The sequence below is a fragment of the Psychroserpens luteolus genome (assembly GCF_021032705.1).
GTDB lineage: Bacteria > Bacteroidota > Bacteroidia > Flavobacteriales > Flavobacteriaceae > Psychroserpens > Psychroserpens luteolus.
Map to the genome: position 1 here is coordinate 980,416 of NZ_JAHVXI010000001.1, position 57,671 is coordinate 1,038,086.

General features: G+C 34.3%; 45 protein-coding genes (2 of these 45 only partly in view). 28 read left to right on the forward strand and 17 right to left on the reverse strand.

Annotated elements, in window-relative coordinates; genetic code table 11:
• Nucleotides 1-704, reverse strand: partial view of a sensor histidine kinase gene (locus KWG70_RS04405; RefSeq protein ID WP_230934764.1) — the 5' portion only. The gene continues 343 nt to the left of window position 1, outside the view; only the first 704 of its 1,047 coding nucleotides appear in the window; the start codon lies at nt 702-704; the stop codon falls past the left edge of the window.
• Between the two features lie 211 nt (nt 705-915).
• Between KWG70_RS04405 and KWG70_RS04410 the strand changes: the two genes are divergently transcribed.
• Together KWG70_RS04410 and KWG70_RS04415 are read left to right on the forward strand one after the other, a co-directional pair.
• Entirely contained in the window at nt 916-2,181 is a 1,266-nt protein-coding gene (locus KWG70_RS04410) for a hypothetical protein (RefSeq protein ID WP_230934765.1), read from the forward strand.
• A gap of 138 nt (nt 2,182-2,319) precedes the next feature.
• A complete protein-coding gene (locus KWG70_RS04415; protein WP_230934766.1) occupies nt 2,320-2,622 on the forward strand; it encodes a hypothetical protein in 303 nt (100 codons plus the stop codon).
• Nucleotides 2,623-2,690: 68 nt separating this feature from the next.
• Here KWG70_RS04415 and KWG70_RS04420 read toward each other — a convergent pair whose 3' ends face one another.
• On the reverse strand, nt 2,691-4,499 hold the full coding sequence (locus KWG70_RS04420; protein WP_230934767.1) for a T9SS type A sorting domain-containing protein: 1,809 nt from the start codon (nt 4,497-4,499) through the stop codon (nt 2,691-2,693).
• Between the two features lie 133 nt (nt 4,500-4,632).
• Between KWG70_RS04420 and KWG70_RS04425 the strand changes: the two genes are divergently transcribed.
• Both KWG70_RS04425 and KWG70_RS04430 read left to right on the forward strand, forming a co-directional pair.
• The gene (locus tag KWG70_RS04425; protein ID WP_230934768.1) at nt 4,633-5,217 is read left to right on the forward strand and encodes a Crp/Fnr family transcriptional regulator; all 585 of its coding nucleotides are present in this window, start codon (nt 4,633-4,635) and stop codon (nt 5,215-5,217) included.
• Nucleotides 5,218-5,314: 97 nt separating this feature from the next.
• Nucleotides 5,315-6,607, forward strand: coding sequence for an aminopeptidase P family protein (locus KWG70_RS04430; protein ID WP_230934769.1), 1,293 nt, complete (start codon nt 5,315-5,317; stop codon nt 6,605-6,607).
• A 38-nt stretch (nt 6,608-6,645) separates the two neighbouring features.
• On the opposite strand, the gene KWG70_RS04435 is transcribed toward KWG70_RS04430, so the two are convergent.
• Nucleotides 6,646-7,866 carry an AbiH family protein gene (locus KWG70_RS04435; protein WP_230934770.1) on the reverse strand — a complete coding sequence of 407 codons (1,221 nt, stop codon included), beginning with the start codon at nt 7,864-7,866 and terminating at the stop codon, nt 6,646-6,648.
• A complete protein-coding gene (gene brnQ, locus KWG70_RS04440) occupies nt 7,863-9,185 on the reverse strand; it encodes a branched-chain amino acid transport system II carrier protein (RefSeq protein ID WP_230934771.1) in 1,323 nt (440 codons plus the stop codon). Before brnQ ends, KWG70_RS04435 begins: the two co-directional genes overlap by 4 nt.
• Nucleotides 9,186-9,265: 80 nt before the next feature.
• Between brnQ and KWG70_RS04445 the strand changes: the two genes are divergently transcribed.
• From KWG70_RS04445 to KWG70_RS04455, 3 genes are all read left to right on the forward strand, one after another.
• Nucleotides 9,266-10,039: an alpha/beta fold hydrolase gene (locus KWG70_RS04445; RefSeq protein ID WP_230934772.1), complete on the forward strand. Its 774-nt coding sequence runs from the start codon at nt 9,266-9,268 to the stop codon at nt 10,037-10,039.
• Nucleotides 10,040-10,103: 64 nt separating this feature from the next.
• Nucleotides 10,104-10,373 carry a hypothetical protein gene (locus KWG70_RS04450; protein WP_230934773.1) on the forward strand — a complete coding sequence of 90 codons (270 nt, stop codon included), beginning with the start codon at nt 10,104-10,106 and terminating at the stop codon, nt 10,371-10,373.
• A 77-nt stretch (nt 10,374-10,450) separates the two neighbouring features.
• Nucleotides 10,451-10,720, forward strand: coding sequence for a hypothetical protein (locus KWG70_RS04455; protein WP_230934774.1), 270 nt, complete (start codon nt 10,451-10,453; stop codon nt 10,718-10,720).
• Here the strand turns inward: KWG70_RS04455 and thiL are convergent.
• Nucleotides 10,701-11,753 carry a thiamine-phosphate kinase gene (gene thiL / locus KWG70_RS04460; RefSeq protein WP_230934775.1) on the reverse strand — a complete coding sequence of 351 codons (1,053 nt, stop codon included), beginning with the start codon at nt 11,751-11,753 and terminating at the stop codon, nt 10,701-10,703. The two genes, KWG70_RS04455 and thiL, sit on opposite strands and share 20 nt — an antisense overlap.
• A gap of 162 nt (nt 11,754-11,915) precedes the next feature.
• Here thiL and KWG70_RS04465 point away from each other — a divergent pair, with 162 nt between their 5' ends.
• The 8 genes from KWG70_RS04465 to KWG70_RS04500 all read left to right on the forward strand — a co-directional run bounded on the left by KWG70_RS04465 (nt 11,916) and on the right by KWG70_RS04500 (nt 19,253).
• On the forward strand, nt 11,916-12,155 hold the full coding sequence (locus KWG70_RS04465) for a hypothetical protein (RefSeq protein ID WP_230934776.1): 240 nt from the start codon (nt 11,916-11,918) through the stop codon (nt 12,153-12,155).
• Between the two features lie 252 nt (nt 12,156-12,407).
• Complete coding sequence (locus tag KWG70_RS04470; RefSeq protein ID WP_230934777.1) at nt 12,408-12,737, forward strand: HesB/IscA family protein; 330 nt, start codon at nt 12,408-12,410, stop codon at nt 12,735-12,737.
• Nucleotides 12,738-12,746: 9 nt separating this feature from the next.
• Nucleotides 12,747-14,198, forward strand: a complete 1,452-nt coding sequence (gene sufB / locus KWG70_RS04475; protein ID WP_230934778.1) for a Fe-S cluster assembly protein SufB — start codon at nt 12,747-12,749, stop codon at nt 14,196-14,198.
• 20 nt (nt 14,199-14,218) lie between these two features.
• Nucleotides 14,219-14,653, forward strand: coding sequence for a hypothetical protein (locus KWG70_RS04480; protein ID WP_230934779.1), 435 nt, complete (start codon nt 14,219-14,221; stop codon nt 14,651-14,653).
• Nucleotide 14,654: 1 nt separating this feature from the next.
• Nucleotides 14,655-15,407, forward strand: a complete 753-nt coding sequence (sufC, locus tag KWG70_RS04485) for a Fe-S cluster assembly ATPase SufC (protein ID WP_230934780.1) — start codon at nt 14,655-14,657, stop codon at nt 15,405-15,407.
• Nucleotides 15,408-15,451: 44 nt separating this feature from the next.
• Nucleotides 15,452-16,765, forward strand: coding sequence for a Fe-S cluster assembly protein SufD (sufD, locus tag KWG70_RS04490; protein ID WP_230934781.1), 1,314 nt, complete (start codon nt 15,452-15,454; stop codon nt 16,763-16,765).
• The gene (locus tag KWG70_RS04495; protein WP_230934782.1) at nt 16,765-18,003 is read left to right on the forward strand and encodes an aminotransferase class V-fold PLP-dependent enzyme; all 1,239 of its coding nucleotides are present in this window, start codon (nt 16,765-16,767) and stop codon (nt 18,001-18,003) included. Before sufD ends, KWG70_RS04495 begins: the two co-directional genes overlap by 1 nt.
• Nucleotides 18,004-18,200: 197 nt before the next feature.
• On the forward strand, nt 18,201-19,253 hold the full coding sequence (locus KWG70_RS04500) for a zinc metalloprotease (protein WP_230934783.1): 1,053 nt from the start codon (nt 18,201-18,203) through the stop codon (nt 19,251-19,253).
• A 51-nt stretch (nt 19,254-19,304) separates the two neighbouring features.
• Here KWG70_RS04500 and KWG70_RS04505 read toward each other — a convergent pair whose 3' ends face one another.
• Nucleotides 19,305-19,763: a hypothetical protein gene (locus KWG70_RS04505; protein ID WP_230934784.1), complete on the reverse strand. Its 459-nt coding sequence runs from the start codon at nt 19,761-19,763 to the stop codon at nt 19,305-19,307.
• A gap of 153 nt (nt 19,764-19,916) precedes the next feature.
• Here KWG70_RS04505 and KWG70_RS04510 point away from each other — a divergent pair, with 153 nt between their 5' ends.
• From KWG70_RS04510 to KWG70_RS04530, 5 genes are all read left to right on the forward strand, one after another.
• Nucleotides 19,917-20,411: a hypothetical protein gene (locus tag KWG70_RS04510; RefSeq protein ID WP_230934785.1), complete on the forward strand. Its 495-nt coding sequence runs from the start codon at nt 19,917-19,919 to the stop codon at nt 20,409-20,411.
• Nucleotides 20,412-20,465: 54 nt separating this feature from the next.
• Nucleotides 20,466-20,888 carry a SufE family protein gene (locus tag KWG70_RS04515; protein WP_230934786.1) on the forward strand — a complete coding sequence of 141 codons (423 nt, stop codon included), beginning with the start codon at nt 20,466-20,468 and terminating at the stop codon, nt 20,886-20,888.
• 6 nt (nt 20,889-20,894) lie between these two features.
• Complete coding sequence (locus KWG70_RS04520; protein WP_230934787.1) at nt 20,895-21,221, forward strand: DUF59 domain-containing protein; 327 nt, start codon at nt 20,895-20,897, stop codon at nt 21,219-21,221.
• Nucleotide 21,222: 1 nt separating this feature from the next.
• Complete coding sequence (locus KWG70_RS04525; protein WP_230934788.1) at nt 21,223-21,732, forward strand: DUF2480 family protein; 510 nt, start codon at nt 21,223-21,225, stop codon at nt 21,730-21,732.
• A gap of 163 nt (nt 21,733-21,895) precedes the next feature.
• Nucleotides 21,896-22,834, forward strand: a complete 939-nt coding sequence (locus KWG70_RS04530; protein WP_230934789.1) for a DUF3078 domain-containing protein — start codon at nt 21,896-21,898, stop codon at nt 22,832-22,834.
• A 72-nt stretch (nt 22,835-22,906) separates the two neighbouring features.
• On the opposite strand, the gene hflX is transcribed toward KWG70_RS04530, so the two are convergent.
• On the reverse strand, nt 22,907-24,118 hold the full coding sequence (gene hflX / locus KWG70_RS04535) for a GTPase HflX (RefSeq protein WP_230934790.1): 1,212 nt from the start codon (nt 24,116-24,118) through the stop codon (nt 22,907-22,909).
• Nucleotides 24,119-24,189: 71 nt separating this feature from the next.
• On the opposite strand from hflX, the gene KWG70_RS04540 reads away from it, so the two are divergent.
• The 5 genes from KWG70_RS04540 to KWG70_RS04560 all read left to right on the forward strand — a co-directional run bounded on the left by KWG70_RS04540 (nt 24,190) and on the right by KWG70_RS04560 (nt 38,885).
• Nucleotides 24,190-25,155, forward strand: a complete 966-nt coding sequence (locus KWG70_RS04540) for an endonuclease/exonuclease/phosphatase family protein (protein WP_230934791.1) — start codon at nt 24,190-24,192, stop codon at nt 25,153-25,155.
• 218 nt (nt 25,156-25,373) lie between these two features.
• A complete protein-coding gene (locus tag KWG70_RS04545) occupies nt 25,374-30,785 on the forward strand; it encodes a fibronectin type III domain-containing protein (protein ID WP_230934792.1) in 5,412 nt (1,803 codons plus the stop codon).
• Nucleotides 30,786-30,856: 71 nt separating this feature from the next.
• Nucleotides 30,857-31,759 carry a PorP/SprF family type IX secretion system membrane protein gene (locus tag KWG70_RS04550; protein WP_230934793.1) on the forward strand — a complete coding sequence of 301 codons (903 nt, stop codon included), beginning with the start codon at nt 30,857-30,859 and terminating at the stop codon, nt 31,757-31,759.
• A gap of 19 nt (nt 31,760-31,778) precedes the next feature.
• Nucleotides 31,779-33,692, forward strand: coding sequence for an OmpA family protein (locus KWG70_RS04555; RefSeq protein ID WP_230934794.1), 1,914 nt, complete (start codon nt 31,779-31,781; stop codon nt 33,690-33,692).
• A gap of 144 nt (nt 33,693-33,836) precedes the next feature.
• The gene (locus KWG70_RS04560; protein ID WP_230934795.1) at nt 33,837-38,885 is read left to right on the forward strand and encodes a choice-of-anchor L domain-containing protein; all 5,049 of its coding nucleotides are present in this window, start codon (nt 33,837-33,839) and stop codon (nt 38,883-38,885) included.
• Nucleotides 38,886-38,957: 72 nt separating this feature from the next.
• Here the strand turns inward: KWG70_RS04560 and KWG70_RS04565 are convergent, their stop codons facing one another.
• From KWG70_RS04565 to KWG70_RS04575, 3 genes are all read right to left on the reverse strand, one after another.
• Nucleotides 38,958-39,341, reverse strand: coding sequence for a hypothetical protein (locus KWG70_RS04565; RefSeq protein ID WP_230934796.1), 384 nt, complete (start codon nt 39,339-39,341; stop codon nt 38,958-38,960).
• Between the two features lie 69 nt (nt 39,342-39,410).
• Nucleotides 39,411-40,829, reverse strand: coding sequence for a DUF5689 domain-containing protein (locus KWG70_RS04570; RefSeq protein WP_230934797.1), 1,419 nt, complete (start codon nt 40,827-40,829; stop codon nt 39,411-39,413).
• 67 nt (nt 40,830-40,896) lie between these two features.
• The gene (locus KWG70_RS04575) at nt 40,897-43,746 is read right to left on the reverse strand and encodes a TonB-dependent receptor (protein WP_230934798.1); all 2,850 of its coding nucleotides are present in this window, start codon (nt 43,744-43,746) and stop codon (nt 40,897-40,899) included.
• Nucleotides 43,747-43,893: 147 nt separating this feature from the next.
• Here KWG70_RS04575 and KWG70_RS04580 point away from each other — a divergent pair, with 147 nt between their 5' ends.
• Nucleotides 43,894-44,964 carry an endonuclease/exonuclease/phosphatase family protein gene (locus tag KWG70_RS04580; RefSeq protein WP_230934799.1) on the forward strand — a complete coding sequence of 357 codons (1,071 nt, stop codon included), beginning with the start codon at nt 43,894-43,896 and terminating at the stop codon, nt 44,962-44,964.
• A gap of 55 nt (nt 44,965-45,019) precedes the next feature.
• Here KWG70_RS04580 and KWG70_RS04585 read toward each other — a convergent pair whose 3' ends face one another.
• The 6 genes from KWG70_RS04585 to KWG70_RS04610 all read right to left on the reverse strand — a co-directional run bounded on the left by KWG70_RS04585 (nt 45,020) and on the right by KWG70_RS04610 (nt 55,349).
• Entirely contained in the window at nt 45,020-45,460 is a 441-nt protein-coding gene (locus KWG70_RS04585; protein WP_230934800.1) for a hypothetical protein, read from the reverse strand.
• Nucleotides 45,461-45,597: 137 nt separating this feature from the next.
• On the reverse strand, nt 45,598-47,946 hold the full coding sequence (gene pbpC, locus KWG70_RS04590; RefSeq protein WP_230934801.1) for a penicillin-binding protein 1C: 2,349 nt from the start codon (nt 47,944-47,946) through the stop codon (nt 45,598-45,600).
• Nucleotides 47,943-48,272, reverse strand: a complete 330-nt coding sequence (locus KWG70_RS04595; protein WP_230934802.1) for an antibiotic biosynthesis monooxygenase family protein — start codon at nt 48,270-48,272, stop codon at nt 47,943-47,945. Before KWG70_RS04595 ends, pbpC begins: the two co-directional genes overlap by 4 nt.
• Nucleotides 48,244-48,492: a hypothetical protein gene (locus KWG70_RS04600; RefSeq protein ID WP_230934803.1), complete on the reverse strand. Its 249-nt coding sequence runs from the start codon at nt 48,490-48,492 to the stop codon at nt 48,244-48,246. The genes KWG70_RS04595 and KWG70_RS04600 overlap by 29 nt, the downstream gene beginning before the upstream one ends.
• A 10-nt stretch (nt 48,493-48,502) precedes the next feature.
• Entirely contained in the window at nt 48,503-54,085 is a 5,583-nt protein-coding gene (locus tag KWG70_RS04605) for an alpha-2-macroglobulin family protein (RefSeq protein WP_230934804.1), read from the reverse strand.
• Between the two features lie 190 nt (nt 54,086-54,275).
• Nucleotides 54,276-55,349: an isoaspartyl peptidase/L-asparaginase family protein gene (locus KWG70_RS04610; protein WP_230934805.1), complete on the reverse strand. Its 1,074-nt coding sequence runs from the start codon at nt 55,347-55,349 to the stop codon at nt 54,276-54,278.
• Nucleotides 55,350-55,470: 121 nt separating this feature from the next.
• Between KWG70_RS04610 and amaB the strand changes: the two genes are divergently transcribed.
• Nucleotides 55,471-57,024 (forward strand): L-piperidine-6-carboxylate dehydrogenase, encoded by a 1,554-nt coding sequence (gene amaB / locus KWG70_RS04615; protein ID WP_230934806.1) that lies wholly within the window; start codon nt 55,471-55,473, stop codon nt 57,022-57,024.
• A gap of 50 nt (nt 57,025-57,074) precedes the next feature.
• Here amaB and KWG70_RS04620 read toward each other — a convergent pair whose 3' ends face one another.
• Nucleotides 57,075-57,476 carry a hypothetical protein gene (locus KWG70_RS04620; RefSeq protein ID WP_230934807.1) on the reverse strand — a complete coding sequence of 134 codons (402 nt, stop codon included), beginning with the start codon at nt 57,474-57,476 and terminating at the stop codon, nt 57,075-57,077.
• A gap of 138 nt (nt 57,477-57,614) precedes the next feature.
• Between KWG70_RS04620 and KWG70_RS04625 the strand changes: the two genes are divergently transcribed.
• On the forward strand, nt 57,615-57,671 hold the 5' portion of the coding sequence (locus KWG70_RS04625) for a DUF1800 domain-containing protein (RefSeq protein WP_230934808.1). 1,317 nt of this gene lie beyond the right edge of the window; 57 of the gene's 1,374 nt are visible here — the first part of the coding sequence; its start codon is at nt 57,615-57,617; the stop codon falls past the right edge of the window.

The following is a 57,671-nucleotide window of genomic DNA, read 5'->3' on the forward strand; positions in this document are numbered from 1 at the left end:
TTAAAAAAATAAAGATAATCTTCAATGAAAGAGATTTCTTTAGACAAAGGCATATAATTGTCTTTAGCATCATAAGTAACATATCTTAATAATTTAGAAAGTTTTAGAATGTCATTGGCTGTTTCTGGTTGTTTATCATATAACTCTGAATAAAATCCATTTAAGGTATTGAATAAGAAATGTGGACTTATTTGAGATTTTAGCATTGCCATTTGTGCTTCTTGATGTTGTAGTTCTAATTGATGTATTCTGGATTTGTTTTCTGTGAATCTAAAAAACAAAAACATAAGACTGCTAAATAAGCATGGTCTTGAGGCGTATAACGCACTGTCTGTCAGGTAAATGGCTACAATGTTTGGTCTGTTTAGATTGTAATTATGAAAATTGAAGAGTTCTAAAATTAAAATTTCTTCTAAAAAAAATCTAACAATAGCAAAACATAAAGTCATTATGACAAATGAAAATAAGTACTGTACTATTTTGTTAGGTTTTAAAAAACGAGGTGCAAAGACCAAATAGTTTAAAAGATAAACTGAAAAGTAAGCAATATTATAAGTAAAGAATAGTATAACAGCCCCAGGTTTAAACCAAGACGTCCTACCTTGGTTAAAAATTAAATCATTAGAATATTCCCAAGTTTGTCCTATTAAGATGAGTAAAAACCCAAAAATGATGTTGTATTTAAGTTCTTTAGATAATCGCATACTACGAATTTAAGACCATTCTGTACAGTAGTTTGTATAATTATATGAACGGCGCATTTTCTTATATCTACATATGTTTTTACAAGACATTTTCAAAAATAGAATAAAACAAGGCATTGGCATAATCTATACCTTAGGATGTCAGATTATAAATTTCCTGAAAGCATATAGTAATAATATTACGGTAAAGTTTAACTTAAAATTTTATCTCATGAAAAAAATAATCATACTCTTACTTATTGTATGCATAGGTCATACTGCAAAAGCGCAAAAAGAAACACCTACACTAGATACCGAGTTTTTAAGCTTGCATACTTCTTATTTTACAATTAAAAACAATACAATTTCTGGTGAAGGTAAATCTGTATTGAAAGATATTGCAAGTCAATCTCAGTTTGTAGTTTATGGCGAAATGCATGGTTCAGAGCAAACATCAATATTTAATAAGGCATTTATTCCTTTACTATTTGATTCTGGATTTAAATATTTTGCTATTGAAGTTGGCCCTCATTCAGCGGCTAAGCTTACCGAGTTGTCTAGTCCAGCATCCAAAACTGTTGAAAACCTAAAGGCATTTTATTCTAAATATACTGTGGTGCAAGGCGAAGAAGTTGCCGAACCAATTCCTTTTTTTACAAGTACTTCTGATGCTGAATTTTTAAAAGAAGCACGTAGTCGCAATATGCAACTTTGGGGTTTAGATCAGGAGTTCTATTTTTCAGCTTTTTTCTTAATGGACGAGTTAACTAAAACAGCGAGAGGGAGCTCAAAATATGATGATATACAATCTCTAGAAAATCAAGCAAAAGCTATTATGTATAAACATTTTCTAGCTGAATTTAAAAACGAAATTGATAACGCTTATGATGTAATTAAAAAAGAAACAGCAGTTGTAAACTATTTTAATGCATTTGATAAGTCAAATGAAAAAGCGCAAGCACTTATTAAAGATTTAAAAATTAGCTGGGATATATATATAAATTGGAGAAATGATTCTCATGTTGACCGTATAAGTTATATGCGTAATAATTTCATGACTCATTATAACGAAGTATCAAAAACAGAAAAACGACCAAAAGTTTTTACAAAGATAGGTAGTCTCCATGCTAAAAAGACATTCTCTAATGGCGCTTATGATATAGGTGAATTAGTAGAATCATTAGCACAAAAAAATGGAACGGTTGCAACTGTTATTAATTCATGGAGACCTTATGAAAAAGGTAAAGATGGAAAGCTTGTCAATAACTTTGAAAGATATAAAAGAGGGTTTAAACGCTATCAAGTATTTTTTCCATTAGCTAAACAAGATACTTGGGCCATTGTTGATTTGAAAGCGATAAGAAAAGCCATAGATAATAATGAAATCCAATTACCAAAAACAGGAGAGTATCACAAATTAAAAAATTTAATCTATGGTTATGATTATCAGCTTTTATTGCCTGCAGATGAAGATCCTATACCAAATAGATCAAAATAATATTTAAAAGCACCCTGCTAAAAACCATTTTAAATTGCTTGATTTCCAATAAAAATGTTAATTAAATAAATTATAATTCAATTTTTTAACTAAAAAAATCGTTATTTTTCAAAATATTAACTAATAACTTTATTTAAAATGGAAGAGTATTTACCCTTAATTATCCAACTCGTCAGTGGTGCAGTTGGTGGAAACCTTGCAGGATCGCTAATGAAAAAGTTTTCTTTAGGAACGCTTGGTAACTCAATTTTAGGACTTCTTGGAGGAGGACTTGGCGGTCAACTTTTAGGAATGTTAGGACTAGGAGGCGCAGAAGCTGCAGAAGCCTCAGCTAGTATGGATTTACCTAGTATACTTGGTAGCGTTGCTGGTGGTGGTGTTGGTGGAGGTGTTCTCATGGCAATAGTGGGAATGATAAAGAGTGCTATGGGTAGTAAATAACTTTGTGAGCATAATAAAAAAGGCGTTCAATAAATTATTGAACGCCTTTTTTATTTTATGAAATTGTTTTATTCAACAATAAACTTTTTACTAATAGTAGTATTGTCTACTTTTAATTTAATAAAGTAAACACCTGATTGTAGTTCACTTACATTTATAGTACTTAAAGTGTTTGAAGTACTTAAACTTTTAGAAAGAACACGTCTTCCTCTAACATCATATATCGTTGCATGCTCTAATTCAATACTAGGAGCATTGCGAATATTCAAATTATGCTTTACTGGATTTGGATAAATTGAAATATTTTCTGCCAGTTCATTGTCGTCAACACCTAAAGTTGAACATGCAGAATAGGTCATTAAAGTTTGAGAGCATACAGGTATTGCAACATTTCGGTCCATAACATCTGTTCCACCAGCAAGATCACTAGCACCAAGGTCTCTACTGTTCTGTCCATTTGCTATGGAGTAATGCATCACTTCTCCTGCATCGATAATATGAGCTAATTGATGACCATGTCCCAATTCGTGCACAGCAACACTTTCAAAATCTACTTCAAAACCTGTAGCAGTATCTGGGCCAAATTCCCAAGAGAGTACAGATAAACTTCCTGTAAACACATCGTTAAAAACGATATCAAGTTCTGTAACAACAGCATCAAATCCACCACATGTTCCAAATCGAGATGTACAACGACCTAAAACACCTTCTGGCAATTCGGTCCCATTGTCAAAACGAATGATGTTTATACCATCGGCTGCAACCTCATCTGTTGTTGTAACTGCTCCAATTTCCCAATTCACACCAGTTGTACAAACCCAAGTATCAAAAGCTCTTAAGAATGACGCTTTGGCATCGGCATCGGCATCAAAATCTGTGAACATTTGCCAAGTATATCCACCATTTCCATTCGTGTCAAAATGCTGAGACGAAAAGGCATTGGTTCCATTAGATGGGTTTATTTGCGAATAAAATACTGTTAATGTTTGGCTAGACACGTCAGATGAGCCACCACCATTAGTAGTTACTCTAATATCTCCAGTTCCTGCTCTAGAAGGAACCTCTACTACAATTTCAGTATTTGACCAGCTTATAATTTGAGTAGAAAGAGCGGCAAAATAAACAGGTGTTCCCATATTATCTTCACCACCAGCATTTGCATCTCTAAATTCTACAGTACCTTCTGTAGCTCCAAAGCCAGCACCAGTAATTGTTAATTGATCTTTTACACCTCCATTTAAAGTTGTAGGAGAAAAGCTTGTTATTGATGTCGCACCATTTACATTTCTGTTAGCGGTATTATTCTCGAGAATAGTATCAACATTAAAATCTGAAACTTCAACAATTGCAGTATTATTAGTCAAACTTCTAATTTGATTATAAAAGATATCCGTAATACCTTCTTTTGCTTGAAAAGGATTGTGTACCGTATTTTCTTTAAGATTGTATTTGTAAAATCCTTGAGATGAGGCAAAAGGCTTAAATTTATTTTGAGCAGTTCCGTTGGTTATTGCAATATCATTATTATGAAGCATAAAAACACCAATATCACCAACCTCAAGACTTAAACTAGGTGTCACGACCTCAGATTCTGAACCAACAGTTCCACCAGGAGTAATAACTTCTATGATTTGAGTAATCGTTTGTCCTTTAAATATTTTGTAGACTTCAACAGTATTAACTGTAAAAATATTTTTTTGATTATCATCCCAAAATGATGTTTTTGAGATAACTTTTCCTTCAATAATATCTGAAGACGATTGCACCTGTGTATTTAGCGGAACTTCATATAAAAGTTCTTGGGCAATAGAGGTGTTTACCATCATTAATGATAAACATACTGTTAATAACACAGTAGATAGTGTAGTTTTTTTCATGTTGTAGATTTAGGTTTATTAGAGTGAAATATGTATTTCAACGGACAAATATAGCAATTTGTCGATAAACCCAAAATATTATTTAATCTATTTACTTTTACAATTCTTAAGATTTATTATATCAATACATTAGATGTACGTGTCTAAAACAAATTTTGAAGCTTATTTAAGATCTATCATAAACAATGATATTTTTGATGCGTCTATTTCAGAAATTTTGACATCTTTTCAAAAGCTCAGATTAGCTAAGAACGAATTTTTTGTCAAGGAAGGTGAGGTTTGTGATTATTTCTGTTTTGTAGAAGCAGGTGTTTTGCAACATTCAATTGATGTTGAAGGCGAAGATAAAACAACGTATTTAGCCATGAAGAATTCATGTACTTCGGCTCTAAAAAGTTTTATAGATGCAATCCCGTCTAGAAAAAATATTAAGGCTATTAGTGATTGTGATCTTTGGGTAATTAAAGTTGAAACCTTCAAATATTTACTTAGAAACAATGACGCCTTTAATAGGTTTTATTATAATCTTATTGAGAATCAAATTTATCTTATAGATGATTATCGTATTGACCTACTAACACTTTCTCCTGAAGAACGCTATAAAAAATTACTGAGTAATGATCCCGAATTGTTGTTACAGGTGCCACTGCATTATCTTGCTTCATTCTTAGGTATATCTTCTAGACACATGAGCAGAATACGTAAAAATATAAATTAACGCCATTTGGCTGGGTAAATACATTTTTGTTTAATTATTTTTGGAAAAACAAGTATTCATTGTTCCTAAAGCTTAGGAATACAAAACATACAATCTTATGAAATATCATAAAATAGATAGTCAACTCTTTATCAAAAATCGAAAAAATTTCATGTCAAAAATGAAGCCTAGTAGTCTAGCGGTTTTTAATTCAAATGATATTTACCCTATAAGTGCCGACAGTACAATGCCTTTTGAACAGCATCGCGATATTTTCTATTTAAGTGGCGTAGATCAAGAAGAAAGTGTTTTAGTGCTATTTCCAGATTGCCCAAAAGAAAAGCATAGAGAAATTTTATTTTTAAAGGAAACTAACGAGCATATAGCTGTTTGGGAAGGCGAAAAACTAACAAAGGATGCTGCTTTTAAAACTAGCGGAATTAAGACTGTATATTGGCTTCAAGATATGGAGAAAATCATGTTTGAGCTCATGACTCAATGTGATACGGTTTATATTAATACCAATGAGCATTATAGAGCATCTGTTGAAACTGAAACGCGCGAAGATCGCTACACAAAATGGTTAAAGGATAAATATCCGGCACATACTGTAGCTAAGAGCAACCCAATATTACAGCGATTACGTTCGGTAAAGGATCAAATTGAATTAGACTTGTTGCAGCAAGCCTGTGATATTACTGAAAAGGGATTTCGTCGTGTGTTGAATTTTGTAAAACCTGATGTTTGGGAGTTCGACATTGAAGCTGAATTTATGCATGAATTTCTAAGAAATCGCTCAAAAAAATTCGCATATACACCAATTATTGCTTCAGGTAACAACGCTAATGTGTTACATTATATTGAAAACAATCAGCAATGTAAAGCAGGTGACTTAATTTTAATGGATGTTGGAGCAGAATACGCAAACTACAGTAGTGACATGTCACGTACAATTCCAGTATCTGGTCGTTTTACCGAAAGACAAAAAGCTGTTTATAACGCTGTGAATCGTGTTAAGAACGATGCCACAAAATTATTAGTACCTGGAACGCTTTGGGCTGAATATCATGTTGAGGTTGGAAAATTAATGACTTCAGAATTACTAGGGCTTGGATTACTTGATAAAGCCGATGTTCAAAATGAAAATAAAGATTGGCCAGCATACAAAAAGTATTTTATGCATGGCACGTCTCATCATATGGGATTAGACACACATGACTATGGTATTTTAACAGAGCCAATGCAAGCTAATATGGTGTTTACAGTAGAGCCAGGTATCTATATTCCAGATGAAGGCTTTGGTATTCGTTTAGAAGATGATGTTGTGATTCAAGAGCAAGGTGAACCATTTAACCTTATGCGAAATATCCCAATTGAAGCTGATGAGATTGAAGAGATTATGAATAGCTAAATTGATATAAATAAATTGAGAAGCTTAGAACAATTGTTTTAGGCTTCTTTAGTTTTTAAATCGAAACTAGCCTCTTGAGGTAAAGGTTTGCATAAAGATTTTGGAACTATCTTTTCTCGCATTATTTTTTTATCATTAAAATGTCTTGAAATATTTTGAACAATATCTGTATAATTATCCCAATCGCCATTTTGGTGATAAAAAACCTTTATAGAGCGACAGTTTTTATGTTCAAAAATAGTGTTTAAAAGCGTTCTGTCCGATAAACCACAAGAATGGCCTAAAATACATACTTGAAATTTTTCACCATTTATGTAATTTAGTAATGAGTTGTAATTTTTATTTTGTAAATATTGGAAAGACTTAAAATATTTTAAGTATTCATTATCATCAATGTTTTCAATTGATTTATAATCTTCATCCATTTCATCTCCAAAGCCAAAATTCATCAAATTTTCTTCACTATTTAATCTGCCATGAATATAACATGTTGACGCGTTAAAACCTTCTTGCCTTAAGAAACCAAAATATGGTCCAATAGAGGTGGTATAATTGAAATTCAGTAAAAGAGAAAAGGTTTCTATTGAGCCTCTCTTTTGAGTTCTAAGTAACCTGTTTAATGATGTCTTATCACTTGGATCTGTAAATTCTTCATTTAAATTAGTTTCCATATGATTAATAGGTTTAAAAACATTATAAATCTCAATCCATTTTCTATTGCTTGGTGTCTTGTTAAGGTCAAATTTTTTTTGCACCTTTTCTGTTAAATATTTTTCCAGTAAAGTTTTAACTTCATTAAACTCTATGTTTAACTTTTCTACAAGTTTTTTATCATTTTCCAATCTCCTTTCAGAAGATTTTGCAATTTTTTTAAGCTCTTTATAATACTCGTTCTCAATGTCAACCCAATTTTGAATTGATTTCTTAATATTTATTGTTTTGAAGAAGTCGTTTTTAATGTTGAAGAGAATATTACTTCTTGTTTTGTCATAGTAATATTTGTAATTTCTTGCATCATAATAATTGCCTCGATCTGAAGCATGCATTTCAATATTCGAAATTAAATCTTCAAAAGAGTTTATTTTATTGAGACTCAAAAAACCATTATGTAATTCATTTATTGTTACGAAGTTTTTAATAAACTCTTTCTTATAATTTAGCTTTAGATTTGTCCAAAAATCATCTATAAAGTTGTTATAAGAAGTTGGAAGCCCATGGGCTAAGTCAAAACCATTACCAATTATGAAAAGTCTATTCATGATTCGATTGAATTAGTTTTATAAGACAACAAACCTACGCTCAAACAAGTTAACAAAGCAGGTAATACCCATCCTAATTGATGTTTAGCTAACGGAATATAATCAATAAGCGTATTCAAAATTTCTGAAGGGCTTTCATAACCCATAGCGTTACGTATAAATCCAACAGCATCTGGAATGCTAAATAAGAACGTGACAATTACAACAGCTCTAAACATTAAAGGCGACGACCATCGTTTTGAAAGCACATTAAGAATAATAAGAACAATAGTAATAGGATAAACAAAAAGTAATATTGGAAAAGCAATAACGATAATAGAGTGAAAATCTAATTGACCAATAACGACACCAAGGACGCAGCTAATAATTGATGTTGCGACATAAACAGAATGTGAATTACCAAGTAAACCTTTAAAATAATCTGCAGTTCCGGCAATAATACCTACAGCCGTTGTAAAACAAGCTAAAGAAATTAAAATACTTAAAACGGTATTTCCAAAAGTGCCTAAAGCAGCAATACTAACTCCTCTTAGTAGGTTAGCACGTTGCATATCATCACTTAATTCTGAATTTATAATGATCTCAGAACCATAATAGGCGCCAACCGAAATTAAACCAGCATAAATCATAAACAATCCAAATCCAGCAACCCAACCTGATTTAGCAATGAGTGCCCTCTTCTCTTCAAAACTTCCTTTATGTCTAATATTAACAGATATAATTATAAAAGCTCCAACAACTGCGGCACCAATAGCGTCAAAAGTTTGATAGCCTTCTAGAACTCCAGTTACAATAGGTGTTTTAAATTGAGATACGTTTGTGGTCATTTCAGAAGAAAATAAACCTATACCAATTACCATTAATAGCATGATTACAATTAATGGTGTTAAAAACTTACCTACAAAACTTAATATTTTAGATCTATTAAGAACAAAAACTAGAACGAGTATAAAATAGATAGAACTTGTTAATAATGGACTCGTTCCAAATGCTGGATGAATAGCAATTTCATGTGTAGCTGAAGCTGTTCTTGGCGACGGAATAGCAATAGATATAACATAAATAAGTATGCAATAAATGAGACTAAATTGTGGTGAGACCTTCTTCCCAAAATCGTATAGTGTTCCTTGTAGCTTTGCATGAGCCAAAATCCCAATTATAGGAATAACGACACCTGTGATCATAAAACCAATAGCCACCCAAATCCAATTTTCTCCTGCATTATAACCTAAAAGAGGAGGAAGCAATAAGTTAGCAGCACCGAAAAAAAGTGAGAATAAGGCAAAGCTAGTAATGAAAAGTTCTTTTCTAGAATTCAATGAAATTATTTTTAAGGTTGCTGTCAAATATAGTAAATACTTAGTATGCAAAATCCGTTCAAATAGTATCTTTGTTTTCTATGATTTTAAAGTATAAAAATATTCCTGTTTTTTATGAGGATGTAGGTGAGGGAGAACCAATTGTCCTGCTTCATGGTTTTCTTGAGAATGCAGCAATGTGGCATGATATTAAAAAGGATCTTATACAAACCAATAGAGTTATAAGTGTTGATTTATTAGGTCATGGTAAAACGGGATGTATTGGATACATTCACAAGATGTCAGATATGGCCAATGCCGTATTATCGGTCTTAGAGCATTTAGATGTTAAAGAGTACAACTTAATTGGTCATTCTATGGGAGGTTATGTCTCCTTAGATATGGCTGAACGCTATCCTAAAGCTGTCAATCGATTGTGTTTAATTAATTCGACATATAAAGCAGATGATGAAGAGCGTAGAATGGTAAGGCAAAGAGCCAATAAGATGGTACAGTCAAATTATGAAGCTGTTGTTAAAATGTCATTTATAAATTTATTTTCTTCAGAAAGTAGAAAAACACACGCTAGTGAACTTGAAAAGGCATTATTTCAAGCATTAAAAACACCACTTCAAGGCTATATAGCAGCTCAAGAGGGAATGATGGTTCGAACAGATAAATATGAGCTTTTAAAGGCTTTAGATGCAAAAAAAATAATTATTGTTGGTAAAAAAGATCCAGTTGTTGATGCCAATCGTATATTGAAAGAGACCATAGGAACTAATATAGTTTGTAAGCAATTACCAGATGGGCACATGAGTCACATAGAAAATAAATCAGAATTATCTTACATAATAAAACATTTTATCGAATAAAAATACTTTTAGACGTTTTTAATAACTTTTTTTTCTAAGTTTACTGTCCCCAAATCTAACAGCCATGAAAAAAACAACACCTACTAAGACTTCAAGTCCGTTAAAAATCTACTGTGACATATTTGGTCATAACTATGAGATGACAAAAAAAGTAACCTCTCATGTTAAAGAATATACGTGCAAATGCTGTAAGCGTCAATTGACGACCAATGGCAATGGAAAGTTAACAGAACTTACACCTAAGTACAAAGAAATAAATGCTATTCTAGAGCAGATATATACACGCAGAATGATGCGTTTAAAGAAGAAAACACTCAGTTCATCGATATATTAGTGTAAAATCTCACGTTATTGTGTGGTTTTCATATATTTAGTAATCCTCTAAAATTAATAACTAAATATCACAATAAGGTGAAAAGTCTCTACTGCTCGTTATTTGGACATCAATACGAAGTCTCTAAAAATATCACGTATCACGTTAAAGAATATAAATGTTGCCATTGTAATACCCAAGTCACTACAAATGGGAAAGGTGGTCTAACATTACTAACGCCTAAGTATAAAGAAATCAATTCGGTGTTAGAGCGTATTCATAACAGAAGAATTTCTCGAATAAAACAGAAAGCGTCCAATACAATTGAAGAGAATTCAGTTTTGGATTTTACGCCTCATTTTTCATAGCATTCCAACCTTTTGCGATAATTGGTATTGCTTGCTCACCTCTGGTGATTAAGTGCATGCCTCTTGCCTTTTCAGTAATATAACCAATAACAGTTAAATTTGGATTGCCTTTTATCTTGGGGAAATCCTCTTGAGCTACAGTCATTAGTAATTCATAGTCCTCACCTCCATTTAATGCTATAGTTGTACTGTCTATTTTAAATTCTTCACAAGTTGAGATAACTTGTGGATCTAGCGGAATTTTATTTTCATAGATTTCTACACCAACATCACTTTGTTTGCAGATATGCATTATTTCCGAAGATAGTCCGTCACTAATATCGATCATTGCTGTCGGTTTTACATCTAACTGTTTAAGGAGTTCAATAATGTCTTTTCTAGCTTCTGGCTTTAATTGACGCTCAATAATGTAAGTATATGGATCTAAATCTGGTTGATTTTGTGGATTCACTTTAAACACTTCTTTTTCACGCTCTAAAACTTGAAGTCCCATATATGCCGCACCAATATCTCCTGTAACAACAACTAAGTCATTTGGTTGTGCACCATTTCTTAATACAACATCTTCCTTATTTACATTACCTATGGCAGTAACTGAGATAATAAGTCCAGTTGTAGAAGACGTCGTATCACCACCAACCACATCAATATTATAAATTTTTGTTGCAGTTTCAATACCTGCATATAATTCTTCAAGAGCTTCTAAAGGAAAACGGTTGGAAACAGCTATGGATACAGTAATTTGAGAAGCATGAGCATTCATTGCGTACACGTCACTTAAATTAACAATTACAGCTTTGTAACCCAAATGCTTAAGAGGAACATAGCTAAGATCAAAATGAACATTCTCAACTAGTAAATCTGTAGTGACAACGATTTGGTTTGATTTATGATCTAGAACTGCAGCATCATCTCCTATACTTTTTAAGGTTGAAGTATGTTTTACATCAAAATTTTTGGTCAAATGTTCTATAAGACCAAATTCTCCAAGTTGTTCTAATGATGTGCGTTGTGGATTTTTATCTTCTATCATAATGCAAAAATAAGTAGCTTTTTCAGAAGAACATGACCGCTAAAGGTATTTTTATGACTTTCGAGAATAAGAAAATATGCATTTCAACGAAAAAACCAGTATTTCATCGGTTAAATGAATAAAAACTGTTATGTTAGCTTCCCCAAATCTTATTAACCTACTATGCAAACCACTTCTAACAACGAATTGTCGTGTTCGGTATTTGGACACAATTTAGAGCGTTCGTCATTGATATCTAAAGATAATCATGAACTCACTTGTAAAACATGCCATTCAAAAGTAATGATAGGTGATCATGGTGAATTTAATGCGCTTCCCTACAAAAATAGAGATATCAATACGACCATGAGACAACTTTTTCTGTTGAAAAATAGACGTTTTCATCATCCAATTTCGGCTTAGAACAATAACTACTTTTCTCATTGGAATTAGGTTCTAGATCTCAGGTCTTTGCATTAATTATACTTATGTAATCATTTGCTAATATAATGTTAGGTTCTATTGAAAAAATAGACTTATGTCGTATATTTGCAATCTATTTAGATAAAACATTCAAGCAAAGTTTTTTTGTTAAAGGTGTTTGGTATTTATATAGATGTTCAATCTAATATTTGAAAAAGGATATTAAGAACAGATTAAATCTATAAATAAGACATGATTAAAGTATCTGAAACAGCAAAAAAGAAAGTCATTCAGTTAATGAATGATGATGGCTTTAACTCTGCTACCGATTATATACGCGTTGGTGTAAAAAGTGGAGGATGCTCAGGTTTATCATATGACTTAAAATTTGATAAAGAACAAAAAGAAGATGATAAGGTCTTTGAAGACAATGGAGTAAAAATCATCGTTGATAAAAAGAGCTTTTTATATTTAATAGGAACAACCCTAGAATATTCGGGAGGTTTAAATGGTGCTGGATTTGTATTTAATAATCCAAATGCCAATAGAACTTGTGGTTGTGGAGAGTCATTCTCACTTTAAAAAAGATGTATGAGCAATAAATATACAGAAGATGATCTTCGCGAAGAACTGAAGACTAAGGAATACGAATACGGTTTCTACACAGATATTGAATCGGAAACATTTCCTGTTGGTTTAAATGAAGACATAGTTAGAGCAATTTCTAAAAAGAAAGAAGAGCCAGAATGGATGACCCAATGGCGTCTTGAAGCCTTTAAGATCTGGAAAGAAATGATTGAGCCTGAGTGGGCAAATGTGCATTACGAGAAGCCAGATTTTCAGGCAATTTCGTACTACTCTGCTCCAAATAGCAAACCAAAATACGATAGTATAGATGAGGTTGATCCAGAGCTTTTAGCGACGTTTGAGAAATTAGGAATTTCATTGGACGAACAAAAGAAGCTAGCTGGAGTTGCAATGGATGTTGTAGTCGATTCTGTTTCGGTAGCAACGACATTTAAAAAGACATTGGCCGAAAAAGGAATCATCTTCATGAGTATTTCTGAAGCGATACAAGAACATCCAGAACTGGTAAAGAAATATATTGGAACTGTAGTACCTCAAAAAGATAATTTTTATGCGGCATTAAATAGTGCAGTTTTTAGTGATGGTAGCTTTTGTTACATACCAAAAGGTGTTCGCTGTCCAATGGAATTATCAACTTACTTTAGAATTAATCAGGCAGGAACAGGTCAATTCGAACGTACTTTGGTCATCGCAGATGAAGGTAGTTATGTAAGTTATTTAGAAGGTTGTACGGCACCTAGTCGTGACGAAAATCAACTGCACGCTGCTGTAGTAGAATTAATCGCCTTAGATGATGCCGAAATAAAATATTCTACCGTTCAAAATTGGTATCCAGGAAATGCAGAAGGAAAAGGTGGTGTCTATAATTTCGTGACTAAAAGAGGCTTGTGTGAAACCAATGCTAAAATATCTTGGACGCAAGTTGAAACGGGTAGTGCTGTCACATGGAAGTATCCATCATGTGTTTTAAAAGGAGATAATTCTGTAGGTGAATTTTATTCTATTGCAGTGACTAATAATTATCAACAAGCCGATACAGGAACTAAGATGATCCATCTTGGTAAAAATACCAAGTCAACTATTATCTCTAAAGGAATTTCTGCAGGGAAGTCTCAAAATTCTTATAGAGGATTGGTTCAAATTAGCTCTAGAGCAGAAAATGCGCGTAACTTTTCACAATGTGATAGTTTGTTAATGGGTAATGATTGTGGTGCGCACACATTTCCATATATAGAAGTCAAAAATAAATCGGCTCAAATAGAGCATGAAGCTACAACCAGTAAAATTGGAGAAGATCAAATTTTTTACTGTAATCAACGTGGAATTGATACTGAAAAAGCTATTGCATTAATTGTGAACGGATTTAGTAAAGAAGTACTTAATAAGTTACCAATGGAATTTGCTGTTGAAGCACAAAAATTATTAGAAATTAGTTTAGAAGGATCGGTTGGATAATAAAACCAAGAATTAAAGTCATGAAAAAAGTATTTGTATTACTCATAACGCTAGTAGTATTTGTTAGTTGTAAAGATGACAAGACATCAGAAGCAGAGATGTCTTCAGAAGAGAAAACAACGGTTGCCGAACCAGGCAAAACCTTAAAACAAAGTGATGGCTTAATCGCTATACAAGGTGATTTTTTATATGTAGATGCAGATAAGGCGGCAGTCTTCAAAACACCAACACAAATGTATGGTGTTGTCATAGACGACAAGATGAATGAGTTAAATGAACAGGTTAAGCAATATAAAGCAGATCAATACACTATGGTGCCTGTAACCCTGAGAGTCCGCATGATTGAAAATAATGTTGAGAATCAATGGAAACAAAAAATTGAGATTAAAGAAATTCTAAAGGTATCAAAACCAAGTCCTGAAGAAAACGACGTTATAAAATTAGGAAGTAAGTAATATGTTAAAGATAAAAAATTTACACGCAAGTGTTGAAGATAAAGCCATTTTAAGAGGTATCGATTTAGAGGTAAAACCTGGAGAAGTACACGCTATCATGGGACCTAATGGTTCAGGAAAAAGTACTTTGGCCTCGGTTGTTGCTGGAAAAGAAGAATATGAAGTTGATAAAGGAGAAATTAGTCTTGATGGTGAAGATATTGAAGAGTTATCAGCTGAAGAACGTGCACATAAAGGTGTGTTCATGTCATTTCAATATCCAGTGGAAATCCCTGGTGTTAGTGTGACTAATTTCATGAAAACGGCTATTAATGAAACTAGAAAAGCCAAAGGTTTAGACGATATGCCAGCAAATGAAATGCTGAAAATGATTCGCGAAAAATCAGAGCTTTTAGAAATTGATAGAAAGTTTTTATCACGCTCTCTTAATGAAGGATTTTCTGGAGGTGAGAAAAAACGAAATGAGATTTTCCAAATGGCCATGCTTGAACCTAAGTTAGCCATATTAGATGAAACAGATTCTGGTTTGGATATCGATGCATTACGTATTGTTGCCAATGGTGTCAATAAATTAAAAAGTAAAGATAATGCTGTAATCGTAATTACACATTACCAACGCTTGCTAGATTATATTGTTCCAGATTATGTACATGTATTGTATGATGGTAGAATTGTAAAATCGGGAACAAAAGAACTAGCGCATGAGTTAGAAGAAAAAGGTTACGATTGGATAAAAGAGGAAGTAAATGCTTAATTGAAGTTATTGGTAAATTTTACAAATAACCGAAGACACAACACATGGATTTAAAAGATAAATTAGTATCGTCATTTATGGCATTTGAGAACACGGTAGATATAGATGCTCCTGTTCATGATGTTCGAAGTGAAGCAATTAAAACGTTTGAAGATGAAGGCTTTCCTTCTAAGCGCGATGAAGCTTGGAAATACACCTCTTTAAACAGTGTTTTAAAACATGATTATAGCGTATTTCCAAAGCAAGAAAATGCTATAGAATATAGTGATGTTAAGAAGTATTTTATTCATGATATAGACACCTATAAGATTGTGTTTATTGATGGTAAGTATTCATCTCATTTGTCTCAAACCACTCATGATGGTATAGATGTATGCTTGATGTCTGCTGCACTATCAAAACCAAAGTATCGACTTATTATTGAGAACTACTTCAATAAAGCGGCTACTAAAGATGGTTTGTCATCTTTAAATACAGCCTTTTCTCAAGAAGGTGCTTACATTCATATTCCGAAGAACAAATTGGTAGAGAAACCAATTCAAATCATACATTTTTCAACAGGAAATGAGTCTGCATTAATGCTGCAGCCACGTAATTTGATTGTTGTAGATGAAAATTCTCATGTTCAAATTATTGAGCGTCATCAAAGTCTTACTGAAAACCCAGTATTAACGAATAGTGTTACTGAAATATTTACCAATAAAAGAGCTATTGTTGATTATTATAAAATTCAAAATGATAAACAAAGCGCCTCTTTAATTGATAATACGTTTATCAAACAAAAACGTGAAAGTCATGCCTCTGTTCATACATTTTCTTTTGGAGGACAATTAACGCGTAATAATCTTAATTTTTATCAAAACGGGGAACGTATTGATTCTACATTAAAAGGTGTTACAATTATTGGTGATAAACAACATGTAGATCATAATACATTAGTACATCATATCGAACCAAATTGTGAAAGCCATCAAGATTATAAAGGTATTTTTGGTGATAAATCAACAGGTGTGTTCAACGGAAAGGTTGTTGTAGATAAGATAGCTCAAAAGACGAATGCATTTCAGGCAAACAATAATATCTTATTAAGTGATAAAGCGTCTATAAATACTAAACCTCAATTAGAGATTTTTGCTGATGATGTGAAATGTTCTCATGGATGTACCATTGGTCAACTAGATGACAGCGCTATGTTCTATATGCGCTCTCGTGGAATTCCAGAAAAAGAAGCAAAAGCCTTATTAATGTTTGCTTTTAGCAACAACGTATTGGATTCTGTTAAAATTCCTGAAATCAAACAACGTATTACAAAACTTATTGCCAATAAATTAGGCGTTAGTATCGGATTTGATTTGTAATGAGTAACACAGTAAGTCATATCAATCTTGATGTCGATGAAATCAGAAAAGATTTTCCAATATTAAATCGTGAGATTAACGGAAAACCTTTGATATATTTTGATAACGCTGCGACCTCACAAACACCTAAACAAGTGATTGATGTGATTGTTGATTATTACTCAAATTACAACGCTAATATTCATAGAGGTGTACATACTTTAAGTCAGGAAGCAACCGACTTATATGAAGCTGCACGATTAAAGATCCAAAAACATTTCAATACGAAGCATAGTTATGAAGTCATCCTAACTTCAGGAACAACACATGGGATTAACTTGGTGGCTAATGGATTTTCAACATTACTTAAAAAGAATGACGAGGTTTTAGTATCAGCCTTAGAGCACCACAGTAATATTGTGCCATGGCAAATGCTATGTGAGCGCACAGGTGCAAGCTTAAAGGTTATTCCTATGAATGAACATGGTGAATTGATCATGAGCGAATATGAAACCTTGTTATCAGAACGCACAAAACTTGTGTTTGTTAATCATATTTCAAATGCTTTAGGAACTATTAACCCTATTGAGCAGATTATCAAAAAAGCACATGATGTTGGTGCAGCAGTACTCGTTGATGGTGCACAATCTTGTCCGCATATCAAACCAGATGTGCAAGCATTAGATGTTGACTTTTACGTGACTTCAGCTCATAAAATGTGTGGGCCAACTGGTATTGGAATGCTCTACGGTAAAGAAGAATGGCTTAATAAATTACCGCCTTACCAAGGTGGTGGCGAAATGATCGATGAGGTGACTTTCGAAAAAACGACTTATGCCGAACTACCTCATAAGTTTGAAGCTGGAACACCTAATATTTGTGGTGGCATTGCTTTTGGTGCTGCTGTAGATTATATGAATACTATTGGCTTTGATGCGATTGCAGCATATGAATATGAGCTATTAAACTACGCCACGAATAAGTTAACTCAAATAGAAGGCTTAAAAATCTACGGAACTGCTAAAGAAAAAACCTCAGTAATCTCATTTAATATTGAAGGGATTCACCCTTATGATATTGGAACAATACTTGACAAAATGGGAATTGCAGTTCGAACAGGTCATCATTGTGCGCAACCTATCATGGATTTTTTTAAAATTCCTGGAACTGTTCGCGCATCATTCGCATTTTACAACACAAAAACTGAAATTGATACTTTAGTCGAAGGTGTTAAGAAAGCGAAACTAATGTTGAGCTAAATTTTATTTCCAACTCTCTTTTTTTAATTACTTGTTTTTTAAAGACAGATTTTTCTGTCTTGCAATTACGGCTTTTCCGTACTTTTTTTACTTATAAACAGCTTTTTTCAAAATCTTAATATTTTGTTAATGGTTTTTTAAAATTTATTCGTAAAAAATTATATATTCAGCAAAATTTTAACCAAAATATATAAAAAATGAAAAAAATGTTTTTGAGCCTTGCAGCTCTAGCCCTAATTTTTACATCATGTGAAAATGACAAAAATGAAATTTCTCAGGAGCAAACAAAAGTAGACATGAGTGACTTCTTTGTACACACCGAAACTGATGAAAATGATGAAAGACAACGAAATGGAGTAACTCAATGTTATTCGATGACCAACTTGAACAGACTTTTAGAAGAAGATCCACAACTGTACAAAAAAATGTATGACATCGAGTATCAAACAAGAGCTAACATTTTACTCAGACCTGGAAATGGGAACGGAAATGGAAATGGCAACAACGGCGGTGACGGTGGCGATGGCGGTGGAGATAACTTAGGTGTTATCAATATTCCTGTATATGTTCATGTTATTTATAGCAATTCACAACAAAACATTAGCGCTGGACAAATTCAATCTCAAATAGATGTGTTAAACGAAGACTTTAGAGCAACTAATGGTGATGCGAGTCAAGTGCCAGGAGAATTTACTGGTTTAGTAGCAGATAGTGAAATTGAATTTACTTTAGCTGGAACATTTAGACATGCAGACTCAAGAAGCTCTTGGGGAACTAATGATGCTATGAAAGCAGCGTATCCACCAGTAACACCAGAAACGCATTTAAACATTTGGGTATGTAATATTGGAGGTGGAATTTTAGGCTATGCACAATTCCCTGGAGGACCTTCATCTACTGATGGTGTTGTGGTGTCACCTCAATATTTTGGAAACACTGGATTTGTATCTGCACCTTTTAACGGCGGAAGAACAACAACTCACGAGGTTGGACATTACTTAAACTTACGCCATATTTGGGGAGATGGAAGATGTAACAGAGATGATTTTGTTTCTGATACGCCTAAGTCTGATGCACCAAACTATGGTTGCCCATCATATCCAACAGTGAACTGTAGATCAAATGATATGACAATGAACTATATGGATTATGTTGATGATGCATGCATGTATATGTTCTCTGAAGGACAAAAAACACGCATGAGAACTGTGTTCGCAGCTGGAGGACCAAGAGCAGCAATGGCTAACTAATTTTTCAGTTTTATACTATGATATGAAGGATGCCTTTTCGGCATCCTTTTTTTATTCATTGTATTTTAATTCTACCTCATTACCATCAATGACCAGTGTTTTTATAAGCTCTTTTTTTGGAAGTGGTGGAATAAACTGAGCTATAATCTTTCGTTTTTTATTGGCTTTTAATTTTTGTTGAAACTTCTTTATTGAAGAGGTTAGCTTCATTGACATAACCACCAAATCCACTTGATGTAGATTTCCATTTTTATCTTTAATGAATATCTTTTCGAAATCTATAATCTGCGCTTCAGAGCTCTTATTTTTAAACTCAAATACAATAGTAAAAAACCGTTGTCCTTTTTCAGCGACGAAAATTTCTTGATTTCTATCAGCAGTTCTGCTTTTTTGAATGCTATAAATTCTAAATTCGACAGTGTCAGAATACGCATACATTTGTTTTCGGTCAAGTTTTTGCGCAGATGCAGTAAAAGAAATAAGCAGAAAAAGAGATAGTAATGTTTTCATTGTTAGTGTTTAAGATTAATGTATGGTACTAAAAGTATTATTTTTTTCTTAGTTCTAAAGAATTAGTTTTTAAATAATTCTGAAAAGTAACAGTAACCATAAACTTTGGCTTCTTTTTTGTAATATTACTACTAACAACAAAAGCACACAATTATGAAACTACTTATATGTTTAGTATTTATGCTGATTTCAGCTAAAGAATGCGATAAAAATAAAGCACAAATGACCAGTGATACATCTTCACAAGTCACTACCGAAATGACCGAAGCACGATTGCAAGAAGAGACGATGAAAATTAATTACAAAGCACATACCAGAGGCTTTTTTCTGCAAATATGGATTGAAGGCGATTCTATGTCTGTAACTAATGACTATAATCTCAAAGACATTCGTAAATATCAAATTCCGAAAGAAGAAAAAGATGCATTAATGGCACTCATTAGTGAAACCGATGAAAAATCACTTCCAGGACTAGAACCACCTTCAAGAGCATTTCGATATGATGGCGCTCCTATGGCACATTTAGAGATCTCAAAAGGCGAAGATACCTATAAGACTGAAAACTTTGATCACGGAACACCTCCAGAAGCTATTAAAAGCGTTGTTGAGAAAATCTTATCGATTAAAACATTGTTTGAGAAACAATAGAGATGCGTATCTTTGCATTATAAAAATGAATGCTAAAACGAAAACGAATTTTAGATGACAATTGCTGAGATACAAGACGAGATTATTGATGAATTTTCGATGTTTGAAGATTGGGAAGAACGCTACCAATATATGATAGATTTAGGCAAGACCTTACCTTTAATAGATGAGCAATATAAAACCGATGACCATATTATTAAAGGATGTCAAAGCAAAGTTTGGGTTCACGCCGAAATGATTAATGATAAGGTAAAGTTTACTGCAGATAGTGATGCCATTATTACCAAAGGCATTATTGCCATATTGATAAGAGCATTCTCAAATCAACATCCTAAAGATATCATTGAAAGTAATACAGATTTTATCGACAAAATTGGTCTGAAAGAACACTTGTCCCCAACACGTGCTAACGGATTGGTAAGTATGATTAAACAAATTAAAATGTATGCAATTGCATATCAAACACAGTTAAACTAGTTCAAAATGAGCGATACAACAATTGATACAAACCTTTTAGGTGAAAAAATAGTAAGAGTTCTAAAAACCATTTATGATCCAGAAATTCCTGTAGATATATATGAATTGGGACTTATTTATGATGTTTTTGTAAATGAAGATTATGATGTTAAGATCTTAATGACCCTAACCACGCCTAATTGTCCAGTTGCAGAAACGCTTCCATTAGAAGTTGAAGAAAAAGTAAAGTCATTGAATGATGTAAAAACAGCTGAGGTTGAAATTACATTCGATCCACCATGGAGTCAAGATCTTATGAGTGAAGAAGCCAAATTAGAATTAGGAATGCTTTAATATGGCCGAGGAAATTGTAAATAGAGTTGCGCAAAGTAAATTGATGGTAGTCGACTTAGAAGACTACTATCCAGATGGAGAGCGCCATGTTTTTGATATCAAAGATTGGCTCTATGAAGGTTTTGTGTTGAGAGAAAAAGAGTTTAGACAATATGTAAAAGATTATGATTGGTCTCAACATCAAAATCAATATGTGGCTTTAACCTGTTCTACAGATGCCATAATTCCTGCTTGGTCCTTTATGTTGCTCACTTTAGAATTACAACCCTATGCTAAAAAAGTGTGTGTAGGAAATCTCGAAATGCTTGAGACATCACTCTTTCAAGATGTTATCAATACATTGGATGTCGAATCTTACAAGGACAAACCAATCATTATTAAAGGTTGTGCTAATAAACCCGTTCCAACCAATGCTTACCTCATGTTGTCTAGCAAATTAAAACCTGTTGCTAAATCTATAATGTATGGTGAAGCGTGCTCATCTGTACCACTTTTCAAAAGAAAAAAATAATATCATCGTTCAAGTGACTTTAATGAAAAAATAGAGTCAAATACTACAGATACGAATTACTAAATTTTCATTTTCAGCTAAATTGTTGGCATTCAAATAGCTAATGATTTATATTTGCATTCTAATTAACAATTTGAAAACTATTAAAACTAAAACAAGAACTATGACAAAAAAATTACTTTTTACAGCAGTATTAATGTTATCAATGTCTTTCGGTTTCTCGCAAACTAAAGAGGAATTACAAGCTCAAAAAGCAGAAAAACAAGCAGAAGCTGATGCAGCTCAAGCTGAAGCAAATGCATTACAGGCGCAAATAGATGCATTACCTGGTTGGAGAGTTGGAGCCTTTGGTGTAATTGGAGGAAGTTTGTCTAACTTTAATAACTGGTATGCACAAGGTACTCCAAATAATTCATCGGGAAATATTGGGTTCACCGTAAATGGATATGCTAACTTAATTCAAGAGAAATTTTTCTGGAGAAATGCCTTAACAACTAATTTAAATTGGACGAAGTTAGATGACAAAGATAATCCTGATGACAGTGATGATTTTGAACCAACAACAGACGTGTTTAATATTTCGTCTTTATACGGAAGAAAGTTGAGCGAAAAATTTGCCATTTCTGGATTGATGGAATACAGAACAACAATTTTAAATAACTTCAATGATCCTGGATATTTAGATGTTGGTGTTGGTGCAACTTGGACGCCACTTGAGAACTTGATAGTTGTGATCCACCCATTAAACTACAATTTTGTTTTTGCTGATAATGATACCGTTTTCGAATCATCTTTAGGTGCAAAAATTGTTGCAGATTATACGCGTCAAATTGGTGCAATAGCATTTAAATCAAACCTATCAATGTTTCAGAGTTATGAAAGTGGTGATTTGTCTAACTGGACATGGACCAACTCATTTAGCTATACACTATGGAAAAGTATTGGTGTAGGATTTGATTTTGGTTTAAGAAATAACAAGCAAGAAGCTTTAAATTTTGCCTTGGCAAATTTTGTAGGCGCACCAGAAGATGCTCCAACATTTGATACTGTTGATAACGACTTACAAAGCTATTATACATTAGGATTAACTTATAAGTTCTAATTCTAACAATAGATACTATAAAAAAGCATCCTGTTAATTTCAGGATGCTTTTTTGTTTGTATAAAACTTGTCTTATGCTTCTTCGGTATAATCAGGATACAAAAAATGATTGTATGGAAATCGTGTGATATGAATTTCTCTTACTTCATCATAGACTCGTTTTTTAAATGTATCGAGGTTCTTTTTATTTAATGCTGAAATAAACAAGGCATTATTGCCTACTCGATTCATCCACGTGTTTTTCCATTCGTCTAATGAATAATGTGATGATGTTCTCTCGGTGATGAGGTCATCATCATCAAAAGGTTCAGCTTCGTAAGCATCAATTTTATTAAATACCATTATTGTTGGTTTGTCTGAACTGTCAATCTCACCAAGAATCTTATTTACAGATTCAATATGCTCTTCAAAATTTCGGTGTGAGATATCAACAACATGAAGCAACAAATCTGCTTCTCGAACTTCATCAAGTGTACTTTTAAAAGATTCGACTAGTTGTGTAGGTAATTTTCTAATAAATCCAACAGTGTCAGTAAGTAAAAAAGGAAGATTTTGAATCACCACTTTTCTTACAGTGGTATCTAAAGTTGCAAATAATTTGTTTTCAGCAAACACATCACTTTTACTAACGACATTCATTAATGTTGATTTACCAACATTGGTATAACCAACCAAAGCTATGCGAACCATTTTTCCACGATTACCGCGTTGAACAGCCATTTGTTTGTCAATCGTTTTAATCTTTGCTTTGAGTAAAGCAATCTTATCACGCACAATACGCCTATCGGTTTCAATTTCTGTTTCACCAGGACCACGCATACCAATACCACCTTTTTGACGTTCAAGGTGAGTCCACATTCCTTTTAATCGTGGTAATAAATATTCACACTGAGCCAATTCAACTTGAGTTCGTGCATAACTTGTTTGAGCGCGTTGAGCAAAAATATCAAGAATAAGATTTGTTCTATCTAATACTTTACATCCTAAAATCTTACTGATGTTTCGTTCTTGAGCAGCAGACAATTCATCATCAAAAATTGCTGTACCAACATTATGGTCTTCAATATAGTGTTGCACTTCATTCATTTTACCAGAACCAATAAATGTCTTTGGATTTGGCATATCCATTTTCTGGGTAAAACGTTTTAAAACTTCACCTCCAGCTGTGTAGGTCAAAAATTCTAGCTCATCTAAGTATTCTTTAGATTGCTCTTCATTTTGATCTCTTGTGACCACGCCTATAAGTACTGTTTTTTCTAGTGCTATATTCTTTTTTTCAATCATATATTCAAATAAAAGACAAAGTTACATAATTGAATCTTCGTCTATTGCATTTTAAAACCTAAATTTGTGATGTGAATTCCCAAGACGAAAAAACAATTACTTATACCGTTGCGTTCTATAATCTCGAAAATCTCTTCGATATATATAATGATGCGTCAAAACATGATGACGACTTTTTACCAAATTCTGAAAAACGTTGGACTCAAAAGCGTTATGACCGAAAGCTTTTTAAATTAGCACAGGTGATTTCTAAAATAGGTTTTGAAAACACTCAAAAACCACCTTCTATTGTAGGCTTGGCTGAAGTTGAAAATAAAAATGTACTCCGAGACCTTATTGAGAGTAAGCATTTGGAATCATATAACTATGGTATTGTTCATTATAATTCACAGGACGAAAGAGGTATTGATGTTGCCATGATTTATGATAAAACAGTTTTTACTGTCCAACATTCTAAAACCTATTCTATATATCTTGAAGACGAAATTGGCGAGCAAGATTACACTCGAGATATTTTATTAGTATCAGGAATTCTTCACTCCGAAAAAGTACATTGTATAATTAATCACTGGCCATCGCGGAGAGAGGGTGAGCAAGAATCGATGCCTAAGCGCTTAAAAGCGGCTCAAAAGGTTGTAGAAATAATTGATGCTATCAAAACAAAAGATCCCAATGCTAAACTATTGGTAATGGGAGATTTTAATGATAACCCAAGTAATGAGAGTATAAAGTTTCTTTCTTCAAATGGTGATCTTTATAATCCAATGGAAACCATGTTGTCTTATAGTAGGGGAAGTTTGAACCATAATTTTAAATGGAACTTATTTGATCAAATATTATTTTCAACTAATTTTTTCGAAACTCAAAAGAATAAATTAAAGTTTGATGAAGCCGATATTTTTGATGAAAAGTTTCTCACTCAATATAAAGGTAAATTTAAAGGACAACCTTTTAGAACTTTTGTAGGTAAAAAATACAAAGGCGGTTACAGTGATCACTTTCCAGTTTTTGTACAATTAAATGTCTCTGAAACATAAGTTCTTAACGTCTTTTTCTTTTTGTCGATAATAACTGCTTTTTATCTATTATAACAATGTTAACAGTTCGTTAACTACCATTTTTTTTATCTTCGGATACTTATTTAGGTCTTATAGAGAGACTTAGTAATGTCTTAATTATTCGGTCCTGCCCCTTTGGATTAAAACTAAGACGCTAACTATCAATTAATTAAAATAATTTAATAGCATTCATTGATATGAAAAAAGTTTTACTCTCGTTATCATTTTTATTTGCTTTTTCAATTTGGTGTGCCTCTGCACAGGTAACATCATATCCTTATCTAGAAGATTTTGAGTCTGGTGATGGAGGTTGGGTTGCAGATAATACTACAGCAGGAACATGGGCTCTAGGAGCTCCAACAGCAGCTGTCATTAATAGTGCAGATTCTGGAACTAATGCATGGGTGACTAATTTAACAGGAAATTATAATACAAATGAAAACTCATTTGTTGTAAGTCCTGTTTTTGATTTATCATCACTAAATGCACCATCTATTGAGATGAGTATTTGGTGGAATTCTGAGTTTAGTTGGGACGGAATGGTTTTACAATCATCAATTGATGATGGTGCTTCATGGCAAAATGTAGGTGCTCAAGGCGATCCAAATAACTGGTATAATGATGGAACTATAGCCGGAAACCCAGGAGGTCAACAAGTAGGATGGACTGGTAGAGGAACTACAGGTTCTGGTGGTTGGGTAGTTGCTCGACATGCCTTAAACGGACTTGCAGGAGAAGCAAATGTGATTTTAAGAGTCGCTTTTGGTTCTGATGGATCTGTTCAAGATGAAGGTGTTGCTTTCGATACCGTATCAATTTTTGACGTAAGTTGTCCTGAGCCTTCAGGAATTGCTGTTGCTAATATTACGGCAACATCAGTAGATATTAGCTGGACAGCTGGTGGAACTGAAGCGGACTGGGAAATAGCAGTTCAACCAATAGGAACTGGTGTGCCAACAGGTGCAGGAACAGCAACTACAAACAATCCTTACACTGAAAATGGGTTAACAGCCGTAACAGATTATGAAGTTTATGTAAGAGCAGATTGTGGAGGTAGCGGTTTTAGTAACTGGGTAGGTCCAGTAAACTTTTTATCTGGATGCGATGTATTCGTTCCTGATTATTTAGAAGGCTTCGCCACAATAATACCGAATTGTTGGGATGAAGCTTCTGATGGAGATGCAACTACAGGTCCAACAGGACTTGGCGCTGGTGATTGGGGACCAGATGGATTTTTAAATAATGGTTTTGATGGCGCTTACAAAATAAATTTATGGCAAGCTGCCAAAAGCGATTGGATTTTATCCCCTCAGTTTGATTTAACAGGAGGTCCTTTTCAAGTCGATTTTGATTTTGGAATCATGCAATTCGCAAGTAGCACTACAGCAGGAACTTTAGGTTCTGATGATACTGTACAATTATTAATTAGTACAGATAATGGTGCAACATGGACGAGTTTATTAACTTTTGATAATACTACTGTGGTTCCTGTTACTGGGACTCAAGTTGTATTTGATTTAACAGCATATTCAGGTCAGATAGTACAGTTTGGGATTTTAGGATCTGAAGGAACTGTTGATGATGCAGAAGACAATGATGTTTTTGTAGATAACTTTAGAGTACGTGCTATTCCTTCATGTCAGGAATTAACAGGTGTAGTCGTAGATAATGTTACCGATACATCGGCTGATATAAGTTGGACACCAGGTGGAACTGAGACGTCTTGGGAAGTAGCAATACAGCCTCAAGGAACTGGAGTTCCGGCAGGAGCAGGAACAGCAACAACAGATAACCCTTATACAGCAACACCATTAAACCCAAGTACAGCTTATGAAGTATGGGTAAGAAGTGATTGTGGCGTTGATGGTTTAAGTAGTTGGGTTGGACCAATTAATTTTACAACATTAAATACACCACCTCCACCACCAGTTGGAGTAACTTGTGTAACAGGTTCATCTTCATTTATTTTTACTGAAAACTTCGAACAAGATCCACCATCAGGTTGGACAGGAACAGGCTTTGATGGTTCTAATGGTAACTGGGATATTACAGCGGCTGGAGCCAATTCTTTTGGTACTGGTCCTGCAAATGCTTTTGATGGCGGCGGTGGAAACCATTTAGAATATGAAGCAACTGGCGATGCTACAGATATTGCATCAGCGATAAGTCCAGCAATTGATATGTCAACAGCTGTTGATGGTGCTGAATTGTCATTCTTCTTCCATGCTTTTGGAGATGATATGGGAACATTAAATGTTGGTGTAGGTACAGATGCAGCAGGTCCGTTTACTAATGTATTTACATGGGTAGGAGACTTACAAATCTCAGATGACGAAGCTTGGGTACCTGTAGGAATTAATCTTGATGCTTATCTAGGCCAAGTGATTTACTTAGAATTTAGCTATGGTGGAGCCGGAACAGGTTTTGAAGGCGATATGTCTATAGATTTTGTAAGAGTAGAATCTTGTGGAAACTTCTGTATTCCTCCAAGTGGGATTACAGTAGCTAATATTACGGGAACTACTGCAGATATAAGTTGGACACCTAACAATGGAGAAACATCTTGGGAATATGTAGTTGTTCCTTCTGGAACAGGTGAACCAACAGGTCCTGGGACTACCGTAGGAACACCATCAGCAAGTATTTCTGGTTTAGATTTTGAAACCGAATATGAAGTATGGGTAAGAGCTGATTGTGGTAGCGAATTTAGTATATGGTCTGGACCAGTAATTTTTACGACAACAATACAAACCAATTTTGATGTGGATTGTGCTGTTGGTCCAGTAAACAGTTTCCTTTGTTATGGAAATAATGATTCTGAAATATTTACATACACAAGCTCAGATGGTTCACTCCTTAATCTTACCATCAATGTAGGAGAAATTGAAGGGGCTCCTTTTGACTTTTTACTTGTAACCGATGGAAATGGTACAGTACTATATAATGATGAAGGTAATGATGGTGTGCTTGATGGATTAACGTTTCAATCTATAACCGATACAATTACAATCCAGATTTTATCTGATGGTTCTGTGAGTTGTCAGTCAGGTAGTGGATGCTGTTTAGATGGGATTGACTTTACTGTAGCTTGTGCTACGTGTGTAAACCCAGTAGCCACTTATCAAGTTATTGACGATTGTGATAATGGCGATCAGTTCTTAATTGACGTTAATGTTACAAGCTTAGGAGATGCTACATCACTTACAATTTCAAATAATATAGATGCTACAACAGTGCCAGTGACTGCGGTTGGAACATATCAAATTGGACCATTCCCATTCTTGGTTGATGTTGTTGTATCTGTAAGTAATGATCAGGATGTTAACTGTATTATTAATAGTAGCCCAATTCAATTATTGGCATGTCCACCTGAAAATGACAATCCGTGTGACGCTACTGTTGCAGTAGTTAACGACGATGATTCTTGTGATTTAACAACTCCAGGTACAATAATTGAAGCAACACCGTCGGGAGTGCCAGATGGAACATGTACTGGTAATCCAGACGACGATGTATGGTTTGAGTTTACAGCATTAAGTGAAGTTCAATTGATTTCCTTAGTAAATATAGCTGGAGGAACTTTCAATTTAGATCATGCACTATATGAAGGAACTTGTGATGGTCTAGTAGAAATCGATTGTACAGATGGTACAGCAAGTGTAACACCTCAATTAATTGTAGGTAATACTTACTTTATTAGAGTATTCTCAGGAGGAAATGATTCAGAAACATCAACCTTCGATCTTTGTATAAAAGAAGCACCTACAAATATCATTTGTGAAAATGCTGAAAACTTCTGTGCTGAACCAGGAGGAGCTTTAACAACACCTAATATTATTGGGATTCCAGATCCTTCGGATATTGCATGTTTGTTTTCTGCGCCTAACCCAACATGGAATATTATTCAAATTGGAGATCCTGGTTTGATTGAAATAGAAATTTCTCAAGTGGATGATGCAGGAAACGGATTAGATGTTGATTTCGTTCTATGGGGACCTTTTGATTCTGTAGAAAATGCTTGTGGTAATTTAGACTTAGGATGTCCTAATCCTGGTGGAGATTGCCCTAATAATACTGCAGATCCTGATTTCTATCCTTTTGGAAATATTGTAGATTGTAGTTATTCATTTATTTCAACAGAAACACTTACTATAGATAATGCGCAGTCTGGAGAAATCTATCTTTTATTAGTAACTAATTTCTCTGATGATCCAGGAACTATTTCAATTAGTCAAACCAATACAGGAGGTGAAAACGATGGTGATATTACCGCCGAGATTGAAGTAGATTTAGGACCAGATCAAGAGTTTTGTGGATTTGATTCTTATGAAATAATTGCGGATTCACCTTTCGCTGACACATGGGAATGGTATTGTGATGGTTTTATTATTGATGGCGAAACATCGTCTTCATTGATTGTTACAGAATCATGTACTTATACAGTTATAGTTTATGATGAACAATGTGATGCTCAGGCTCAAGATTCGGTGACCATAACTTTTGGAGATGAACCAGTTGCAAATGCAGTAGCAGATATTGTCACATGTGATGACATTTCAGCAGATGAAATTGAAGACTTTGACTTAGGGATTCAAACAGCAGGGGTTTTAGGAACACAATCAGAAACAGAGTTTAATGTAACTTACCACTTAACTTTAGCAGATGCTCAATCAGGTGCAAATCCGTTACCATTAAACTACACCAATACATCTAACCCACAAACAATCTATGTTAGAGTTGAAGATGCTAATGCAACATTTTGTTCTGCTACAACATCGTTCCAGTTAATCATATCTGGACCAACTCCAGATGCAACTAGTGTGCCAATTGAAGAATGTGATGATGACACAGACGGGGTTACGCTATTTGACTTAGCAGCGCATGACGCGAATATACTTAATGGTCAAAGTGCTACAGACTTTTCGGTGTCTTATTATGAAACTGAGGCAGATGCAGAGGCAGGAACGAATGCCATTGATACGTCTGTACTATACAGTAGTGCCTCTCAAACTATCTATGCTAGAGTGGAAAGTAATATTGCTTTTGATTGCTTCTCTACAACACCATTTGATCTCATAGTTAAGCCATTGCCTAGTACATCATTCACTACAGATTTTGATTACGAGGTATGCCCTAATGCAACAGTACCAATTTTAATTACTGCAACAGCCAATAACTATTCAGTGTCTGAAGTAACAATTGTATGGTATCAAGATGGAGGTGTTATTGCTGGAGAAAACGGTTTAACCCTTCCAGTATTAGAAGCAGGACTTTATGAAATAGAAGTGACTTTTAACGATGCAACACAATGTTCTAGTATTACCGCACAAAATGTAATTGAATTAGAAAGCTGTGTAATTCCTCAAGGGATTTCTCCAAATGGAGATGGGATGAATGATACTTTTGATTTAAGTAGTTATGATGTAAGCAAGCTTGAAATCTTTAATCGTAATGGAACTTTAGTTTACTCTAAAGAGAACTATACAAACGAATGGCATGGTCAAACCAACGATGGTGATGAGCTGCCTGTTGGAACCTATTTCTATACGATGGAGTACGAAGGTGGTAAGCAGAGAAGTGCATGGGTTTACATACAACGACTCAACTAAGTAACCAATTAAAATCTTAAATAGAATTCTAAGAATTCAACCAAACAAACTAAAATCAAACAAACTAACAAATGAAAAAATTTTATATCATTATTGTATTGCTCATCGCAACACAGGTGTATGGACAGCAAGATCCACAATACACACAGTACATGTATAATATGAATGTCATCAATCCAGCATATGCAGGTTCTAAGGAGAATTTGTCATTTGGATTACTTTACCGTACACAATGGACTGGTATTGATGGCGCTCCAAAAACAGGAACATTTTTCGGACATCTTCCAGTAGGAGATAAAGTAGGTTTAGGTCTATCTGTTATTTCTGATGAAGTCGGGCCAATTAAAGAAACAAATGTGTATGCAGACTTCTCATACACATTGCAATTAGGTGGAGCGCACAGATTAGCTTTCGGAGTTAAAGCTGGAGCAACGTTTCACGATATTGGATTAGCAGGAATAGATTTAATTGATCCAAATGATCCCTTTTTTCAAAATATAAATACAACGACACCAAATATTGGAGCAGGTGCTTTTTATTATACAGATAATTACTATTTAGCACTTTCTGTTCCTAATATTTTAAATTCTGTTCATTTAGATGCTAACGGAAATAAATTAGGTTCTGAAGAAGCGCATTACTTTCTTACAGGTGGATATGTTTTTCAATTATCACCAAACGCTAAGTTAAAGCCTTCGTTTTTAGTGAAATCTGCATTTAGTGCACCAACTTCGTTTGACGTGAATCTTAATGCATTGTTTTATGAAAAATTTGAAATAGGCGCTTCGTATAGATTGGATGACTCTTTCTCAGGCTTAGTTAATTTTGCAATTACGCCATCTTTGAGAATTGGATATGCATATGACAATGTAACTTCTGATATTAGAAGATATGCACCTGCATCTCACGAATTTATGTTATTATTTGATCTAAACTTTCCGAAGAAAGTTTCACGTTCACCAAGATATTTCTAATCAATTAAGCTAAACAATCATGAAAAAATTATTGACACTTTTTACAATAGCAGCATTAAGTAGTTTCAGCTTAATAGCTCAAGATAAATCCACAAAAAGAGCAGACAAACATTTCAATAGATTTGAATTTGTTGAAGCTGCTGAAGACTATGCCAAACTAATTGAAGACGGAAAGGGAAGTCCTTACGTTTACAGTCAGCTTGCAGAATCATATTACAATGTATTTAACACTCAAGAAGCTGAGCGTTGGTATGCAAAAGCTTTAGAAACATCTGATAGTCCAGAAATGGTTTTTAAATATTCTCAAATGTTAAAAGCTAATGGAAAGTATGAAGAATCAAATACTCAAATGGCAAAATTTGCTTCAATGCGACCAAGTGATGATAGAGCGATTGCTTTTAATAAAAATCCAGACTACTTACCTAAAATCTTAGAAAAAGGTAAAAAATTCAATATTCAAAATTTAGGATTCAATACGCAATATTCTGATTTTGGAGGAACGCTTCAAGATGGAAAGCTTTACATTACATCTGCTAGAAATACATCTCGTAAAACATACTCATGGAATGAAGAACCATTTTTAGATATTTATGAAATGGCTAAAAATGAGGATGGGACATACCAACCAGGAGCTTTAGTAGAAGATGAGGTAAATACAAAGTTTCATGAAGGAGTTGTTTCTTTTTCACCAGATGGAAATACCATGTATTTTTCTAGAGAAAGTTTCTATGAAAAAGAATATGAGAAAGATTCTATAACAAAATATAGATATAGCTTACTTCACCTGTTTAAGGCTACTAAATCTGGTGGCAAATGGAGCAATGTTGAAGGGTTTCCAATCAATAGCCAAAATTATTCAGTAAAAAACCCTTCAGTTAGCCCAGACGGAAAGACATTATACTTTGCATCGGATATGCCAGGAGGTTATGGTCTATTTGATATCTATAAAGCAAGTATAAATGATGATGGTTCTCTAGGTGATCCAGAAAATTTGGGTCAGAAAGTAAATACTCAAGGACAAGAAATGTTCCCTTACATAAGTAGTAATAATACACTTTACTTTTCTTCTAATGGTCATTTAGGTTTAGGAAACTTAGATGTATTTCATACTAAAGAAATAGATGGTAAAATGTCTCCAATTCGTAACATTGGTTTGCCAATTAACAGTAGCGCAGACGATTTTGCATTTCATTTAGATGAAGAAACAGAAGAAGGATATGTGTCTTCTAATAGAGACGGTGGATTAGGTGGCGATGATATATATGCTATCAAAAAATTACAACCTTTATGTGATGTTTTAATAACAGGTATTGTTACCGATTCTAAAACTAGAAATCCAATTAATGCTGCATCAGTAACTATGTATGATGATCAAGGAAATAGTGTATTGTCAAAAGTAACGAACTCTGATGGTACTGTTGAATTTATAGTTGAATGTGGAAAAGGGTCTGAATTAGAAGTAACCATGGACGGTTATGAAAGTAGAAAAGTTACTGTAAGCGCTTCAGAAGAGGAAGAAGTAGAAGTTAATATTGCTTTAGATCCTATTGAAGTGATTATTACTCCAGAAGCTATTGTTTTAAATGCAATTTATTTTGATTTTGATAAGTCTAATATTACTGCCCAAGCTGCTTTTGAATTAGATAAATTAGTTCAAGTTATGAACAAATATCCTGACTTAGTTATTAATGCGACATCTCATACTGATAGTAGAGGGCCTGGATCTTATAATGAAGGATTATCTCAAAGAAGAGCGAAGTCAACTGTTCAATATGTGATTTCTAAAGGAATTGATAAAGCTAGAATTTCAGCAACAGGTAAAGGAGAGAGTGAATTAAAAGTAGATTGTGGCTCTAACTGTTCTGATGAAGATCATCAAATGAATAGAAGATCAGAATTTATCATTGTGAGTGGAGGACCACAAGCACAATAAAAAATATAAAATTTTAAATAATGAATAACTAACCAATATAAAGCCCTGAATTAATCAACCAGGGCTTTTATGGTTTATATCTAAAAGTTGCTACATGATGATCATGTAAAAGAAAAGAAAAAGTAAAAAAAACAACCGACACAAATGAAAAAAATAATCTTACTTATTGCGTTTATATTTACCTGTTCGTTGGTAAATGCGCAAACGTATTTACAAGAAAATTTTGATACTGAAATCCCTGCTACATGGACTGTAACAGACGAAGGTGGTGCTACTGGAGATTCATGGATTTCAGGTCAACAAGGAGGAGGAAACAGCCTAAATGGTACTAACTGTGCCATTGTAGATAGTGACTCTAACGGAAATGGAACCGAACTCATCGAAACATTAACGTCTCCTGTATTTGATACCACAGGAGCAACAGCATTATTCTTAGATTTCGATCAATTCTATAACAATATTGGCAATGATACTGCAGTTGTTGAAGTATTTGATGGAACAAACTGGATTGAGGTTCTAAATCAAACAGCTGATGCTGGAGGTTTTGATGCTCCAGATGAACAGCATATAGATATCACAGCCTATTCTAATGCAGCGATGCAAGTACGGTTTATCTATAATGATGGTAACGTATGGGCATGGTACTGGTTAGTTGATAATGTACAAGTTTATAACTCTACATGTAACTTTCCGTCAGGGATTACTGTAACAAATATCACGTCTACTACTGCAGATATTAGTTGGACAGCTGGAGGTACAGAAACTAACTGGGAAATTGTTGTTCAGCCATTAGGTACTGGAGAACCAACAGGTGCTGGTACTCCAACAGCAACAAATCCTTATACAGTTACTGGTTTATCTCCAATCACACAATATGAAATATTTGTAAGAGCAGATTGTGGTCCAGATGGCTTTAGTATTTGGTCAAGCGTTGGGACTTTTGAATCTGCTTGTGATGTATTCGTACCTGAATACTTAGAAGACTTTACTACCATAATTCCAGACTGTTGGGACGAAGCAGCTGATGGAGATGCAACCACAGGACCTACGAATCTCGGAGGAGGAGATTGGGGACCAGATGGATTCTTAAATAATGGTTTTGATGGTGCTTATAAAATAAACTTATGGCAAGCTGCTAAAAGTGATTGGATCTTATCACCTCAATTTGATTTAACGGGAGGTCCATTTCAAGTGGATTTTGATTTTGGTATTATGCAATTTGGAAGTAGTACAAATGCTGGAACTTTAGGTTCTGATGATACAGTTCAATTATTTATAAGTACAGATAATGGAACAAGTTGGGTCAACTTATTAACGTTTGATAACACAAGCGTTATTCCTGTAACAGGAACTCAAGTTGTTGCCGATTTAACAGCGTATTCTGGACAAACAGTTCAATTTGGTATTCTAGGATCTGAGGGAACTGTTGATGATCCTGAAGACAATGATATTTTTGTAGATAATTTTAGAGTACGTTTAATTCCATCTTGCCAAGAGCCAAGTGGATTAACTGTTTCTAATGTTGGAGGAACAGCAGCAGATATAAGCTGGACTGCTGGAGGTGCTGAAACGAGTTGGGAGTATGTTGTTCAACCTTTAGGAACAGGTATGCCAACAGGATCAGGAACTACAGTAACCGCAACGACCGTTAACGAAACAGGCTTAACATTTCAAACAGACTATGAAGTTTGGGTTAGAGCTAACTGTGATGCAAATGGTTTTAGTAGTTGGGTTGGACCAGTAACCTTTACAACAACTGTGCAGTCGGATTACTCAATAGATTGTACGCAACCACCAACTCAAATAACATATTGCTACGATAATAACGATACAACTAACTGGACCTTCACTTCAACAGATGGAAGTCCGATTAGATTAACATTTAATGCTGGAGGAATTGAAAGCTGTTGTGATGATATTTTAGTATACGATGGGCCAGACAATACTGCACCTTTAATTTTCCAAGGAAATAATGGTGGAGACCTTTCAGGATTACAATTTGATTCTACTGGAGATACGATGTATATGGAAATTGACGCAGATGGATCTGTAAGTTGTGCATCAGGAAGTTTCTGTTGTACTACACAATGGGATTTTACTGTGGCTTGTGCAACTTGTGTACAACCAGAAGCTACATATGCTGTTGTATCTAACTGTACGGTTGCACCAGAATTCTTTGTTGATGTTGACTTAACAAATTTAGGTTCTGCGACGTCTATTACTCTTAGTGATAACCAAGGAAGTGCAGATCAAACAGTAAGTGCTACAGGAGTGGTTACTTTTGGACCTTATGCTAATAATACACCAGTTGAAATTACAGTAACAAACGATGATGATGCTAATTGTGTTTTAACAAGTGACGTGTTAACTCAAGAATTCTGTATTGACAATATTGTTGATTGCTCTGCAGGACCATTAAACGCTTTTTACTGTTATGAAAACAATGATTCTAACCAGTTCTCATATACAAGTACAGACGGTTCGCCTATAAGAATTACGATTAACTCTGGAGAAATAGAAGGTGCTCCTTTCGATTTCTTAGTTGTCTTAGATTCTGATGGTGTCACAGAATTATATAATGATGAAGGTAATGATGGTGTTTTAGATGGATTAGTATTCCAATCAACTGGAGATACTATTTTCTTCCAAGTCACTTCAGACGGCTCTGTAAGTTGCTCATCTGGAAGTTTCTGTTGTTCGGCTGGAATAGATTATACTGTAACTTGTGCAACTTGTGTTAATCCGACAGCAACTTATCAAGTGATAGATGATTGTGATAATGGTGATCAATTCTTAATTGATGTAAATGTGACATCTTTAGGTGATGCAACGTCTTTAACAATCTCAAACAATATTGATGCTAATACAGTAGCTGCAACTGCAGCTGGTGTTTATCAAGTTGGACCATTCCCATTTGGTGTTGATGTTGTTGTTACAATAAACAACGATCAAGATGCAAATTGTGTTATCAATAGTGATGCTATTCAATTATTAGCATGTCCACCTGAGAACGACAATCCTTGTGATGCCATAGTTGCAGGAGTTAATACGGATGACAGTTGTGATATTATTACGCCAGGAACATTATTGGAGGCTACACCTTCAGGTATTCCAAACGGAACCTGTGGTGGTGATCCAGATGATGATGTTTGGTTTGAATTTACAGCAGTAGATGAATTCCAAGTTATACAGTTAATCAATATAACTGGAGGAGGTTTCTTCCAAGATTTAGATCACGCGGTATATGAAGGCACATGTGATGCACCAGTAGAGTTATACTGTTCTCCTGCTGATGCAAGTATTACACCAGCATTAACCGTTGGAAACACTTACTATGTAAGAGTATTTTCTGCTGGAGATGAAGGTGTTGATTATACATTTGATTTATGTATCAGACCAGGAACTGGAAATGTATCTATTGATCAAGACACCTATACCATAGAAGAATTAGTTGTGGATATTTTAATTGATAGCCCTTGTGCGCAAATTACAAATATTGAATTTTCAACAGGTACAGACTTTGGAGATGTTAATGGTATAGGATATTTTACTTCTGATGAAGGGAGTTTCCCATTTGAAGATGGAATCATTTTAACATCTGGAGATGCTAGCTTAGCTGGAGGTCCAAATATTAACGCCATGAGTGATGGTGCATGGCCAGGAGATGCCGATTTAGAAGCTGCAGTAGGCATTGCGATTTCTAATAATGCATCTATCATAGAATTTGATTTTGTGCCGCTATCAGATGAAATAAGTTTTGATTTTATAATGGCTTCTGAAGAATATAATGGAAATACAGGAGGTACATTTGAATGTACGTTCTCTGATGCATTTGCATTCTTATTAACTGATGAAGATGGTGATACAACTAATCTGGCAGTACTGCCTGGAACAGATACACCTATCTTAGTCACTAATATTCACCCTGAAAACCCAGGTTGCCCTGCAATAAATGAGGAATATTTTGGAGGTTATATTCCACAAAACCTCCCTCCAATTTCTTTTGATGGTAGAACGGAAGTATTTACAGCATTTTCAGAAGTAAATATTGGAGAAACATATCATATCAAATTAGTGATTGCAGATGCAACAGATTCGGCATTAGATTCGGGTGTATTCTTAAAAGCAGGAAGTTTTGATATTGGTGAAGTAGAGTTAGGTGAGGATATTACTATCGCATCAGGAACAGCAGCATGTGTAGGCGAGCAAATTGTTTTAGAAACTCAAGCGCTATCTGTAGATCACGTTTGGTTTAAAGATGGTTTTGTTATTGAAAATGAAACGTCTAACACACTTATTGTTACTGAAGATGGAACTTATACAACTCAAATTATTTTTTCACCATCATGTATTATATCTGATGAGATTTTAGTAGAGTTCTTACCATTACCAATTGCAAATACTCCACCAGATTTAGTAGGATGTTCAATTGGGAATGACACAGCAGTATTTAACTTGTCAGATAATGATCTTGCTATATTGGGTGAGACTCAAAGTCCAGATGACTTTACTGTAACAATTCATTTAACAGAACAAGATGCTATTGATGGTGTTAACCCATTGGTGAGTCCTTATACAAGTTTGTCTAACCCTCAAACGGTTTATGCTCAAGTAACTAATAATGCTACTGGTTGTACAAATACAACTAGCTTTAACTTAGTATTAGGTACAGAGCCTGAGACCACATTCACCCAAGATTTCGATTATGAGGTATGCCCTAATGCAACTGTACCAATCATTATCGAAGCAACACCTGTAAATTATAATACATCTGAAGTGACTATTAACTGGTATTTAGATGGTGTGTTGCAATCAGGAGAAAATGGATTGACATTCCCAGTATTAATTGCTGGAGATTATGAAATTGAAGTGATTTTTAATGACACAGGATGTTCTAGTATTACAAGCCAAACGGTTATTGAATTAGAAAGTTGTGTTATTCCTCAAGGTATATCTCCAAATGGAGATGGTATGAATGATACTTTTGATTTGAGTAGCTATCGTGTCACTAAATTAGAGATATTTAATAGATTAGGAACACTTGTGTATTCTAAAACAAATTATGTTGATGAATGGCATGGACAAACCAATGACGGTGAAGAATTACCAGTAGGAACATACTTCTACACCATGGAATATGAAGATGGAACTAAGCAAAGAAGTGCATGGGTTTACATTCAACGTTTGAATTAATCAATCACTAAATAATTAAAAAGCCTCTAGTAATTATTACTGGAGGTTTTTTTTTATAACTATATGTTTTAATTAAAATACAGTACTTAATAAAATAATTGATAAGCTTATGCTGCCGAGGAGTAAAAACCATAATAACCAAATGTTATAGTGTTGAGGTGCATTTTTACTATTTCTTTTTGCATTTAAAACCTTTCTTTTTTTACCGCTATACTGAATCCAGTTCTTGAAGTAGATAAAAATACTTCCTATAACGAAAAGCACCCATGCTTTACCTGATGATAGTGTAATTGAATTCATCTCATTTAAGAATGCCGATAACAATACACCAGAAAGTAATAATAAACTGCATTGCAGTGTTGAAATATAAAATAAGGCAATAGAGTTTGCTTTCTTTTTATGTGTAGGCTTATAATGCTGAAATACATTAAAGAAAAACGTTTCAAAAATGGTCATATACAAATGTATTGATAAAAGAAAAGCCACATCAATATTGATGTGGCTTTATTTATGTAAGCTTAATTTTTATTGCGCATCAATACTTACGAAATCTAATTCATAAGTTCCATCAAAATCAGATTGGCCACTACCAACATATTTAAATGCGATATAAATTTGGCCAGATCCACATGTTAAATCTACGTTTCCAGATTCAAACCACTCACCAAAGAAATCACTGTCTTGAGTCACATAAGCATCTGTAATGATTCCCCAAGTGGCAGTTGTAATTCCAGCTTCAGTTCCATCCCAATCATTTGAGAATAATATCTCTAGAGTACTACCATCAGAGAAACTATTTGATGTTTCGAAGTTTAAAGTCACACCTGAGTTAGCATCAAGATCAATTTCAGGAGTAATCAACCAAGCTACTGTACTAGCATCGCCTGAGTTAAAAGAACCTACTCTTGCAGAAACACCTTGAGAAGAATTAGTTCCTCCTTGTGTATAAGCTTCCCATCCTTCAGATCCAGCTTCTATAAAGTTTGTCCATCCGTTTCCTGAAATTAATGAGTTTGTAGACTGGCTTTCAAAATCATCTGCAAATAAATTAGTCATTCCTGTTGTTGAAGCTAATCCACAAGATAATTCGATTGGGTCACAACGTACCTCATTGGTAAAGTTGATATCTTCAGGAGAATTAATAACTAAGGTATAGAACTCATCAAAGAAATCTCTTGTTAAAACTCCGTCAATTGATCCTCTATTTGCAGGTAATAGAAGCGATTTAAAATCTGAAAAGGTACTTGTACTTAATATTACAGATGAACTTGTAGCACAGCTTTCTAAAACACGTTCTCCATCAAATTGATCTGTATCTTCTGCAGCAAATGTTTTCAAATCATCACCTAACACATCATTTCTATTAAATTGAACATCAGTTAAACGAATATATAAGCTTTCAAGATCATTAGAAAAATCACTAATGCTCACTTCTAAAGGTACAATTGTAGCAACTTCTGGTGTACGTAGAATAGTCTCAGACATTTCCGAAGCGGCAATTTTAGCCAATTCGTTGCCGTCTCTTCTTCCTATTTGAACAACACCATTATCAACAGCAACAGATAAACCATCTAGTTTAATATATACTTTTCTTCCGAAGTCATAAATTGTAAATAAAGGATTTACATCAACTTGTACAACAATACCAGCTGTTGGGTTTTCAGCTTTATCTTGTAATACCAATTCTTCGAAAAAGTTTCCTCCTTCATCACTAGAGATCACATAACCTTCCATAAAGTTATTTGTATCTTCAAAAGTGATAATATCTTCACCAGATTGGACTAGGTTACCAATAACAGCATCTATATCTATAATGTTTCCATTGATTACAGGATCTGTAACGTCAACATTAGGTGTGTCAAAATCATCGTCCTGAACACAAGCATTAAATACTAATAAGCTTAAAGCAAATAGTACGATTTTGTTTAAATTAATTGTTTTCATTTTTTTCTTTTTTATCTCATCCTCATTAGAGGATATTATTTTTGAAATTTACTTTTTTAGCTTTTTTTTAAAATCTAAGGTATACGTTTAAATAGTATGTTGTTCCATTTCCGTTGAAATAACGAGAACCAAACACTGGACCATTAGCTCTTGATTTATCTTCTAACACACGATCATAAGTCGCTAGTCTTGATTGTTCAAATCCACCTGTTTTGTATTCTTGATCGAAGATGTTATTAATTGTTGCAAAGAATCCAACAAAATAATCGCCTACTCTCCATGACTTTCCACCTACAACATTAACAAGTACATAGTCATCAAACTCTTCTTGTTTTAACAAACCTCTAGCAATGTCTTCATCATAACCAACAGCCGCTTGACCATCAAAATCTGTAGTAAAGTTTGCAGATCTTGCTAGGTTACTTACATCTATATAAGCATTTGAGAAATAGTTTGTTGTTAAACCAACATTCCAAAAATCTGGATCACGATATTCAAATCCAATTTGATATGCACGTTCTGGTCCTCCAGCAACATGGTAATCTTTGATATTTGTTGTGCCATCTCCAAAAGTTAATGGACCATCAAAATCATCACTTGTTAAATATAAGTTTGGATTGTTGTTGAATGTGTATTGACCAAAAGAAGCTGCTGCTTTTAATTTGATTGTTGGTGTTACTTGAGCTTCAATACCCATCTCTACTCCAATATGTCTTTTTTCTACATTGGTAAGTACTTCTTGTACAAAGGCATCTCCAGTATCTAAACCTAGTCCAGCTAAATCTTCAGTGAAGTAGAAGCCGATATCTGTTCCGTCTTGGAATCCAGTATAAAAACCAGTAAGTCTCGCTTTAATAATTGGAGATCTGAAAATGTAACTTGCATCTACAGACTGAATTTTCTCACTATCTAAACCAATAACAACATCATTGTTTTGTCTGGCATTACTGAATGAGTTTCTAATATTTGGTGCTTTAGTAAAGTAACTGGCATTGAAATCGATAAGATGACGACCTGTAACTTTATAAGTTCCACCAGCTTTAACGCCATAATTAGAGAAGTCTAATTTTTCGCTTTTTCCAAAAGAACGTGCACCTGCAAAGTTTCCGTTATTAAACAAACCATTTCTTTGGTATGTTGTTTGGGAAATATTAGCACCTAAATAGAAATCTATTTTGTTGTATTTAAATTGAGCTTGTGCAAATCCAGTGATGACATTAGCGTCAATTTCATAGTTGTATTTGTAACGATCACCTTCCTGAACAATTCTATTAGGATTATTTAAGTCACTTTGCGCTACATCTTCTAATGATTCGATAACATTTGAATCTTCTTCAGCAAAGAAATCTACATCTAAGTATCCTGTTCCTCCTAAAAGATCTTTTAGGTTGGCAAAGTTCTCACTCTTTAAGCGCCTGTAGCTAATCGCAGCGTTTAATCTAACACGTTCTGATAGTTCAGAGTCTAAAATAGAGTTGATTGTAAATTGTGAATCGTCATTTCTATCTTCTTGAATCGCATAAATAGAATTTCCACCTTGAGCTCTTACAGTAGCATTGGCACTGTATAATGCATTCCAATCTAATTGACCATCATTTCTAAAATCTTGCTCAGCTAAATATGCTTGTTCAAAATCTGCTGCAGTAGGATTTGGAAATCTTAAGTGATAACTTGGTAAGTTTTGATAGTATGCTGGATCAGGATTTCTAGCACCACCTAGATAACTAGCTTGACCATTGAAGTTTACTAAACGTGTTCCTCCATTATCAATTCTAGTATTACCTATTTTACCAAATTGGTAAGCAACGTTTGTATTTAATTTTGTTTTAGATGAAATATCCCAAAAGTGGTTTAGCATTAAAATAGGTTCTTCTATTTCTCTTACTCTTGAATTTCTAATATCTCCATCTTGCTCTCCCCAAAATGGGTTGTATTGTCTTCCTTTTAAAGCAAGCACTTCATCTGTAATAGCCGTAGAACGACCACGTCTATTCTGTGCGTATATTCCAGTAAAGTTTATACTATGCTTATCGTTGATTTTTTTCTCAACAGCAGCAAAGAACGAATTCGAATCGTAGAGTGTTCCATCTACATAACCTTCATCTCCAAAACGTCTAGAGGCTAATACAGAATATGACCATCCGCCTTTAACTATTCCAGAATTATAACTGGCCATGATACGACCTGTGTAACTTCTGTTTGCCGATGCATAAGACACACGACCACCTTGTCGGTATCTAGATGCTCTCATCACAATATTGTTAGTTCCTGCAAGGTCTCCAAAGGTGTAATCATTAGCAGACATTCCCATTGAAAATTCTTGATTTCTCTGAACATCATTTAATCCACCCCAATTTCCCCATTGTGGTCTACCAGTAAATTGCTTGTTCATTTCAATACCATTAATAAGAACTTTACCATTGGCGTTGTCTAAACCTCTTGGTCTAAAGAATGTTGCACTAAAATCAAATGCTGCTGCACTTAAGAACTGATCTCTGGATGCTTGTAGTAATCCTGAGATATTATCTGTTAAACCATCATCTTCACTATTTAAATTATCATCAGAAATTGAAATAATGAATAAATCTGTCTTGTCACTAGAATCATAATCAAGTGTCATACCGCTTATATCAACGGTTTGACCTTCATTAACAACAATAGGATAACGTTTTGTAACATAACCTACTTTTTCAACTCTAAGTACTTGTTCTCCAAGAGGAACAATAGTTTTAAATTGAAATTCACCATTCGCATCAGTTTTAACAGATTGCGAGGTTTCTTCAATAGTAATTGTTACATCAGGAATAGGTTCTCCTGTAGTTCCATCTAAAACACTACCCTTTACGATAGTATCTTGAGCGAAGGATGTCAACACGGAGAATATTCCGAATAAAAAAATAAAGAAACTTTTTTTCATGCCTTATATTAGATTAATAATTCTTTTGCTCTAAATAACAGTGTTTTTTAATTTATTTAAAGCGTGCAAATTTACATTATTTATAATAAATACATACTTTTGGCTCGACATTTGTAATCATCATAACGATAACATAATATTTAAACTATGAAACCACTACATTTTTCTTTAGCAATTATTTGTTTTTTAATGACATTTAATGGCTTTTCTCAAGATGAGAAAAAAGAAAAACGCTTTAAAATTCACACTGTAGCATTCTACAATTTAGAAAATTTATTTGACACTATCAATGATACGACCAAGTTTGATGAGAGAAGTCCTATAATGGAAATCAAGGCTGATAGAGAAGGTATTTACAAGAAGAAAGTCAATAATATGGCTAGAGTTATTGCAGATATTGGAGCCGATATCACAGGGAATTCTCCTGCTATAATTGGTGTTTGCGAAATCGAAAACAGACAAGTGTTAGTTGATCTTGTTAACCACCCATTATTATTAGCTAAAAATTATGGGATTATACATTATGAATCTCCAGATGTTAGAGGAATTGATGTGGCATTATTATATCAAAAGCAATTGTTTAAACCAACAAGTCATGATTCTTTTGAATTATTAATTTATGATGATGTTAGTAGAAAGCGTGTCATTACTAGAGATCAGTTACTAGTTAGTGGTGAGCTAGATGGAGACCCTATACATGTCTTAGTTAATCACTGGCCATCTAGAAGTGGTGGAGAAGCTAGAAGTCGATCAAAACGTGTTGGTGCCGCAAAGTTAAATAAGCGCATTATCGATTCTATACAATCTAAAGATCCTTATGCTAAAATATTTACAATGGGAGATTTGAACGATGATCCTACAAATTCAAGTGTAAAAGACGTCTTGAAGGCTAAGGCAGACAAAGATGAAGTAGATTTAAAAGGGATTTATAATCCTTTTGAAAAAATGTTTACTGAAAAAGGCTATGGTACAACAGCATATAGAGATGCTTGGAGTTTGTTCGATCAAATTATGATGACACAACCTATCATTAAGAAAGATGACTATTCGTCATTTAGATTTTATAAAGCAGGCATTTACAATAAATTATATCTTGCTAATAAAAGAGGACGTTACAAAGGCTATCCGTTTAGAAGTTTTGCCGATGGTGGATTTACAGGAGGTTTTAGTGACCACTTCCCTGTTTATGTTTACTTAATTAAACAAGTTGAAGACTAAAACACAGATCACAATAAAAAAATGCGCTATTAAACTTTAATAGCGCATTTTTTTATTAAAAGTTAAACCAATTATTCCAGGGAATTCTAGATAAAATTAAAAGTAAGCCTATGGTGTAAAATATGGATAGCATCTTAAACTTTGGTTTCGATGTTAATTTCTTTTTGTGTTTTGAGTAACCTATGGTAATAAATACAACGGCTAAAATCCCAACAAATGGATGTTCTACCGCTAATAGTCGAGAAAAAGAATCTAATCCTCCCATACCATTATTCTGAATATTCTTAAATCCAAATGGAGATGTAAAATATAACACCAATCCAATCAGTAATTGAATGTGAGTCACAATCAAAGTAAACAATGAAATTCTAAAATCGACAGCTTGAAATTCTTTATTTCCAAAAAACTTTATCAAGGCATTAAAGGTCGCTAATACTACCATTACTACTACGAGGTAAGCCCAATAAGAGTGAAGCATTTTAACAATATCGTACATCTTTTATAGTTTAAAAATTACGAAAACAAAGGTAAGAATTTAATACAACTAGAAGCGGAAAGACACTCTAGGCTCTCTAAACTCTTAATTAAGAGTATTATATATAGCGCAACTTTAATATAATACCTTACTAGATCTTATTCTGAAATAGATATCTGTCGCTTTGCCTCATTACCAAATTCATCAACAACTGTAATAAGGTGTTTCCCTTTTTTAGGAAGAATAGCTAACTCATGAATATCCTTCGTTGTACCAACATAAGTCTGGTCGAGATACCAATAAATAGTAGCTTCAGGTTTTGAATGTGCAATTTTTAAAATGAGATCATTGGTTTCACCATCAAAATCTTTAGGAAGAAATACAGAGTTGTTTTTCTTCGGATAAATAAAGTCCATGGTTAATTGTACGTCTCCCATACAATCCATTCGCAATTTAGGAAGCGGTTTGTAAAACGGATTTTTCGTTTTGTAATAGTGTGATTTTAATGGAGATAATACAAACCAAGGTTTATGTTTGATATCGCTTAAGTTTTCACAAGAAGAATTTACTTGATAGGTTTCGGTTGCATCGACATGTGCTAAAATATGATAAGGACAAGGCGCTGTCTTTAACCCACTAACTTGAATAAAATAATCTTCGGTTACATCACAAACTGGAGAAGCGCGATGACCACTTTTAGAACAGATACGCACATTCTGCATCTCATCATAAGGTGTTGCAAACCAATTACTATTTGGTAATAGGTCAAAGACATCAAATAGTATTGGAGCTGCTGTTTGTACACCTACTAAACCTGGTCGACCTTCGCCATCTGCATTTCCAACCCAGACGCCAACCACATAATCTTTGGTGGTACCAATAGCCCATGCATCACGAAACCCAAAACTTGTTCCTGTTTTCCATGCGATTTGTTTAGAGTCATCAAAAAACTCCCAACTTTCATCACCTTCAGGTCTGTTTACCTTTTTTAAACTTTCATAAGTGAGATAAATAGAAGCAGCATCAAATAAGGTTTTATCAGAAGATGTTGTTCCAAAGTCTACTGTTTCCGAAGCCATAAATGTAGGTTCTACAAATTCATTAGTATAGTATTCACTTGAGGTTTCAGAAAAATGATTTAACGTTGATGATAGCGCTGCATAACTTTTACATAGATCCCATAGATTGCTTTCGGCACCTCCTAAAATGAGTGATAAACCATAGTGATTTGCATTGTATTTTAAATCTTTGAGATGCAATTGTTTTAGGTATTGATGAAAGCGATCCAATCCAAAATCTTGAAGCATTCGTACAGCAGGAACATTTAGCGATCGAGATAAGGCACGACTTGCTGGCACGACACCATCAAATTCTTTATTGAAATTTTCTGGATTATAACTTCCAAATTGAGAAGGAATATCAGCAACTAAAGTATGTGGTAGTAGGTCACCAGCATCTAGCATGGCAGCATATAAAAATGGTTTCAATATACTACCTGTGCTTCTTGGTTTATCTATAATGTCAACATCTTTTTGATGTGCTCGATCTGTTGGTGTATTCCCTACATAAGCCAAAACTTCTCTCGTATGTACATCTAAAACCAAAACCGACGCATTATGAATTTCATTTTGCTTTAGGAGATTATATTGGTTTTTAACGATAAGATTAATACGTTCTTGAAGTTTCGTGTCAATAGTCGTTTGGATGTGCTCACCTCGATTTGATTTTGCGACTTTTTGAAGAAGATGCGGTGAAATTTGTGGTAGTGCATAAGGTTTTTGCGGCAACTCTTCGGCAATTGATAGTTCATAAGTCAAGGAATCTATGATAGCATTTTCTAATAATTTATGAAGTAACCTATTGCGTTTATCTAGTAGACGTTGTTGATTTTTCCCAGGATAAATTAAGCTTGGGGCATTTGGTAGTACAGCAAGTGTCGCGCTCTCAGCCCAAGACAGTTGATGCGCATCTCGATTAAAGTAACGCCACGACGCCGCATCTAGACCTACTACATTACCTCCAAAAGGCGCATTGCTGCTATAGTAGCCCAGAATCTCATCTTTAGAATCACGAAGTTCTAATCGTGTTGCTAAAATGATTTCTTTAATTTTTTCGAGATAGGTTCTGGCTTGCCCTTTTCTAGACAAGCGAATCACCTGTTGTGTTAACGTACTTCCACCACGTTTCACTTCACCAGCACTTAAATTATCTTTTAGTGCTTTGAAAATAGAAATGGGGTTAAAACCCGGATGTTTATAGAAATACTCATCTTCAAATTGAATAATACAGGTTTTAAACTTCTCAGGAATACTATCATTATGAGGGAAACGCCATTGTCCGTCTGCTGCTATTTGCGCGCCCAGAAGTTCGTTGTTTCTACTCGTGATGACTGTAGCAGTTGGGTCTTTAAACAAATCACTAGGTAAACAAAAAGCATATATAATTAGGAGTATTGCCAAAATGACAAATCTCTTTTTACGTTGCTTTATATAATTAACTAGTTTCATTTATTTTCAAATTCGTATTCGCGTTCAACTTTACAGATTCTTACTTTGTACCAACTGTACCAATCTTGTCGTCCTTTTTGTTGCGCCACCAAATGATCGGTTTGCAGTTTCCAACTTTTGATGGCGTCTAAACTGTCCCAGTAACTTACTGTAATTCCCAATTCATTTCTTGCACTTTCAATGCCTATAAAACCTTGTTGTTGTTTGGCTAAGGTTTCCATTAGATCGGCCATTTCTGTATAACCTTCTGTATTTTCAGAATGCGTTGAGGTGAAAATCACAGCATAGTATGGATTGTTATTTTGCATAGTCTTTATCTGTGTCATTATTGTCAATTTTTTTTATAATCAATACTCGACTGTTATCAAATCGTTGAATTTCTGATACTTTAATCGCAACAGGGATTCTGTCGTTATAAATTGTATCATTTTCAATTCTCAAGCTCCCATTTTCATAGTTCCAATTCAAGGGTTCGGCTTTAGAGCGATCTATTCCGCAAGAATAGAGAAGTTGAAAAGTAAACAGTAACGCAATATATGTTTTCATGGTCTTGAGTTTATTTTCTTACTTCAATCCAACGCCCTTTATTTCTCACAAAGAAGTCATTATCATACATGGCTTCTACTTGAGTACCCGGTAAATAATAGGTGCCAAGATAAGCTGCGTTAAGCATGACTGTAAATACTTTAGTACCATGTTTTCCTTTTGATGGTAAATCAAAATAGAAATTCACACGATCATCTCTAATGTCTGTATATCTTGCACTACTTGTTGTTGTATCACCATAATCTGTAAAGCGTGTGTTTACAATTTCCCATCCTGAAGGAAAGATTTGCGTAAGCGCAACATCGTGTAATGACTGACTTTTTAAGTTGCTCACGCTAATTCTTGCGACAATATCTTGACCTTGTTGTAGCTTAGAAATATCTAGTCGATTTCCTTTTAGATCCTGATATATTACCGAAACACTTAAGCCGCGTTTCTCGGCTAACTCTTGACCTAATGGTAGTTTACCAGAATTTAAAACACGTACATACACCAAATTACTTACCGCATTGTCTAACTTTAATGTATTTGAACCATCGTTAACTGCCAGTTCTCGTTGTGCTATGGTACTTTTGGTATCTATCGTTTCGGTTTTACCATTAAAGGTATAACTGAAATTCATATTCTTGCCTCCATTGGCTTCCACCATTTTAGCCATAGCCAATAAGCTGTAAGCTGTTGTTTGTGTACTCATCCATTGATTGCTAGATAAATCTTTCGCGATATATTCTGATAACTCTCGTGCTTTTTGATTTTTAGTAATAATCATGGTTTCTAGCGCCATAGCTCTGTTTCTATCTACCGAACCATAAGTATAGTAATTATGTTTTGGTGGTTTGAAATCGATATTTGCCGTTTTTGATAATTGAGCACTTGCTTCATTTTGACCTGCTAAGGCATACGCTGCTGCTAAACGCCATTTGGCTTCATTTGAAATTTCGCTAAACTCACGTAATCTATTCATGGAAGAAAGATCTGGACTTCCAGCTAATGCCAAGGTATACAAGCGATACGCTTGTGCGAGATCTGAGTTATAACGTCTATAACTTGGTCTCCAGTTTCTCGCAGCTTCTTTTTGGTAACGTAACCAATTACTTTTAAATGTTAACGGTAAAACAAATCCTTTTTTTTCTGCTTCTATCATAAAATGTCCAGCATAACTTGTTCCCCAATCATTAGCTGCACTTTCTCCAATCCAATAGCTCATACCTCCACTAGGACGTTGGAAATTTCCCAAACGCTTAATTCCATTTTCAATGTTTGACTGGATTTGTTGTCGTTTTTCATATTTCAAATCGAAAATATCGCTTAAGTACAATTGTGGAAATACACTTGACGTGGTTTGCTCAACGCAGCCATGTGGATACTGAATAAGGTATTCTAATCGTTTCGAGAAATCCATTGGAGGGAGTGTTGAGAATTCTACAATAGCTGTATTGGTACCAGCAACACCAAAGGTTGAAAACTGAAGACTTTGTGATGCATTTGCTTCTAATTGGGCATTTTCATACCTAGAGGTTATTGGGTTTGGATTTACAACATCTAACTCGACCTTGTATGTTGATTTTTCACCATTTCCTGTTGCAATCACTTCAACAGTATTGATACCTTTTGCTTTGCTTACGTCTAGTTCAAAATAAGCCATTTGTTCATCAGGTTTTGCAAAAGACAATTTTTTCGAGCCATTACCAACTACAGAGATACCATCGCTTAACTTCAAGCTTAGATTAACGTTTTTCACTTTAGGTTCCATAGCAAATACGGTCACAGGAAGTGTTACTTTTTCTCCAGGACTCAGTTTTCTTGGTAATGTTGCCAAGACCATCAACGGCTTTTTAACTTCAACCGATTTATCTGTGCTTCCGTAAGCCTCTGTTTGATTATTTCCAGCTACAACCATTGTTCTCACAGCTCCAACATAGTTTGGCATTTTAATTTTATGTGATTGTCGTCCGCCAGCTTCAAGTTTAAAAGGTCCTAAATAGGTGACTACAGGTTTAAAGCGATTTGCTTTTTTGTTCTTGCCTTTTGCTGCGCTTCCATCACCACCAATGGCAAATACTTGGTCTATACTTCCAGAGTAAGCTCCAATCACATCATCGAAAATGTCCCAAGTTTTTACACCAAGTGCTTCACGAGAATAGAAGGTATTCCAGGCATTAGGCGTTTTGAATCGCGTTAAATCTAACAGTCCTTCTTCTACCATGGCTATGGTATATGTCATTGGTTTTTTATTTTTTTCCGTAACATAAACTTCAAACTCTTGTTCTGGTCTTAATACACTTGCCATTCGTAATTCGGGTTCCAGAATGGTTTTTGGATCTTCAACTAGGATTGGAATGACACCATATAATCGTATAGGCAAATCATTACTAGTAATAGCATGAGGTTGTAATAAAGAGATGTTTACAAATACATTAGGCGCCATTTCCGAAGTAATAGGAATATCAACTGTAGTTTCTCCCTTTTTAGTTTTTACCCATTTATGTTCAATAACATCTGAACCGTTTTCGATACTTACCAATGCACGACCTTCATGTCCTGATGGGAATTTAATTTTAGCCGTTTCACCAACAATATATTTGTCTTTATCAGATGCAAACACTAACATTTTAGCAGCTTCCTTATCGTTTCCTGTTGACATACCAGACCAATTTCTGTAGAAATATGCAGTGCGCCCAGTAGCATGACCACTTACAGGGTCATAAACTCTAATGAGATAACGTCCTCTATCATTTTCGGGGATTTTAATTGAGAACGAGGTCCTTCCATTGGCTCCGGTAGATACTTTTTGATTTAATACAGGTCTGTGGTAACGACTCGACACATAATTTGAAAGGTTATCGTAAGAAGAGTTCCACCACCAACGCCATTCAATTTTGTAGACTTTAATTTCTAAGCTATCGCGTTTTACAGGTTTTCCATCTTTATCAACAACTGCTAAGTCAAATGTTTGATTGGTATCTGTAAAGTAGGACCCATAATAATTCCCTTTAGGTGATTTTAATCCAACATAAGAGTCATAAGGAGAGTAGGTTTTGGTAAAAGCATCGAGAGAAAAATCACCACCATTTTCAAAGGCTCTCACTAAAAATTGTGCGTTGAGCATTCCTGGGGCATTTTTTCCAATATCAAGATTGGTCTCAACGGTTGCCTTTCCATCTGCATCAAGATTACCTTCGAAAATATTAAGTTCTTCAGTATTGAATTGACGTGAAGGATCATTAAATACATAGCCTTTAAAGTTTTTGAAGCTAGTATATGAATTGCTAAACTTGGCTTTAATTTCGGTTTTTATATTTTTAGCTGGTGCACCATGTAGCCACTTTACGTCTAGTGTTCCGTTAATGGGTTCATTACTAGAAAGTATCTCGTCTTCAAAATCAACTTTAATTTTAAGTCGGTTAGGTTTAACGGTTTCAACTTTTAATGATTTGTAGAATTGTGCACCACCAACAGAAACTTTGGCATTATAATTCCCTGTTTTTCCTTCGGAAACAGTAGGGACTATAAATTTGTAGAAATTATTAACATGATCGGAAGTTACGTTCTTATAAATGAGCTTTCCGTTTGGATCGGTCACTTCCATTTTTACAGGGTGTCTTTTAGGAAGTTCATTGGCTTTGTCGTTAAGCATAAAAGTTAAGAATAGCGAATCTCCTGGTCTCCATACACCTCGCTCTCCATAGATGTAGCCCTTAAGTCCGCGTTGCAATCTATTTCCAGAAACATCAAATTTGCTCAGTGATAGTGAATTTCCATCGGTAAGTCTTAAATAGCTTGTGTTATTTCCTTTAGATATAATGGCAAATGATGCAAATTTATTAGCGCTATGTGTTGCCAAACCTTCACCATTTGTGGTGACAGTACCAATTTCTTGTTGTTGAAAATTATACAACTTAATTGTGGCATTAGCCTCTGGATTGGTACTCAAAATATCAGTGACTGCAAAATAGTATTTGTTACCAGCACCTTGTTTCACAATAACGCCTAAATTAGAAGCTAGTAAATTTTGAGCAATGATTTTATTGTCGCCATAATACGCATCGTGGCAAGGGTTATCGCGCTGTCTCCAATTATAAGTATAGTTTCTGTATCGATACGTACGATTATCCCAATACTCTTGTTCTCTTAATTCGTCATCTTCAGTGTTGGTATCGGCATATTCATCGTAGTAGTAATCTTCTTCATAATAATAATCATCATATTCGTCATTTTCATTGAGTGAGCTGTTAGGATTAGCTTCACAATCATAAAGAGAATATTGCCTTGAATAACTCAATTCGACTCTGTAAATGGCACCAGGATCGGCTTTAAAGTATTTAGAAAGATCGATACTGTAGGCTTTCCATTTTCCAGAATTTTCAGCAGCAGATTGTAATTGAATAGTTTGTTTAACAATACGACGACCTACACGTTTAATTTCGTTTTGGTTGTTACTGCTCATCACATTATCTTGAAGAAATTGAAGTATATTATCTTCAAAGATTTTAATAACCCTTACATCTACTGCACTCAGGTTTACAGCTTCGAAATTAAATTTGAGATCATTAGAATTTGGTAATATAGTTCCGTTACTCACTAAGCGAACCTGTGGTTTCATTTCTTCAAATGAGATCGCTTCTGAAAATGGACTTTTTAGTTTGTAACCATCGGTATTTTTTATGCCTTGAAATACATCTACTTGAATATTTCCAATAAGCTTCGTGTCTGGATACACCTTTAAAACATTGCCAACAACTACAAATTTTGGATTCTTTACATTTTGAATAGTAACCAATCCATCAAAGTTTTGTTGGTTTTTAATTGGGTCAGAAAAGTTGATGTATAGATACTGTTCAGGGGATTTATAGGCTTCAATATTTACAATTTTAAAGTTATTTATGCCTGGAATTTGAATGGTGTTTTCGCCTTTGTTTTCTGCTTTTATAATTTTCCCATCCCATTTTATAACAATTTCAGAATCTTCAACCAAGCGATTAATGCTATCGATTTTAAATTCGAAATATTTTGAGTTTTTTTCAGTCTCATTAAAATGTAATTTGAGTTGCTTCCCATTTTGTGTCGCTTTTACCAATGTCTTAGCATCTTCCAACGAAATAATATCTGCCGATTTAATAACGGCTTCTAAGTGTTGCCATTTTTTACTGTAGGATTGTAGAGCATTAGTAACAATGTTGAAGTTTGGTGTTATAGTTTTAAACTGAAATGTATAGTCTTCATAATCTTTAGGCATATCTTTGTAGATCTTATCAAGCTTTACGACCACAGTATATTCTGTTGCTGGATCCAAATACTCATCTGGTGTGAAGATCAAGGTGTGTTTGTTGGCTGCTTTAAGTTTACCTTCGACATGAGGTGATATGCGAATAAGTTCGCCATTAATCTCTTGATCCATATCCCAATTTTCCACATCATTAGATAGGTTAATAGTAATTGGATTGGCAACCGATTGTAAACCAGAAGTTGTATAACTAATATAGTCCCTAAACTTAAAAAGATTGTCAGTCTCCTGAGTAATTGGGTCTTTCTTTTTACAAGAAAGAATGATAGCTAGACATAGAATGAGTGCAGAAAGATGTTTTAGTTTCATGGCTACAGAAATGTTTTATTGGTTTATATGATCGTTTCAAACCATCAATTTGATAGTTGAATACCATAAAATTATAGTAATTGTGAGGGATTCGCGCATACGTTTTGTTATGCGTAATTAATAAAATAGAATTCGTTACAAATAGAAAAGAATTCGTTTTTTTAGAAAAAATAAAGAGATACGATTAGTGTTATTCTTTATAAATTCCAATGACTAATTCGCCTTTGTCATTCATTGTTGCTCTATACATACCAGCAGTATTGAATTCGGCAACCATATTACCATTTTTATCAACGGCAACAATACCACCATCACCACCAAGTTCAGGTACTTTATTTTGAATGACTTCTTGGGCAGCTTCCTTAAGTGATAATCCTTTGTATTGCATTAAGGCAGAAATATCATGAGCAACCATAGCACGTATAAAATACTCTCCCCAACCTGTACTTGAAACAGCGCAAGAGTTGTTGTTGGCATATGTGCCAGCTCCAATAATTGGTGCATCACCAACTCTACCATAACGTTTATTGGTCATACCTCCTGTCGATGTTCCAGCAGCAAGATTACCATTTTTATCTAAGGCTGCACAGCCAACAGTTCCAAATTTATAGTTTTGAATTTCGGCATCATAAAATGCTGTTTTATCATCATGGTCTAACTCTACCTGTTCTCTTTCCTTTGCTCTTTTTACCGAGTTTAAACGTCTTTCAGTATGAAAATAACTAGGCTCAACTATGACTAAACCTTGTTCTTTGGCGTAGGTTTCGGCTCCAGAACCAGCCATCATCACATGAGGCGATTTATCCATGATCACTCGCGCTAAATTTATGGGATTTCTAACAGTGGTTGTGCCTGCCGACGCTCCAGCATTTAGTGTTTTTCCATCCATAATTGACGCATCCAATTCATTGGTTTCGGCATTGGTAAATACAGATCCCTTTCCAGCGTTAAATAATGGAGAATCTTCCATAACATTAATCGTTTTTTGAACAGCGTCTAAACTTGTTCCGCCGTTTTTTAAAATCTCATATCCCACTTTAATGGCTTCCTCTAATTTAGCTTTATAAGCGGCTTCACGTTCAGGAGTCATATTTTTTTTCAGAATCGTTCCAGCACCACCGTGGATAATAATGGCAAAATCGGCTCTGGGATCACTAGTGTATTCTGGAAAACCTGTTTCGGAGTTTTCATCGGCTTTTTTAACTTCTTTTGCGCAACTAAAACAGATAATAAAAACAAAAAAACGAAGGATATAATGTCTCATGGTGATATCAAATTTATAAGTGCTTTAAAGTTACATTATTAAACAAAATGCTTCAAGTAAAAATGACTTTTTATTAGTAACTTCGCGTCAAAATCTAATAAATCATAAAAAACATACAAATATGGAAGCTATTGCTACCGATTTCGGAATAAAAGAAGCCTTAAAGCAGTTAGGTGTTCATGAGGTAAACGAAGGAACATCTACAGGTTCAAATAATTTTTCTAATGGAGAGATTATTGAATCGTATTCTCCTGTTGATGGTCAATTAATAGGAAAAGTAAAAACAACTACAAGAGAAGATTATGATAGAGTAATGGATGCTGCTACAAAAGCATTTAAATCTTGGAGAGATGTACCGGCTCCGCAACGTGGAGAAATTGTTCGTCAATTTGGAAACAAATTAAGAGACCTGAAAGAACCACTTGGTAAATTAGTGTCATACGAAATGGGAAAATCTTTGCAAGAAGGTTATGGTGAAGTTCAAGAAATGATTGACATCTGTGATTTCGCCGTAGGTTTATCACGACAATTAAACGGACAAACAATTCCTTCTGAACGGCCAGGACATGTGATGAGAGAACAATGGCATCCAATAGGTGTTGTTGGAATTATCTCAGCATTTAACTTTCCTGTTGCTGTTTGGGCTTGGAATACAGCTTTAGCTTGGATATGTGGCGATGTATGTGTTTGGAAAGCTTCTGAAAAAGCACCTTTATGTTCTGTTGCTTGTCAAAATATTATTGCAGATATTTTGAAAGAAAATAATTTGCCAGAGGGTATTTCTTGTATCATAAATGGAGATTACAAAGTTGGAGAAATGATGACTACTGATTCTAGAATTCCTTTAGTTTCAGCAACTGGGTCTACAAGAATGGGAAGAATTGTTGGTGCAACGGTTGCCAAACGTTTTGGGAAATCTTTATTAGAATTAGGTGGTAACAATGCAATTATTATTACGCCTTCTGCAGATTTAAAAGTGGTGGTTCCTGGTGCAGTATTTGGTGCTGTAGGTACCTGTGGTCAACGTTGTACTTCTACAAGGCGATTAATTATTCACGATTCTGTATATGATAAAGTAAGAGATGCAATTGTTGGTGCCTATGATCAATTAACTATAGGGAATCCATTAGATGAAAAGAACCATATAGGACCGTTAATTGATAAAGATGCCGTAAATACATATTTAGCCGCCATTGAAAAAGCAAAAGCAGAAGGTGGAAATGTATTGGTTGAAGGTGGTGTATTAGAAGGAGAAGGTTTTGAAAGTGGTTGTTATGTTAAACCAGCTATTATTGAAGCCGAAAATCATTTTGAAATTGTACAGCATGAAACGTTTGCTCCAATTTTATATCTTATGAAATATTCTGGTGATGTAGAAAATGCTATTGATAAGCAAAATGGTGTCGCTCAAGGATTATCATCTGCAATCATGACAAACGAAATGAAAGAAGCTGAGAAGTTTTTATCTTATGCTGGTTCTGATTGTGGAATAGCTAATGTGAATATTGGAACTTCTGGTGCTGAAATTGGAGGTGCTTTTGGTGGTGAAAAAGAAACTGGAGGTGGACGCGAGTCTGGATCTGATGCATGGAAAATCTACATGAGAAGACAAACCAATACGATAAATTATTCAGACGAATTACCTTTAGCACAAGGAATTAAGTTTGATCTTTAATTCAATTAAATTGAATACATATAAAAAGCCGCGTCATTTGATGTGGCTTTTTAATTTGACGGAATTATAGTGTATCGTATTTCAGTAAAATCTGAAAATACTTCCATTGAGTTATTAATTGATTCTGCTCTAAACGTAAGTTGATTATCTGCAGCAGACAAAGAATAAAAGTAACTTCTATTTCCAAATTCATGAGGAATAGTATAGACGTCTCCTGAAGCAGTCCTAGCATAAACTTGAAATGCTGCCGAATTTACATTTGCCTCTGAAATGTTGGAATCATCTATGATTTGAATTTTAAAAGTATTTGGTGTAGGAGAAAAGTTAATAGTAATCCAATCTGAGGAAATTACATTAGCATTTCCATCCATTCCATCATCACCATCTTCAGCAGAGCAGGACACTAAGCACAAGATGAACACAACACTAATAATTCTTGAAATTGTTTTCATAATTTACGACTATATTTTACTTCATAATATAATAAAATTTAATCTAATGAGTTGATTTTGTTACTACTCTCTTGCTTTGGAATCATTTGTGAGCGGTATAATTAAACTTAAAATAATTTTTTAAGTCTTATAAGTTATATGAAAGTTCAATACATACAACATTTATATCAGAGGCTTGGTTTTGGTATTGTTCCA

Bases quoted from the DNA above. Each gene is read 5' to 3' on its own strand.
- KWG70_RS04410 (WP_230934765.1), top strand. From the start codon at position 916: ATGAAAAAAATAATCATACTCTTACTTATTGTATGCATAGGTCATACT.
- KWG70_RS04415 (WP_230934766.1), top strand. From the start codon at position 2,320: ATGGAAGAGTATTTACCCTTAATTATCCAACTCGTCAGTGGTGCAGTT.
- KWG70_RS04420 (WP_230934767.1), bottom strand. From the start codon at position 4,499: ATGAAAAAAACTACACTATCTACTGTGTTATTAACAGTATGTTTATCA.
- KWG70_RS04425 (WP_230934768.1), top strand. From the start codon at position 4,633: ATGTACGTGTCTAAAACAAATTTTGAAGCTTATTTAAGATCTATCATA.
- KWG70_RS04430 (WP_230934769.1), top strand. From the start codon at position 5,315: ATGAAATATCATAAAATAGATAGTCAACTCTTTATCAAAAATCGAAAA.
- KWG70_RS04435 (WP_230934770.1), bottom strand. From the start codon at position 7,866: ATGAATAGACTTTTCATAATTGGTAATGGTTTTGACTTAGCCCATGGG.
- KWG70_RS04445 (WP_230934772.1), top strand. From the start codon at position 9,266: ATGATTTTAAAGTATAAAAATATTCCTGTTTTTTATGAGGATGTAGGT.
- KWG70_RS04450 (WP_230934773.1), top strand. From the start codon at position 10,104: ATGAAAAAAACAACACCTACTAAGACTTCAAGTCCGTTAAAAATCTAC.
- thiL (WP_230934775.1), bottom strand. From the start codon at position 11,753: ATGATAGAAGATAAAAATCCACAACGCACATCATTAGAACAACTTGGA.
- KWG70_RS04465 (WP_230934776.1), top strand. From the start codon at position 11,916: ATGCAAACCACTTCTAACAACGAATTGTCGTGTTCGGTATTTGGACAC.
- KWG70_RS04470 (WP_230934777.1), top strand. From the start codon at position 12,408: ATGATTAAAGTATCTGAAACAGCAAAAAAGAAAGTCATTCAGTTAATG.
- sufB (WP_230934778.1), top strand. From the start codon at position 12,747: ATGAGCAATAAATATACAGAAGATGATCTTCGCGAAGAACTGAAGACT.
- KWG70_RS04480 (WP_230934779.1), top strand. From the start codon at position 14,219: ATGAAAAAAGTATTTGTATTACTCATAACGCTAGTAGTATTTGTTAGT.
- sufC (WP_230934780.1), top strand. From the start codon at position 14,655: ATGTTAAAGATAAAAAATTTACACGCAAGTGTTGAAGATAAAGCCATT.
- sufD (WP_230934781.1), top strand. From the start codon at position 15,452: ATGGATTTAAAAGATAAATTAGTATCGTCATTTATGGCATTTGAGAAC.
- KWG70_RS04495 (WP_230934782.1), top strand. From the start codon at position 16,765: ATGAGTAACACAGTAAGTCATATCAATCTTGATGTCGATGAAATCAGA.
- KWG70_RS04500 (WP_230934783.1), top strand. From the start codon at position 18,201: ATGAAAAAAATGTTTTTGAGCCTTGCAGCTCTAGCCCTAATTTTTACA.
- KWG70_RS04505 (WP_230934784.1), bottom strand. From the start codon at position 19,763: ATGAAAACATTACTATCTCTTTTTCTGCTTATTTCTTTTACTGCATCT.
- KWG70_RS04510 (WP_230934785.1), top strand. From the start codon at position 19,917: ATGAAACTACTTATATGTTTAGTATTTATGCTGATTTCAGCTAAAGAA.
- KWG70_RS04515 (WP_230934786.1), top strand. From the start codon at position 20,466: ATGACAATTGCTGAGATACAAGACGAGATTATTGATGAATTTTCGATG.
- KWG70_RS04520 (WP_230934787.1), top strand. From the start codon at position 20,895: ATGAGCGATACAACAATTGATACAAACCTTTTAGGTGAAAAAATAGTA.
- KWG70_RS04525 (WP_230934788.1), top strand. From the start codon at position 21,223: ATGGCCGAGGAAATTGTAAATAGAGTTGCGCAAAGTAAATTGATGGTA.
- KWG70_RS04530 (WP_230934789.1), top strand. From the start codon at position 21,896: ATGACAAAAAAATTACTTTTTACAGCAGTATTAATGTTATCAATGTCT.
- hflX (WP_230934790.1), bottom strand. From the start codon at position 24,118: ATGATTGAAAAAAAGAATATAGCACTAGAAAAAACAGTACTTATAGGC.
- KWG70_RS04545 (WP_230934792.1), top strand. From the start codon at position 25,374: ATGAAAAAAGTTTTACTCTCGTTATCATTTTTATTTGCTTTTTCAATT.
- KWG70_RS04550 (WP_230934793.1), top strand. From the start codon at position 30,857: ATGAAAAAATTTTATATCATTATTGTATTGCTCATCGCAACACAGGTG.
- KWG70_RS04555 (WP_230934794.1), top strand. From the start codon at position 31,779: ATGAAAAAATTATTGACACTTTTTACAATAGCAGCATTAAGTAGTTTC.
- KWG70_RS04560 (WP_230934795.1), top strand. From the start codon at position 33,837: ATGAAAAAAATAATCTTACTTATTGCGTTTATATTTACCTGTTCGTTG.
- KWG70_RS04565 (WP_230934796.1), bottom strand. From the start codon at position 39,341: ATGACCATTTTTGAAACGTTTTTCTTTAATGTATTTCAGCATTATAAG.
- KWG70_RS04570 (WP_230934797.1), bottom strand. From the start codon at position 40,829: ATGAAAACAATTAATTTAAACAAAATCGTACTATTTGCTTTAAGCTTA.
- KWG70_RS04575 (WP_230934798.1), bottom strand. From the start codon at position 43,746: ATGAAAAAAAGTTTCTTTATTTTTTTATTCGGAATATTCTCCGTGTTG.
- KWG70_RS04580 (WP_230934799.1), top strand. From the start codon at position 43,894: ATGAAACCACTACATTTTTCTTTAGCAATTATTTGTTTTTTAATGACA.
- KWG70_RS04585 (WP_230934800.1), bottom strand. From the start codon at position 45,460: ATGTACGATATTGTTAAAATGCTTCACTCTTATTGGGCTTACCTCGTA.
- pbpC (WP_230934801.1), bottom strand. From the start codon at position 47,946: ATGAAACTAGTTAATTATATAAAGCAACGTAAAAAGAGATTTGTCATT.
- KWG70_RS04595 (WP_230934802.1), bottom strand. From the start codon at position 48,272: ATGACACAGATAAAGACTATGCAAAATAACAATCCATACTATGCTGTG.
- KWG70_RS04600 (WP_230934803.1), bottom strand. From the start codon at position 48,492: ATGAAAACATATATTGCGTTACTGTTTACTTTTCAACTTCTCTATTCT.
- KWG70_RS04605 (WP_230934804.1), bottom strand. From the start codon at position 54,085: ATGAAACTAAAACATCTTTCTGCACTCATTCTATGTCTAGCTATCATT.
- KWG70_RS04610 (WP_230934805.1), bottom strand. From the start codon at position 55,349: ATGAGACATTATATCCTTCGTTTTTTTGTTTTTATTATCTGTTTTAGT.
- amaB (WP_230934806.1), top strand. From the start codon at position 55,471: ATGGAAGCTATTGCTACCGATTTCGGAATAAAAGAAGCCTTAAAGCAG.
- KWG70_RS04620 (WP_230934807.1), bottom strand. From the start codon at position 57,476: ATGAAAACAATTTCAAGAATTATTAGTGTTGTGTTCATCTTGTGCTTA.